This window comes from Stenotrophomonas sp. UBA7606, assembly GCF_002477705.1.
Taxonomy (GTDB): domain Bacteria; phylum Pseudomonadota; class Gammaproteobacteria; order Xanthomonadales; family Xanthomonadaceae; genus Stenotrophomonas.
Map to the genome: position 1 here is coordinate 1 of NZ_DLJW01000020.1, position 57,671 is coordinate 57,671.

General features: G+C 64.0%; 54 protein-coding genes (1 of these 54 running past the window's edge). 12 read left to right on the forward strand and 42 right to left on the reverse strand.

Annotated features, from left to right (window positions below; translation table 11 throughout):
• A partial coding sequence (locus B2527_RS03075; RefSeq protein WP_293706074.1) for a TonB-dependent receptor domain-containing protein occupies positions 1-1,575 on the forward strand: 1,575 nt, incomplete at its 5' end.
• 195 nt (positions 1,576-1,770) lie between these two features.
• Here the strand turns inward: B2527_RS03075 and B2527_RS03080 are convergent.
• The 9 genes from B2527_RS03080 to dinB all read right to left on the reverse strand — a co-directional run bounded on the left by B2527_RS03080 (position 1,771) and on the right by dinB (position 11,691).
• Positions 1,771-2,541, reverse strand: coding sequence for a heme ABC transporter ATP-binding protein (locus B2527_RS03080; protein WP_293706075.1), 771 nt, complete (start codon positions 2,539-2,541; stop codon positions 1,771-1,773).
• A complete protein-coding gene (locus B2527_RS03085) occupies positions 2,538-3,578 on the reverse strand; it encodes a FecCD family ABC transporter permease (protein WP_414716980.1) in 1,041 nt (346 codons plus the stop codon). The genes B2527_RS03080 and B2527_RS03085 overlap by 4 nt, the downstream gene beginning before the upstream one ends.
• Entirely contained in the window at positions 3,575-4,627 is a 1,053-nt protein-coding gene (locus B2527_RS03090) for a heme/hemin ABC transporter substrate-binding protein (RefSeq protein WP_293706077.1), read from the reverse strand. The genes B2527_RS03085 and B2527_RS03090 overlap by 4 nt, the downstream gene beginning before the upstream one ends.
• A gap of 139 nt (positions 4,628-4,766) precedes the next feature.
• Positions 4,767-5,474 carry a YncE family protein gene (locus tag B2527_RS03095; RefSeq protein WP_293706078.1) on the reverse strand — a complete coding sequence of 236 codons (708 nt, stop codon included), beginning with the start codon at positions 5,472-5,474 and terminating at the stop codon, positions 4,767-4,769.
• A gap of 6 nt (positions 5,475-5,480) precedes the next feature.
• Complete coding sequence (locus B2527_RS03100; RefSeq protein WP_293706079.1) at positions 5,481-6,167, reverse strand: hypothetical protein; 687 nt, start codon at positions 6,165-6,167, stop codon at positions 5,481-5,483.
• Positions 6,168-6,314: 147 nt separating this feature from the next.
• Entirely contained in the window at positions 6,315-7,286 is a 972-nt protein-coding gene (locus B2527_RS03105; protein WP_293706080.1) for an alpha/beta hydrolase, read from the reverse strand.
• 25 nt (positions 7,287-7,311) lie between these two features.
• A complete protein-coding gene (locus B2527_RS03110; protein ID WP_293706139.1) occupies positions 7,312-9,528 on the reverse strand; it encodes a TonB-dependent siderophore receptor in 2,217 nt (738 codons plus the stop codon).
• A gap of 347 nt (positions 9,529-9,875) precedes the next feature.
• Entirely contained in the window at positions 9,876-10,523 is a 648-nt protein-coding gene (gene gph / locus B2527_RS03115; protein ID WP_293706081.1) for a phosphoglycolate phosphatase, read from the reverse strand.
• Between the two features lie 88 nt (positions 10,524-10,611).
• A complete protein-coding gene (gene dinB, locus B2527_RS03120; protein ID WP_293706082.1) occupies positions 10,612-11,691 on the reverse strand; it encodes a DNA polymerase IV in 1,080 nt (359 codons plus the stop codon).
• 209 nt (positions 11,692-11,900) lie between these two features.
• Between dinB and fabA the strand changes: the two genes are divergently transcribed.
• Positions 11,901-12,416 (forward strand): 3-hydroxyacyl-[acyl-carrier-protein] dehydratase FabA, encoded by a 516-nt coding sequence (fabA, locus tag B2527_RS03125; RefSeq protein ID WP_293706083.1) that lies wholly within the window; start codon positions 11,901-11,903, stop codon positions 12,414-12,416.
• The gene (gene fabB / locus B2527_RS03130) at positions 12,416-13,624 is read left to right on the forward strand and encodes a beta-ketoacyl-ACP synthase I (RefSeq protein WP_293706084.1); all 1,209 of its coding nucleotides are present in this window, start codon (positions 12,416-12,418) and stop codon (positions 13,622-13,624) included. The genes fabA and fabB overlap by 1 nt, the downstream gene beginning before the upstream one ends.
• Positions 13,625-13,946: 322 nt before the next feature.
• On the opposite strand, the gene B2527_RS03135 is transcribed toward fabB, so the two are convergent.
• Positions 13,947-14,912: a helix-turn-helix transcriptional regulator gene (locus B2527_RS03135; RefSeq protein ID WP_293706085.1), complete on the reverse strand. Its 966-nt coding sequence runs from the start codon at positions 14,910-14,912 to the stop codon at positions 13,947-13,949.
• A 147-nt stretch (positions 14,913-15,059) separates the two neighbouring features.
• Between B2527_RS03135 and B2527_RS03140 the strand changes: the two genes are divergently transcribed.
• Positions 15,060-15,851, forward strand: a complete 792-nt coding sequence (locus B2527_RS03140) for a DUF481 domain-containing protein (RefSeq protein WP_293706086.1) — start codon at positions 15,060-15,062, stop codon at positions 15,849-15,851.
• A gap of 210 nt (positions 15,852-16,061) precedes the next feature.
• Here B2527_RS03140 and hemC read toward each other — a convergent pair whose 3' ends face one another.
• The 7 genes from hemC to B2527_RS03175 all read right to left on the reverse strand — a co-directional run bounded on the left by hemC (position 16,062) and on the right by B2527_RS03175 (position 22,867).
• Positions 16,062-16,970 (reverse strand): hydroxymethylbilane synthase, encoded by a 909-nt coding sequence (gene hemC / locus B2527_RS03145; protein WP_293706087.1) that lies wholly within the window; start codon positions 16,968-16,970, stop codon positions 16,062-16,064.
• A 31-nt stretch (positions 16,971-17,001) separates the two neighbouring features.
• A complete protein-coding gene (locus B2527_RS03150) occupies positions 17,002-17,730 on the reverse strand; it encodes a LytR/AlgR family response regulator transcription factor (protein ID WP_293706088.1) in 729 nt (242 codons plus the stop codon).
• Positions 17,731-17,841: 111 nt separating this feature from the next.
• On the reverse strand, positions 17,842-18,507 hold the full coding sequence (locus B2527_RS03155; protein ID WP_293706089.1) for an alpha/beta hydrolase: 666 nt from the start codon (positions 18,505-18,507) through the stop codon (positions 17,842-17,844).
• 193 nt (positions 18,508-18,700) lie between these two features.
• Positions 18,701-20,629 carry a glucans biosynthesis glucosyltransferase MdoH gene (gene mdoH / locus B2527_RS03160; protein ID WP_293706090.1) on the reverse strand — a complete coding sequence of 643 codons (1,929 nt, stop codon included), beginning with the start codon at positions 20,627-20,629 and terminating at the stop codon, positions 18,701-18,703.
• Between the two features lie 507 nt (positions 20,630-21,136).
• The gene (locus tag B2527_RS03165) at positions 21,137-21,457 is read right to left on the reverse strand and encodes a DUF3817 domain-containing protein (protein WP_293706091.1); all 321 of its coding nucleotides are present in this window, start codon (positions 21,455-21,457) and stop codon (positions 21,137-21,139) included.
• A 69-nt stretch (positions 21,458-21,526) separates the two neighbouring features.
• Positions 21,527-22,456: a CorA family divalent cation transporter gene (locus B2527_RS03170; RefSeq protein ID WP_293706092.1), complete on the reverse strand. Its 930-nt coding sequence runs from the start codon at positions 22,454-22,456 to the stop codon at positions 21,527-21,529.
• 66 nt (positions 22,457-22,522) lie between these two features.
• Positions 22,523-22,867 carry a hypothetical protein gene (locus B2527_RS03175; protein ID WP_293706093.1) on the reverse strand — a complete coding sequence of 115 codons (345 nt, stop codon included), beginning with the start codon at positions 22,865-22,867 and terminating at the stop codon, positions 22,523-22,525.
• A 91-nt stretch (positions 22,868-22,958) separates the two neighbouring features.
• Between B2527_RS03175 and B2527_RS03180 the strand changes: the two genes are divergently transcribed.
• From B2527_RS03180 to B2527_RS03200, 5 genes are all read left to right on the forward strand, one after another.
• Positions 22,959-23,237 carry a hypothetical protein gene (locus B2527_RS03180; protein ID WP_293706094.1) on the forward strand — a complete coding sequence of 93 codons (279 nt, stop codon included), beginning with the start codon at positions 22,959-22,961 and terminating at the stop codon, positions 23,235-23,237.
• Between the two features lie 127 nt (positions 23,238-23,364).
• Positions 23,365-24,534, forward strand: coding sequence for a hypothetical protein (locus B2527_RS03185; RefSeq protein WP_293706095.1), 1,170 nt, complete (start codon positions 23,365-23,367; stop codon positions 24,532-24,534).
• A 217-nt stretch (positions 24,535-24,751) separates the two neighbouring features.
• The gene (locus tag B2527_RS03190; RefSeq protein ID WP_293706096.1) at positions 24,752-27,760 is read left to right on the forward strand and encodes a TonB-dependent receptor domain-containing protein; all 3,009 of its coding nucleotides are present in this window, start codon (positions 24,752-24,754) and stop codon (positions 27,758-27,760) included.
• Between the two features lie 199 nt (positions 27,761-27,959).
• Positions 27,960-29,600: an alkaline phosphatase D family protein gene (locus tag B2527_RS03195; protein WP_293706097.1), complete on the forward strand. Its 1,641-nt coding sequence runs from the start codon at positions 27,960-27,962 to the stop codon at positions 29,598-29,600.
• A 115-nt stretch (positions 29,601-29,715) separates the two neighbouring features.
• The gene (locus B2527_RS03200) at positions 29,716-30,063 is read left to right on the forward strand and encodes an RcnB family protein (RefSeq protein ID WP_293706098.1); all 348 of its coding nucleotides are present in this window, start codon (positions 29,716-29,718) and stop codon (positions 30,061-30,063) included.
• A 57-nt stretch (positions 30,064-30,120) separates the two neighbouring features.
• On the opposite strand, the gene B2527_RS03205 is transcribed toward B2527_RS03200, so the two are convergent.
• On the reverse strand, positions 30,121-30,309 hold the full coding sequence (locus B2527_RS03205; RefSeq protein ID WP_293706142.1) for a hypothetical protein: 189 nt from the start codon (positions 30,307-30,309) through the stop codon (positions 30,121-30,123).
• 247 nt (positions 30,310-30,556) lie between these two features.
• Between B2527_RS03205 and B2527_RS03210 the strand changes: the two genes are divergently transcribed.
• On the forward strand, positions 30,557-30,946 hold the full coding sequence (locus tag B2527_RS03210; protein WP_293706099.1) for a BON domain-containing protein: 390 nt from the start codon (positions 30,557-30,559) through the stop codon (positions 30,944-30,946).
• Here the strand turns inward: B2527_RS03210 and B2527_RS03215 are convergent.
• The 22 genes from B2527_RS03215 to B2527_RS03320 all read right to left on the reverse strand — a co-directional run bounded on the left by B2527_RS03215 (position 30,939) and on the right by B2527_RS03320 (position 52,955).
• The gene (locus tag B2527_RS03215) at positions 30,939-31,436 is read right to left on the reverse strand and encodes a hypothetical protein (RefSeq protein ID WP_293706100.1); all 498 of its coding nucleotides are present in this window, start codon (positions 31,434-31,436) and stop codon (positions 30,939-30,941) included. The two genes, B2527_RS03210 and B2527_RS03215, sit on opposite strands and share 8 nt — an antisense overlap.
• A 111-nt stretch (positions 31,437-31,547) precedes the next feature.
• Entirely contained in the window at positions 31,548-31,748 is a 201-nt protein-coding gene (locus tag B2527_RS03220; RefSeq protein WP_293706101.1) for a hypothetical protein, read from the reverse strand.
• A 186-nt stretch (positions 31,749-31,934) separates the two neighbouring features.
• Positions 31,935-34,646: a hypothetical protein gene (locus B2527_RS03225; protein WP_293706102.1), complete on the reverse strand. Its 2,712-nt coding sequence runs from the start codon at positions 34,644-34,646 to the stop codon at positions 31,935-31,937.
• A complete protein-coding gene (locus tag B2527_RS03230) occupies positions 34,643-35,107 on the reverse strand; it encodes a hypothetical protein (protein ID WP_293706103.1) in 465 nt (154 codons plus the stop codon). The genes B2527_RS03225 and B2527_RS03230 overlap by 4 nt, the downstream gene beginning before the upstream one ends.
• 396 nt (positions 35,108-35,503) lie before the next feature.
• Positions 35,504-35,842 (reverse strand): hypothetical protein, encoded by a 339-nt coding sequence (locus tag B2527_RS03235; RefSeq protein ID WP_293706104.1) that lies wholly within the window; start codon positions 35,840-35,842, stop codon positions 35,504-35,506.
• 153 nt (positions 35,843-35,995) lie between these two features.
• Positions 35,996-37,834: a peptidoglycan-binding protein gene (locus tag B2527_RS03240; protein ID WP_293706105.1), complete on the reverse strand. Its 1,839-nt coding sequence runs from the start codon at positions 37,832-37,834 to the stop codon at positions 35,996-35,998.
• Between the two features lie 99 nt (positions 37,835-37,933).
• Entirely contained in the window at positions 37,934-38,680 is a 747-nt protein-coding gene (locus tag B2527_RS03245) for a hypothetical protein (protein WP_293706106.1), read from the reverse strand.
• A 193-nt stretch (positions 38,681-38,873) separates the two neighbouring features.
• The gene (locus B2527_RS03250; protein WP_293706107.1) at positions 38,874-40,130 is read right to left on the reverse strand and encodes a lipase; all 1,257 of its coding nucleotides are present in this window, start codon (positions 40,128-40,130) and stop codon (positions 38,874-38,876) included.
• Entirely contained in the window at positions 40,127-40,696 is a 570-nt protein-coding gene (locus B2527_RS03255) for a hypothetical protein (protein ID WP_293706108.1), read from the reverse strand. Before B2527_RS03255 ends, B2527_RS03250 begins: the two co-directional genes overlap by 4 nt.
• A gap of 709 nt (positions 40,697-41,405) precedes the next feature.
• Positions 41,406-41,885: a DUF4189 domain-containing protein gene (locus B2527_RS03260; protein WP_293706109.1), complete on the reverse strand. Its 480-nt coding sequence runs from the start codon at positions 41,883-41,885 to the stop codon at positions 41,406-41,408.
• Positions 41,886-41,993: 108 nt separating this feature from the next.
• The gene (locus B2527_RS03265) at positions 41,994-42,431 is read right to left on the reverse strand and encodes a DUF4189 domain-containing protein (protein ID WP_293706110.1); all 438 of its coding nucleotides are present in this window, start codon (positions 42,429-42,431) and stop codon (positions 41,994-41,996) included.
• 63 nt (positions 42,432-42,494) lie between these two features.
• Positions 42,495-43,478, reverse strand: a complete 984-nt coding sequence (locus B2527_RS03270) for a type IV secretion system protein (protein WP_293706111.1) — start codon at positions 43,476-43,478, stop codon at positions 42,495-42,497.
• A gap of 18 nt (positions 43,479-43,496) precedes the next feature.
• A complete protein-coding gene (locus tag B2527_RS03275) occupies positions 43,497-44,252 on the reverse strand; it encodes a hypothetical protein (RefSeq protein WP_293706112.1) in 756 nt (251 codons plus the stop codon).
• Between the two features lie 52 nt (positions 44,253-44,304).
• Positions 44,305-46,773, reverse strand: coding sequence for a VirB4 family type IV secretion/conjugal transfer ATPase (locus B2527_RS03280; RefSeq protein WP_293706113.1), 2,469 nt, complete (start codon positions 46,771-46,773; stop codon positions 44,305-44,307).
• A 5-nt stretch (positions 46,774-46,778) separates the two neighbouring features.
• The gene (locus B2527_RS03285) at positions 46,779-47,093 is read right to left on the reverse strand and encodes a type IV secretion system protein VirB3 (protein ID WP_293706114.1); all 315 of its coding nucleotides are present in this window, start codon (positions 47,091-47,093) and stop codon (positions 46,779-46,781) included.
• Positions 47,086-47,457, reverse strand: coding sequence for a TrbC/VirB2 family protein (locus B2527_RS03290; RefSeq protein WP_293706115.1), 372 nt, complete (start codon positions 47,455-47,457; stop codon positions 47,086-47,088). The genes B2527_RS03285 and B2527_RS03290 overlap by 8 nt, the downstream gene beginning before the upstream one ends.
• 75 nt (positions 47,458-47,532) lie before the next feature.
• The gene (locus B2527_RS03295; protein WP_293706116.1) at positions 47,533-48,429 is read right to left on the reverse strand and encodes a lytic transglycosylase domain-containing protein; all 897 of its coding nucleotides are present in this window, start codon (positions 48,427-48,429) and stop codon (positions 47,533-47,535) included.
• A gap of 87 nt (positions 48,430-48,516) precedes the next feature.
• Positions 48,517-49,548, reverse strand: a complete 1,032-nt coding sequence (gene virB11, locus B2527_RS03300) for a P-type DNA transfer ATPase VirB11 (RefSeq protein ID WP_293706117.1) — start codon at positions 49,546-49,548, stop codon at positions 48,517-48,519.
• Positions 49,549-49,560: 12 nt separating this feature from the next.
• Positions 49,561-50,748, reverse strand: coding sequence for a TrbI/VirB10 family protein (locus B2527_RS03305; RefSeq protein WP_293706118.1), 1,188 nt, complete (start codon positions 50,746-50,748; stop codon positions 49,561-49,563).
• A complete protein-coding gene (locus tag B2527_RS03310) occupies positions 50,745-51,518 on the reverse strand; it encodes a TrbG/VirB9 family P-type conjugative transfer protein (protein ID WP_414716981.1) in 774 nt (257 codons plus the stop codon). Before B2527_RS03310 ends, B2527_RS03305 begins: the two co-directional genes overlap by 4 nt.
• The gene (locus B2527_RS03315; protein ID WP_293706119.1) at positions 51,515-52,474 is read right to left on the reverse strand and encodes a virB8 family protein; all 960 of its coding nucleotides are present in this window, start codon (positions 52,472-52,474) and stop codon (positions 51,515-51,517) included. Before B2527_RS03315 ends, B2527_RS03310 begins: the two co-directional genes overlap by 4 nt.
• Positions 52,475-52,487: 13 nt before the next feature.
• Entirely contained in the window at positions 52,488-52,955 is a 468-nt protein-coding gene (locus B2527_RS03320) for a hypothetical protein (RefSeq protein ID WP_293706120.1), read from the reverse strand.
• A gap of 643 nt (positions 52,956-53,598) precedes the next feature.
• Here B2527_RS03320 and B2527_RS03325 point away from each other — a divergent pair.
• Both B2527_RS03325 and B2527_RS03330 read left to right on the forward strand, forming a co-directional pair.
• The gene (locus B2527_RS03325; RefSeq protein WP_293706121.1) at positions 53,599-54,177 is read left to right on the forward strand and encodes a hypothetical protein; all 579 of its coding nucleotides are present in this window, start codon (positions 53,599-53,601) and stop codon (positions 54,175-54,177) included.
• 464 nt (positions 54,178-54,641) lie between these two features.
• Positions 54,642-55,946, forward strand: coding sequence for a type IV secretory system conjugative DNA transfer family protein (locus tag B2527_RS03330; RefSeq protein WP_414716984.1), 1,305 nt, complete (start codon positions 54,642-54,644; stop codon positions 55,944-55,946).
• Positions 55,947-56,091: 145 nt separating this feature from the next.
• On the opposite strand, the gene B2527_RS03335 is transcribed toward B2527_RS03330, so the two are convergent.
• Positions 56,092-56,382, reverse strand: a complete 291-nt coding sequence (locus B2527_RS03335) for a hypothetical protein (protein WP_293706122.1) — start codon at positions 56,380-56,382, stop codon at positions 56,092-56,094.
• A 248-nt stretch (positions 56,383-56,630) separates the two neighbouring features.
• A protein-coding gene (locus B2527_RS03340) for a DNA glycosylase AlkZ-like family protein (protein WP_293706123.1) crosses the window boundary here: on the reverse strand, positions 56,631-57,671 show its 3' portion. The gene runs 72 nt beyond the window's last position; 1,041 of the gene's 1,113 nt are visible here — the last part of the coding sequence; its start codon lies beyond the right edge, outside the window; the stop codon is at positions 56,631-56,633.

Here is a 57,671-nt window from a genome sequence, read left to right on the forward strand (position 1 = left end):
GTGCTGGTGCTGGTGGACGGCGTGCGCGTGGCCTCGGCCACCAGCGGCATGGCCGCCCTGCAGGACCTGCCGGTTGACCAGATCGAGCGCATTGAAATCGTGCGCGGCCCGCGTTCGAGCCTGTACGGCTCCGAGGCCATCGGCGGCGTGATCCAGATCTTCACCCGCAACGCCGGCCAGGGCCTGCAGCAGAACCTGGCGATCACCGCCGGCAGCAACAACCTGCGCCAGGTCAGCGCCGGCTTCAGCAACCGCGGTGAGCGCGGCTGGATCTCGGCCCAGGGCGGTTACCAGAAGACCGACGGCATCAACGCCTGCCGCGGCACCGCCGCTGGCTGGGGCGCCGGCTGCTTCGCCGATGAGCCGGACCGCGATGGCTACCGCAACACCTCCATCAACGTGCGCGGTGGCTATGCCCTGACCGACACGCTGAGCCTGGAAGGCCATGTACTCAACGCCGACAGCTTCAACGAATACGACGGCAGCATCTTCGGCGGCAACGAAGCCGACAACCGCCAGCAGGTCTACGGTGCAAAGCTCGCCTGGGCTGCATCGGACAGCTTCCGCCTGAGCGCACAGGTTGGCCGCAACCGCGACCAGGCCGACAACTACTTTGCGGATGCCAGCACCGGCACCCGCAGCTTCGCCAGCGCCTTCGATACACGCCGCGACACCGCCAGCGTGCAGGGCGATTTCAGCTTCGCCGAAGGCCAGCAGATCACCGCCGGTGCCGATTGGCAGAACGACAAGGTCACCAGCTCCACCGCCTTCGACATCGACCAACGCGACAACCTCGGCGTGTTTGCCGAGTACCAGGGCCAGTTCGGCGCGCACGCGCTGCAGGCCAGCGTGCGCAACGACGACAACGAGCAGTTCGGCAACCACACCACCGGCAGCCTGGGTTATGGCTTTGCCTTCGGCAATGGCTTCCGCCTGACCGCCAGCGCCGGCACCGGCTTCAAGGCACCGACCTTCAACGACCTGTACTACCCGGGCTTCAGCAACCCGAACCTGAAGCCGGAAGAATCCAAGAGCCTGAACCTCGGCATCGCGCAGTACGCCGACAACTGGAACTGGACCTTCAATGCCTACGAAACCCGCGTCGACCAGCTGATCGGCTATGACAGTAACTTCGACCTGGTCAACGTCGCCGAAGCCCGCATCCGCGGTGCCGAGCTGACCGGCTACCTGTCGCTGGCCGGTTTCGACATCAACGCCCAGGCCAGCTTCACCGACCCGCGCGACCACACCTCCGGCGCTGCCACCTACGACAACCTGCTGGCCCGTCGCGCGCGTACCAGCGGTCGTCTGGACGTGGACAAGAGCTTCGGCCCGCTGCGTCTGGGCGTGACCGCTGCCGGCAGTGGCCATCGCTTCGACAACGCTGCCAACAGCGTGCGCCTGGCCGGCTACGGCACCATGGATGTGCGCGTTGAATACGCCATCAACGACGCATGGAGCCTGCAGGCCAAGGCCGCCAACGTGTTCGACCGCGAGTACGAAACCGTTGCCTGGTACAACCAGCCGGGCCGCGAGTACCAGCTGACCCTGCGTTACAACAGCAAGGCCAACTGAGCCAGCGAAGCCGCAGCACTGCTGCGGTTTCCAGCAGCGTGAAAACATGCAGGGCCGGCGGTGATCCCGTCGGCCCTGTTCTGTTTGCAGTCTGCGTCGGACCTTGGAGCTTCATGAACACACTGAAGGTGGGACCGCGCACGTCATACACCGCCGCGCGGTAGCTACTCTGATTGAAGCGTGAACATGCTGCATTCAATCATCGCAGGCAACCACCAGCGGCACCCCGCGCGTTGGATGCTCGATCACCTGCACCGGCTGGCCGTAGACCTTGCCGATGATCTCGCGGGTCAGCACTTCGCGCGGCGGACCATCCGCGGCAATGCGCCCGTCGCATAGCATCACGATGCGATCGGCATAGGCTGATGCCAGGTTGAGGTCGTGCAATACCACCACCACGCAACGGCCCTGCGCCGCGAGTTCGCGGGCGCTGCGCAAGGTGCGCTCCTGATGGCGAAGATCGAGTGCGGCGGTTGGTTCATCCAGCAGCAGCACCGGCGTCTGTTGCGCCAAGGCACGGGCAAGCGAGGTCCGTGCGGCTTCGCCACCGGACAGCGTCTGCACATCGCGCCCAGCCAAGGCGACGACATCGACTTCTGCCAATGCAGCCTCGACGATCTCCGCATCCTGTCGTGGTTGTGGCGGATGTGGCAGGCGACCCATCGCCACCACCTCGCGCACGCTGAAGGCAAAGTGCACGGCATGATCCTGCGCCATCACTGCGCGCTGCAGGGCAAGCTCGCGTACCGGCCAATCGGCCAGTGCGCGGCCATGCAGCGTTGCCTTCCCAGCGTCCGGTTCGGCATCACCGGCGAGCAGCGCCAACAAGGTCGACTTGCCAGCGCCATTGGGCCCAACCAAGGCGGTCAGCGTGCCAGGCTGCAACGCTAGATCAACACCCGCCAACACTTGGCGACCGCCACGCAGCACGCTGACCCCGCCTAATTCCAGCAATGGCGTGCTCATGCCCTTCCCCCGCGCTTGCGCAGCACCAGCCACAGGAAGAACGGCGCGCCCAACGCCGCGGAGAACAGGCCGAGCGGGATTTCCGACGGGGGATCAAGCGTGCGCGCGGCGGTATCGGCCACCACGATCAACAGCGCGCCGACCACACCCGACAAAGGCAGCAGCCAGCGATGCCCGGGGCCAACCAGCATCCGCACCAGATGCGGCACCACCAGGCCGACGAAGCTGACGCTGCCGGCAAACGCCACCGCTGCCCCCACCAGCAGCGCACTGAACGCCACCAGCAACAAGCGCGTGCGCGCGACATCCAGGCCGATATGGCGTGCCTGGCGCTCACCGAGCGCAAGCATGTCCAAGGGCGTGGCCAGCCGCAGCAACGCCAGCAGGCCAATCACGAATACCGGCGTGACCGCAGCCACATCGCTCCAACTGGCCTGCGCCAACGAGCCCATCTGCCAGAACACCAGCGACTGCAGCTCGCTCTCGCTGGCGATGTAGGTCAGGAAGCCGACCGCCGCCGAGCAGCCCGCACCAATCGCAATGCCGACCAGCAGCAACGTCGCGGTGCCCTCACGGCGCCCCGGCCGCGCCAGCAGATAGATCAAGGTCGTCGCGCCGGCACCGCCAATGAAGGCCGCCAGTGGAATCAGCCACACAGCGAATGCACCCGCACCAAGCACGATGGCCGCCACCGCACCCAGCGCCGCGCCGTGGCTGACGCCGACGATGCCGGGATCCGCCAGCGGGTTGCCAAACAGGCCTTGCAGCGCGACACCGGCCATTGCCAGCGACGCACCAACCAGCGCGCCCAGCAGCGCGCGTGGAATGCGCAGCTGCCACACCACGCCCATGTCGCGGGCACTGATTGATTGCGGATCCGCCAAGCCGAACTGCGCCGCCATCGCGCGCAGTACGTCGGCCGCAGGCAGCTTCAACGGACCGGTACCGAACGACAACAGCACCGCCCCCAGCAACACCGCCAGCAACAGACAGAGCAACAGCGCGCCGCTTGGCCGCCGGACCTGCGCCGACATCATCCGCGCGACAACTCCGTCAGGGCCTGGGCCAAGGCCAGTGCACCGGCACCAGAACCCACGCTGGTGGATTTGAGTTCGACATCAGGCATCACCCAGACACGGTTGGCCGCGCCAGCGGGCGTGTGCTTCAGGGTCGGATAGGCCTTCCACAGGCCGGCTTCACCGCCGAACAGGCGCAGATCGTTTTCGGTTACCAGGATCACGTCTGGCGCTGCCGCAACAACGCCTTCATTGCTGAGCTGGGAGTAGTTGGCCACACCGGCTTCTTCACCGATGTTGATGCCACCAGCAATGGTGATCAGCTGGTTGGCGGCGCTGTCAGCGCCGGCCACGGTCGGCAGGCCACCAGCGCCGCTGGCCGACAACACGATCACCCGCGGGCGCTTCGCATTGTCCTTGGCGATGGCTGCGGCCTGATCGAGCTGTGCCTGCACCTGTGTCGCGAGTTCCTCACCCTGCGTGGCCAGACCCAAAGCAGCAGCCACCTTGCGCACCTTGTCCGCCGGCGGCTGCAGGTCATCGATCACCACCGCGGCATGACCGGTCGCGCGCAGGCGTTCGGCCAGCACCGCGTGGCGGCGCAGGCTGTTGCCGAGGAACAGGGTTCCGTCCAGGCTCAGCACGCCTTCCACGCCGGTGGTGCGGTTGAACAGGAAGTGCTTGGGCGCAGCCCGGCCTGCAGCGGTCGCCGAGCGTTCCGGCGCGGCAAAGACCTTGTCGGCCAGGCCCAGCGCTTCGATCACCGCGATCACATCATCGCCACCCGTGACGATGCGACTGATGTCGCTCACTTCAACGTCCACGCCATCGTCCGAGCGCAGCTTGGCCGGCAACTGCGGTGCTGCTGCAGCGACTTGCGGCACATCCTGCCCGGCCACACGCTTCCAGCCGGCCGGCAAGACGCTCGCATCAGCGGCATCGGTAGCAGGCGCTGCAACTGCGGGTGCTTCGGCTGCAGCCTGCGGTGGTGCTGGGCTGCGATCACAACCGGCAACAAGCGCGGCCAGCAGCAGGCCCAGGCCAGTCGGAACAAGGGGGGTGGCTTTCATCAATACATCCTCGGTTACCAGATTGGCCGGCGCATTGGAGCTGCGAGCCAGCCAGATTTTGATGGCAGTGCGGGAGATGCCGTTGCCGGCATCTCCCGCGCGTTGACCGCCTTGCCGCGCCCAGGGCGCGGCGGATCACTCAGCGCTGCACAGGCAGCAGGCGGGTGATGCGATCGCCCTTGGCGTCATCGGCGCCCTTGGACTTGTTGATCGCGAACATCACCGCATCGGGGCCCTTGCTGACGTGGTTCGGGTAGGTGCCGCCGTCGAGGTTGGCAACGATGTTGCCGTCTTCATCGACCACCGTGACGGTGCCGGCAGCGCGGTTGCTGACATAGGCCAGGCGCGTGCTCGGGCTGTAGGACACGTTCAAGGAGCCGGCGCCAACGTAGACGTCGTGCTCGACCTTGGCCGTGGCCGGGTCAACGATCAGCAGGTTGTCGCTGCCCTGCGACACCACCAGCAGGCGCTTGGCGACCGGGTTCCATGCAACGCCGATCGCGTCACGCGCGCCGGGCAGCGGGAACACCTTCTCCACCTTGCCGCTGGCGCCGTCGATGATCGCCGCCTCGGCGGCGGCCAGGCTGACGGTGTAGACCTTGCCGGTAGCCGTATCGATGTCCAGGCTGCCCGGAGTGAAGGCCTCGCCACGTTTGCCGGAGGCAATGGTGATGTTGTCCAGCTGCTGCAGCGTGCGGGTGTCGAACACGCTGATGTAGTCGGCGCCCGTGGCCGAGACATAGGCACGGTTGCGCTGTGCATCGACCACCACGTCACGCGCATGCGACACCGCGCCGACCGGGTACTGCTTGACCAGTGACAGGTCGGACTGACGGTAGACCGCCACCGTGTCCTAGCGGGTGTTGGTCACCCACACATTGCCGTTGGCGTCATCCACGCCCACGCCGTACACAGCAAACAGGTTGCCGTCATTGCCCGGTGCCGCCTGCGGCGATACTCGGGCGATGATCTGCAGCGATTCCGGGTCCACCTTGAGCAGCTCGGACTGCTTCACCGGCGGGCGGCCGACGGCGCTGGTCACGAAAGCGGCCTTGCTGGCCGGGCTGTAGGCGACCTGATACAAACCCTGCACCAGGCGGTTGCTGGCGGCCTGGATGCGCTCCTGACCGGAAAGCGGCACTTCGCGCGAAACCTTCAGCGAGAACACCGCTGCAGCGTCCGGCGCAGCCGCACGCACCACGATGGGCTGCGGGCCGGCGACAGCATCGGCCGGGATCGCCAGCGTGCCGCTGAACTTGCCTTCGCCGTTGGCGACATAAGGCTGTGCGTTCAGCACGGTCTCACCGCGCAGCAAGGTCACCTTCTGGCCCGGGGTGAAGCCATTGCCCTCAATACCGGTTTCGCTGCCCGGCAACACCACCGGCGCAGTGGCACGCACGCTGCCATTGAAGGCGGTGTCAGGCTGCGCGAATACCTGCGCACCAGCAGCGCCGGTAGCCAGCAACAGGGCCAGGCCGAGCAGGTGCGGGCGCGCTGCGCGGGCGGTGGTGGAAGCAGTAGTGGAACGAACGTTTGCCATCGGGCATTACCTCTTGGGTGCTGCGCGACGTCGCGCGCATCGTGGGTTTCTGCCTGGGCGGTGACGCTGCCTGGGTAATGGAATGCCGGGCCTGGAGGCCCGGACTGGGAAGTCAGATTAGGAGCAGGCAGATAAGGAGCAGGCGGATCAGGAGCGCGGCTCCGCGCTGCGATCACGCACACCGGTGATTTCATGCAGTGCACGCATCAGCGAGGCACGGAACATCGGGCCATGGCCGAGGCCATCGAACTGGTGGTACTCGACATCCAGCCCCGGCACCTGGCGCAGGCGTGCAGACAGCTGCTCGGCGGCATCGGACGGTGCACCGGAAACGCGCTTCAGATGTGCCAGCACACGAGGATTGCTCATGTCGCGGTTGCTGGTATCACGATCACGTTCACCGCTACCGAGCATCATCAGCACCCGCGCCGGATGACCGGCGTTGTTGCCGATGAACTGGCGCTCAGGAGCGCCCAGCATCGCGCCCTGCTGCCACCACAACGATGGGCTGGCCGGCACATAGGTCTGGAATGCACCGCTACGCGTATACAGCGTATGCAGCACGAACAGCCCGCCGAGCGAATGCCCCCACAATGCCTGCTTGTTGGCATCGGTGGCTACGTGCTGCCCCAACTGCGGGCGGATGCGCCGCTCGATCACTTCCAGGAACGCATTGGCGCCACCGCCAACCGCCGCGCCACCGTCTTCGGGCTGGTCGGCTGTCGGCGTGTAGTCGCGGGTACGCGCAGGCGAATCGATACGCTGCTGGTTGTCGTAGCCGACGAACACCAGCACCGTCGGCTGCTTTTGCGCCAGTTCCTCCAGCAATGGCGCGTCGAATTCCATCAACGCGCCATTGCCATCCAGCATCCACAGCGCCGGGAAACCCGCTGCCGGCGCTGTGCCGGCAGGGATGCCCAGAGTGACCCGCCAGGTGCGCTGGCCATCATCACTGCGTACCACGAAGCGTTCGAAGCGGTAGTGCGCCGAGCCGGTATCGGCAACCGTCTGGCCGATCAGCTGCGCCGGATTACGCTGCTGGGCCGCGGCCATCGGCGCGACTACGCCGAGCAACAACAGCGAGGCCACGGCGAGCAGTGAGTGGAATCGGGTGCGCATGTGCGTTTTCATCGCTGTGCCTGGATCAGAAGCCGACGGTCAGGTTCACCCAGTAACTGCGGCCGGGCTCGTTGTAAGTGGCAGCACCCGCACCGGTGGCGCTGGTGCTGGTGGTGCCTTCACGGAACAGACGCTTGTCGAACAGGTTGTTGATACCACCACCGACGCGCACCTTGGGCGTGATCCGGTACTGGCCACCCAGGCTCCACAGGTCATAGGCCGCACGCGTATCCGGCGGCAATGCCGCACCGGTGGTGCTGGCCTGCGTCGCCGATTCCTGCTTGCCATAGAACGTACCGGTCAGCATGAACGACAACTGCGCATTGACCTGCCAATCCAGGAAGGTGTTGACGGTGTACTCGGGGATGATGGACAGCGGCTGGTCGGTGGTCTTGTCGACGTTCTCGATCATCCAAGTGACATTGGTATTCCACGACAGCACATCACCACCGCCGATCAGCGGCACCTTCAGGTTGCCTTCGACGCCGCGGATGATGGCTTCCGGTGCATTGGTCCACTGGAACACCTGCCCCTTGGTGTCATTGGTGATGCCGATGCGGTTCTGGCCGGCAACGATCTTGTCCTTGTAGTCGTTGTGGAAATAGGTGACCGAGGCATGCCAGCCGTTGTCCGGCGCCCACTCGATGCCGATTTCCTTGTTGATGCTGGTTTCCGGATCAAGATTGGCGTTACCCATCACGTAGCAGCCGGAGCCCTGGTTGGGGCTCAGCACCGGGCAACCATTGCCGCGCGTGTAGTAGAGGTAATCCGGGTTGGCCTGGTACAGGTTCGGCGCCTTGAAGGCACGCGCGATGCCGCCCTTGATTGCCCAGTCTTCAGCCAGCTTGAACTGCACGTTGAGGCTGGGGCTGAGGTTGTTGCCGAACTGCGAGTGGTGATCGAAGCGCAGGCCCGGGGTCAGCGTCCAACGCTCACCGATGTACAGGTTGTCCTCGACGAACACCGCCGCGAACTGCTGGTCGCTCTTGCCGGTACGCACACCGTCATAACCCGGAATGCCGCCACCGCTGCTGGAACTCTGGGTCACCGAGTACGGGTCATCCAGCTTCATGTCGCGATACTCGAAGCCCAGCGTCGCCACCTGCTCGATACCGCCCCAGTTCAGCGGCACGTTGATCTCGCCGTCGACGCGGGCGGAGGTCAGTTCGGACGTGGAGAAGCTCGCGCCTTCGGTGATCGAGCCTTCCGGGCCACCGGCCAGGCCTTCGTTCAAGCGGGTGTTGTCGGTATCGTCGTAGGCGGCGGTGATGCGCGAAGTGCCCCAGTCGTAGCTGCCGCGATGGGTCAGGCCGAACGAACGGCGCAACATCACATTGGTCTCGGCACCGTAAAGCGCATTCAAACGCTCGAAGCCGTCACCGCTTACACCGCGTTCGCCGGAATAGATATTGCCCTGGCGGCTGACGCTGGCATCCAGCTCCAGCACATGGTTGTCGTTGATGTCGTAGCGCAGCAGGCCACTGATATCGCGATTGCGTACGCCTTCGCGGCCGGCCGGCGGGGTCACGCCGGTGGCGAAGTCTTCATTGAGGTACAGCGAATCGGCGTCGGTCTTGTTGACATTGCCGAACAGACGGAACGAGAGCTGCTCGCTCAGCGGGCCGGACAGCTGGAAGCCAACGCGCTCGCTGTCGCCTTCATCGCTGTGCTCGGCCTGGCTGCCGTAAAGCGTCAACGAGCCGGTCAGGTCGCCGGTCGGCTTCTTGGTGATGATGTTGACCACGCCACCGGAAGCGCCAGAACCATAACGTGCAGCAGCGGGGCCACGCAGTACTTCGATGCGTTCCACCGCTTCGGCCGGTACCCAGTTGCTGTCGCCGCGGCTGTTGCGTTCACCGCTGCGGCCCATGCGCACCGAATCGCGCGAGCTCACCGGACGGCCATCGATCAGGATCAAGGTGTTTTCCGGGCCCATGCCACGGATATCGATCTGGCGGAAATTACCGTAGGACCCGGACGCGGTATTGCCGGTCAGGTTGATGCCGGGCATGCGCCGGATCACCTCGGACAGATCGTTCGCCGGCGGCAGACGTTCCAGATCGACCGCAGTGATCACCGAGCTGCCCAGCGCCTGCTTGGCAATCTGTTCGGCGGTGACGTGCACGGTGTCGATGTCGGTGGCCGCTGGTGCGCCTTCGGCCAACGCCGGGCCAGCGAGCAAGGCGCTCAATGCCAACGCGGCGGAAAGGGGATTACGGGACAGCAAGACACGCGCGGACAACCGCGACGACGAACGACGGGACATGGGGGAAGCCTCTCGACAGTTGGGGGACGAACCTCTGGCGAATGGCTTGAGGAACGAAGGATCTGAGTGCAGCGCCGGGGATCAAACGCCAAACGTGCTGCGAGTGGGCTTAGTCTACATCAAATGCGAATGATTATTAATAACTAGTGACGATAAGTCGGTGGCGCGCTTGTCTTTTGCCGGGAAAGCACCTGCCGAGCATGGCTCGGCACTACACGTTCCCTCCCTTTGGCGTAGCCAAGGGGAGGGTTGGGGAGGGGTGCTGTTGGCTTTGACCGGGAAAGCCCCTGCCGAGCATGGCTCGGCACTACCACCGCCCTGCGTTACAGCACGCCGATCAGCTCAGGCAGCGTGTCGATCACCGCCACTGCATTGGCCGCATCCAGGTCCAGATCGCGCGGATAGCCATAACGTACCAACACAATCGGCATGCCGGCATTGTTGGCCGCGCCCAGATCCGTCGCCGAATCACCCACCATCAGGCAGGCCGCCACCGGCTGCTGCAACAACGTGGCCACATGCAACAACGGTTCCGCGGCAGGCTTGCGCTGCGGCAGCGAATCCCCGCCGATGATGTGCGCGAAATAGCCGCCAATCCCCAGGTGCTGCAGCAATGGCGGTACCAGGGCAGCCGGCTTGTTGGTGCAGATGGCCATCGGCAGGCCGCGCGCCTGCAAGGCCTGCAACGTCTGCTCCACACCGTCATAGAGCACCGGGCTGCGCAGCAGGCAGTCGTGGTAGTGGCGCATGAAACCCGGCATGACATCTTCCAGGCGGCGATCGCTACCGGCATCACGTAGTGCCGTGGTCACCAGGTTGCGCACGCCCTCGCCTATCCAACTACGCACCGTGGCTTCGCTCACCCGTGGCAGGCCCAGGTCTTCCATCGTGCGATTGACCGCTTCGGCGATATCAGGGGCGCTATCCACCAGCGTGCCATCCAGATCGAAAACCACAGCCGAGGTTGCCAATGCATTGCTCCGTTTGCGAGAGCACTTGATTGTAGCGGCGCGCGGCTGTGCAAAAAACAATGCTTCTGCGTAGCAGCTTGCGCCGCTGCTACGGGATATCGCGGAAAAGATCACCCTGCAGCACCACGTCCTCGCGATCGCGAAAACCGGACAGGCCCACCCCCACCAGCCGGTAAAGCGTACTGTCCGGCAACTGCACGCGCTGGCACAGCGCCAGCGCGATATCGCGCAGTTCCTCCACCGAGGTGGGTGGCGAATCCGGGGTGAAGCTGCGGGTGAGGATGCGGAACTGTGCCGTCTTCAATTTCAGCACCACGGTGTGGCCAATCCGCTCGGTACGCCCGGTGGCTCGCCAGGTCCGTTCCGCCAACTGGGTGATCACCTCGTCAAACTGCCCCAGGGGCAGGTCCTCGGCAAAGGTATCCTCCGACGAGATCGACTGCACCGGCTGGTCGGGCTCCACCGGCCGCTCGTCGATGCCGCGCGCGCGCCGGTACAGGCCGCCGCCGAAGCTGCCGAACAAGGCCTCCAACTGCTCCAGCGGCAGCGCGCGCAGGTCGCCAACGGTGACAATGCCCAACGCTGCCAGCTTGCCCTCCATCACCTTGCCCACGCCCGGAACCCGCTTGACCGGCAATGGCGTCAGGAACTGCTCCACCCGCGAAGGCGGCACCACGAACTGGCCATCGGGCTTGCGCCAGTCCGAGGCGATCTTGGCCAGGAACTTGTTGGGTGCGATACCCGCCGAGGCGGTCAGGGAGGTTGTTTCGCGGATCTGGGTGCGGATCAGGCGGGCGATGTCGGTGGCAATGCCACCGCAGCTCGGCGATTCAGTGACGTCCAGGTAGGCCTCGTCCAGTGACAGCGGCTCCACCAGCGGCGTGTGCTGCAGGAAGATCTCCCGGATCTGCCGCGACACCGCCTTGTAGCGGGCAAAGTCCGGCGGCACGAATACCGCGTCCGGGCACAGCCGCTCGGCGCGCAGTGCCGGCATCGCCGAGCGCACCCCGAACACCCGCGCCTCGTAGGAAGCCGCGCAAACCACCGAACGCGCCCCCCGCCAAGCCACCACCACCGGCCGTCCGCGCAAACCGGGGTCATCACGCTGCTCCACGGACGCATAGAAGGCGTCCATGTCGACATGGATGATCTTGCGTGGGTGGCTCAAGGCAACAGTCCTGAAAGGTCGCCAACATGATAGCTGTTGTCGCTAAATGCACACTTGTCCTTACAATTGTGCAACTCAAAACACCTCCAAAAAGCCACCGAACGGCGTCTAACTGCGGCTAACATACGGGTCCGTCCAGTTAAAACATTTGATTGAACCGGATTGCTGTCGCATCCTCGGCGACTCGCTCCTGGCTTTGGATCCCCTGGATGACCCGTCTGCATACGTTCTCGCGTGACCAGCTGCTGGCCAGCGCGCGTGGTGAACTTTTCGGCCCCAACAAAGGCCGTCTCCCCAATGACCCGATGCTGATGTTCGACCGCATCACCGAGATCCGCGAGGACGGTGGCGCACACGGCAAGGGCATGATCCGGGCCGAGCTGGATATCCGTCCTGACCTGTGGTTCTTCGGCTGCCACTTCATCGGCGACCCGGTGATGCCCGGTTGCCTGGGCCTGGATGCCATGTGGCAGCTGACCGGCTTCTACCTGACCTGGCTGGGCGCCGAAGGCCGCGGCCGTGCGCTGGGCTGTGGCGAGGTCAAGTTCACCGGCCAGGTGCTGCCCAGCGCCAAGCTGGTGCAGTACGAAATCGATGTTTCGCGCGTGATCAACCGCAAGCTGGTGATGGCCCAGACCGACGCCCGCATGCTGGTTGATGGCCGCGAGATCTATACCGCCAAGGACCTGCGCGTAGGTCTGTTCACTTCTACCGAGAGCTTCTGATGCGTCGTGTCGTCATTACCGGCATGGGCATCACGTCCTGCCTTGGCAACGATCTGGATACCGTCTCCAGCGCCCTGCGTGACAGCCGCCCCGGCATCGTCGCCCTGCCAGATCACGCCGAAGCCGGCCTGCGCAGCCAGATCGGCGGCAAGGTCGAGATCGACCTGGACGCGCAGGTGGACCGCAAGCTCAAGCGCTTCATGAGCGATGCGGCGGCCTACAGCTATGTGGCCATGCGCGATGCCATCGCCGATGCCGGCCTGGACGAGGCTGCGGTCAGCAACGTGCGCACCGGCCTGATCGCCGGCTCCGGTGGTGGTTCCAGCGAATGGCAGGTGGAAGCCGCCGATCTGCTGCGCAACCGCGGTGTGCGCAAGGTCGGCCCTTACATGGTGCCGCGCACGATGTGCTCGACCGTGTCGGCCAACCTGGCCACCGCGTTCAGCATCAAGGGCCTGAGCTATTCGCTGTCGGCCGCCTGCGCCACCTCGGCCCATTGCATCGGCGCTGCCGCCGACCTGATCCGCCACGGCGCCCAGGACGTGATGTTTGCTGGCGGCGGTGAAGACCTGCACTGGTCGATGAGCGTGATGTTTGACGCCATGGGCGCGCTGTCCACCAGCTTCAACGAAACCCCGAGCACGGCATCGCGTCCGTACGACGCCAATCGCGACGGCTTCGTCATCGCAGGCGGCGCCGGCATGCTGGTGCTGGAAGACTACGACCACGCTGTGGCCCGTGGTGCCCGTATCTATGCCGAGCTGGTTGGCTACGGCGTGACTTCCGACGGTGCCGACATGGTTGCCCCGTCCGGCGAAGGCGCGGTGCGCTGCATGAAGATGGCGATGGAAGGCCTGGACCGTCCGATCGACTATCTGAACACCCACGGCACCTCCACCCCGCTGGGTGACGTGACCGAGCTGGGCGCAGTGCGCGAGGTGTTTGGCGATGCGGTTCCGCCGCTGTCCTCGACCAAGGCGCTGTCGGGCCACTCCCTGGGCGCCGCCAGCGTGCACGAGGCGATCTACTGCCTGCTGATGATGCGCGATGGCTTCATGGCCGGCTCGGCCAATATCGAAACCCTGGACGAGCGCGTGGAAGGCTTCCCGATCCTGCGCAAGACCCAGGATGCGAAGTTGGACACGGTGATGTCCAACAGCTTCGGTTTTGGCGGCACCAATGCGACGTTGATCTTCGGCCGGGTTTGATGGCGGATTGATCTGAAAAAACAGCCGCGAAAGCGGCTGTTTTTTGTGTGTTGGCTTTGGTGTTGGCTTTGGCTTTGCTGTTGCTGCTGCTGCTGCTGTTGCTGTTGCTGCTGCTGTTGCTGCTGTTGCTGTCCCCTCTCCCGTTCACGGGAGAGGGGTTGGGGTGAGGGGAAGCTTTTGCTTTTGCTTCAGCTATAGCCGTTGCTCTACTGCTCCGAAAAGCAACAGCAACAAGCAGGAGCTGCCCTCACCCTGCCCCTTTCCCGCAGGCGGGAGAGGGGAAAGCAGAGCATGAGCAGAGCAAAGCCCAACCCAAGCTTCCTCAGTCGTAATTGCTCAACGCCAGCGACAGCAATGCCTTGGCCTGCTCACGCAGCGATTGCGGCTCGACAATCTCCGCGTCCGAACCATAGTGCAGCACGTCCATCAGCAGCTCGCGCGACACGCTGTACGGCACCTTCAACTCATAGCGCCCATCAGCAAGAAACCGCCCCTGCTGCTTGGAATGCCAATGCTCGTCAGCCACCCAACGCGCCGCCTTGGCACTGAACACAATGGTCGCCCAGCCCTTGGGCGCGCCGGAGAAGATGCCGTAGCTGGCAGCCAACTGCTCGTTCAGCTCGGCATCGGGCACGTCCTGGGCGGGCTGCTCCAGCAGCCGCGCCTGGTGGATGCGGTCCACCGCGAAACTGCGTACTGCCTCGCGGGTATGGTCCCAGGCATCCAGGTACCAGTTATCGCGGTAATGGGTGATGCGCTGGGGCGACACCGTGCGCCGGGTCGCCTCATCGGTGGAGCGGGCACGGTATTCAAAGGACAACTGCTTGCGCTCAAGCACGCCAGACGCAACCGTACGGAAGCTGGCTTCATCCAGCTTGCGGCCACGGTGCGGAATCACCCGGACCCGTTCCACCGGCCATGCACTGGCCCCGGCCTGTGCCGCCAGCAGGCCTTCAATACGTTGCTGCAGGGGCGCCAGCACCGACGACAACACCCCACCGCTGGTGCGCGACAGCAGATGCTGCGAGGCCAGCAACGCATGCAGCTCCTCCGAGCTCAACCACAGCCCGGGTAGCTCGAAGCGGTCGCTTTCGCCGATCTGGTAGCGGAACCCGGCCTCGCCGTCGCCCTCCACCGGCGCCATCAGCGCATCGCGCAGGAAGGCCAGATCTCGGTACACCGTGGCACGGGAACAGCCCAATTCCTCCTGCAGCCGCTGCACCGTGATCGGGTAGCGGGCGGACTTGAGCAGACGATGCAGCGCGTTGATGCGTTCATAGCGGTCCATGGCCGGATTATGTCCGAGTCGGGGCCCGGATGGGCAGAGGGCGTCCGCCAAACGGGAAATGAAGCGCCCGCCCCGCATGGTCTGGGCCGCCGGGGTCATCCGGTATCATCGGCTGTCAGCCATCCTTGCCTGTTTCCGGAGATCTCGATGTCCCTGCGTGTTTCCCTGTTGCTGCCCCTGTTGCTGTGCGCCCCACTGGCCTGGGCCGACGAGGCGACGACCACCGATGACACCGCCCTGGCCGCGATGACCTCGCCGTGGAGTGGCAGCGGTGGCGAACTGGGCTTTGCCTCCGCGCACGGCAACAGCACCACCGAGAGCTTCAACGGCCGCCTGAAGCTGCGTTACACCGATGGTGACTGGGTGCACAGCATGGACCTGTTCGGCCTGCGCTCCAGCGCTGAGTACACCGAGACCGCCGATGACGGCAGCACCTCGCGCAAGCGCCAGACCACCGCCAACCGTTATAGCGGCAGCGCCGGCAGCGCCCTGCAGCTGGGCGAGCACCGCCAGCTCACCGCCACCGTGCGTTACGAGCGCGACGACTTCGCCACCTACGACCGCCTGGGCACCTTCGGCCTGGGCTACGGCACCCGCCTGATCGACGGCGAGCGCGTCACCCTGGATACCCAGATCGGCCCCGGTGTGCGCCGCACCCACAACTCGGAAACCGACGAGAACCGCACCGGCCTGATCGGCCGCGGCCTGTTCGATTTCAAGTTCGGCATCACTGACAACACCGAGTTGGTCAACTCGCTGCTGGTGGAATCGGGCTCCTACAACACCTTCGCGCAGAACGACTTCGGTGTTTCGGTCAATATGAACCAGCATTTCGCCCTGAAGGCAGGCTGGCAGGCGCGTTACAACAGCGACGTGTCCGACCAGAAGCGCAAGACCGATACGCTGTCCACCATGAACGTGGTCTACAGCTTCAAGTAAGCGCGGGAGCGGCCCTGTAGTGCCGAGCCATGCTCGGCATGGGGCCTGCCCGGATATGCCCGCAGGTCGGGTTGGTAGCGCCTCTGCCGAACATGGCCGGCGCTACCGTTTGGGGCTTGTTGGTAACGCCTCTGCCGAGCATGGCTCGGCACTACCGGTTGGGGTTTGTGGGTAACGCCTCTGCCGAGCACGGCTCGGCACTACCTGGGCTCAGGCCAGCAATTCGGCGGCACCGCCGGCCAACAGCTGGCGTGCGACCTCACGACCCAGCGCTTCCGGATCGCTGGCCGGGCCGCTGGCCTGTGCCCGTACCGCACGGCCATCGGCAACGCCGCCCACCAGGCCTTGCAGCCACAGATCCTGGCCCTGCCATTGCGCCAGGCCCGCCACCGGCACGTGGCAACTGCCGTCAAGGGCGCGGTTCATCGCGCGCTCGGCCTCCACGCAGGCGCGGGTCGGTGTGTCGTCCAGCGCCTTGACCAGGTTGATGATGTCGCCGGCGTCCTGCCTGCATTCGATCGCCACCGCCGCCTGTGCCGGTGCCGGCAACCACTGCGGTGCACGCAGACGGTCGCGGATGCGCGCGCCCAGTTCCAGACGCTCCAGGCCGGCGCAGGCCAGGATGATGGCGTCGTACTCACCGGCATCCAGCTTGCCCAGGCGGGTGTTGACGTTGCCACGCAGGTCGCGCAGTTGCAGGTCCGGGCGCAGCGCACGCAGCTGCGCCTGCCGACGCAGGGAGGAGGTGCCCACACAGGCACCCGGCGGCAGCGCGTCCAGGCTTTCGTAGCGGTTGGACACGAAAGCGTCGGCCGAATCCGCGCGGGCCAGGATCGCCGGCAACGCGAACGGTGCCTCCAGCTCCATCGGCACGTCCTTCAGCGAATGCACCGCGCAATCGGCTTCGCCGCGCAGCATGGCCAGCTCCAGTTCTTTCAGGAACAGGCCCTTGCCACCAATGGCGGCCAGCGAGCGGTCCAGTATCTCGTCGCCACGCGTGCTCATCGGTACAAGCACCACCTCCAGCCCGGGGTGAACCTGGCGCAGGCGTTCGGCAACGTGTTCGCTCTGCCACAGGGCAAGCGGGCTCTTTCGGGTAGCGATTCGCAGGATGCTCATGGCCCCATTATCGCCATTGCCGGCGCACAGGTCACAAACGTTCCATTTCGCCCTTCAGGCTGGCCACGCAGCGTCGGCTCACTTCCAGCGGCTCGGCGACTTCGCGCAGCACCGCCTGCACCTGCCCGGCAGGCGTGCGCCGCACTTCCTGCAGCCGCTCACGCGCGATCAGGCAGTTGCGGTGGATGCGGATGAAACGCTCGCCGAATTCCTCCTCCAGCGAGCGCAGGGATTCCTCGATCAGGTCCTGGCCGCGCAGGTGGTGCACCACCACGTACTTTTCCTCGGCCTGCAGATAGAGGATGTCTTCCACCGGCACCAGCCGCAGGCTGCCACGCAGGCGCGCGCACAGCACGCGCCGCGCCTGCGCCGACGGTACCAGCTGCGGGCTGCCACGGCCGGCAATGAAGGTACGGGCGCGCTCCAGCGCCGCCGCCAAACGCTCGGCACGGATCGGCTTCATCAGGTAGTCGATGGCTGCCGCCTCGAAGGCTGACAGCGCGTGCGCGTCGTAAGCGGTGCAGAACACCACGGCCGGGCGCGGCTCGAACCGGGACAGGTGGCGCGCGGCCTCCAGCCCATCAACGCCCGGCATGGCGATATCCAGCAACACCAGGTCCGGCTGCACCTGCGCACAGACATGCAGCGCTTCACTGCCATTGGCGGCCTCGCCAACCACGCTCACCCCCGGGTGGTCGGCCAGCAGCGTGCGCAGGCGCTCACGGGCCAGGGGTTCGTCGTCGGCAATGACCACCTTCACGGCATCGTCCTCGCAAGCAATGGATTGCAACCGGTCACATGGTAGCGGCCGGCACCCGCAGCCGTCGCCAGCACGGCACAAATTGCGGGCGCCTTCACAAACCCGCGCAGCTCAGGCCTGCTGGAAGCGTGCCTGCAGCCAGTCTCCCAGCGCGTGAATTTCCTCCCCGCAAACCTGGTGGGCCATCGGATAGCGCTGCCATTGCAGGTTGAAACCAAGCTCTCCCAGCACCTGGGCGCTGTGCTCGGCGATCTGCACGGGAATCACCGGATCAGCATTGCCATGGGCCATGAAGATCGGCTGCGCGGTGGCACCTGCCACCAGTTGGGTGGCAGCCGCATCCACTTCCGGCAGGTAGCTGGAAAGGGCAACCAGCCCCGCCAGTGGCTCGCGGCGCTGCAGGCCGACGGACAGGGTGATGGCGCCGCCCTGCGAAAAACCGGCCAGCACGATGCGCTGCGACGGGATACCGCGGGCCTGCTCACGCGCGATCAGTTCTTCAACCTGCTGCACCGACTCGGCCACCCCCTTTGCGTCGGCGCGGCTGCGGAAATCCATGCTGACGATGTCGTACCACGCGCGCATCGGCATGCCGTTGTTGATGCTCACCGGGCGCTTGGGTGCATGCGGAAACACGAAACGGATGGCCGGCCAGGGTGCACGCACCAGCTCCGGCACGATCGGCGCGAAATCGTGGCCATCGGCACCCAGCCCGTGCAGCCAGATCACCGCCCACTCCGGCGACGCGCCGGTTTCCTGCTCCACCGTTTCCAACATCTGCATCACTCCTGAAGACAAGCAGGGATTATGCCTTCAGGGACGGACATGTTGCCCATGCGGCAGGGCGCCTGGAGGGAATCGTCGGCGTCGCGCCGGGATGCGGCCTGCAACGCCCTGCTCTTGCGGCGTGCCGCCCCTGCCGGTGCCGGGGCGGCACGCCGCCACAGCCTCTGCCGAGCATGGCTCGGCACTACCGTGCTTGCGCCACGCCGTCAGGCGGGTCGGCGCGCATCGCGGCCGCACGCAGTTCGGCGGCGCGCACCAGTACCTGCGGCGGTGCACTTTCCTCGGGGATGCACAGCAGCCGATGGCGACGCAACCAGTCACCCACCCGCCGCGATGAGGTCCAGGCCACCACCGGCACGGCCAGCGCCATGCCGATCACCACCGGTGCCATCCACGCCGCCAACGGCGGCGATACCGCATAGGCCATCGCGCCGACCACCAGGCCGAACAGGCTCAGCCCGCCGTAACTACGCAGCAGCGCCGACAACGGAATGCTGCCGTCATCGCGCTGCTGGGCGTCCCAGCCGGAGTCCTTGCCGGCCAATACTTCGGCCACGCCGCGCGACTGCACATACATCACCACCGGCGCCATCAAGGCTGCCAACACGGTTTCCAACAGCACCGACAGCAGCGCGCGGAAAGCACCGCCGCAGCCCAGCCGCTCGTTGCGCGAGCTCAGCATCGCCACATACCCCATGGCCTTGGGCGCCAGCAGCACCGCCATGGTCAGCGCGAACACCCACAGCACGCCATCCTGGTCGATGCCGCGCCAGTAATAGGCCGGCGACAGCTTCAGGTGCAGCTCTTCGGCCAGGTCGATGCCACCATGGATCAACGGGATGGCAATGCCGATCAGCATCAGCATGGCCCACATCGGCGCGGTGAAGTAATGGCCGATGCCGATCATCATGTGCACCCGGCTGATCCAGTGCAGGCCCGGCGTGGTCACCACCTTGGCGTGCTGCAGGTTGCCCTGGCACCAGCGCCGGTCGCGGATCAGCAGGTCGGTCAGGGTCGGCGGACCCTCCTCGTAGCTGCCCTGCATGTACGGCACCATGTGCGCGGCCCAGCCGCCACGCCGCATCAGCGCCGCCTCGACGAAATCGTGGCTCAGCACATGGCCGCCGAACGGCTTGCGCCCGGGCAGTTCCGGCAGGCCTGCCTGCTCGGCGAAGGCGCGCGTGCGTATCACCGCGTTGTGCCCCCAGTAATTGCTCTCCGCACCGTGCCACCAGGCCACGCCGTAGGCCATTACCGGGCCATACACCCGGCCACCGAACTGCTGCATGCGGGCAAAGGCGGTGCGGCCGTTGACCACCGCAGGCAGGGACTGGATCAAGCCGACACTGGGATGGTTTTCCATTGCCGAGGCCAGACGTACGATCACCTCACCGGTCATCAGGCTGTCGGCGTCCAGGATCAGCATCTGCGGGTAGCTGCCACCGAAACGACGCACCCAGTCGGCGATGTTGCCGGCCTTGCGCCCGATGTTGCTGGCACGGCGCCGGTAGAACAGCCGCCCGGAACCGCCCGTGGCCTGCACCAGGTGGGCAAACACCTGCTCCTCGGCGCTGCCGATGGCGTCGCGTGTGGTGTCGCTGAGCACGAAGAAATCAAAACGGTCCAACTGCCCGGTAGCGGCCACCGATTCGTAGATCGCCTGCAGGCCGGCCATCATCCGGCGCGGGTCTTCGTTGTAGGTGGGCATCAGCAGTGCGGTGCGGGTGCGCAGGGTGGGCAGTGGTGTGCCCGGCAGGATGCCCAGCTTGCGACGGCCACGCAGCAGGGCCTGCAACCCCGCCAGGCTGCTGACGAAAGACAAGGCCACCCAGGCGAACAGCAGCACGAACAGCACCAGCAGGCAGCCTTCCAGCACGTTCAAGCCCCCGCGCAACAACACCTGGGCCATCATCCAGGTGGCGCCCAAGGTCATCAGCGCGGTAGTGCCGAATACATACAGACGGCGCAGGCCGATGTTGGCCGGTGCGGTTTCCTGCCGGGGGACGTGCAGCTTGCCTGCGCGCAGGGACTGCTCGGGCATCGGCAAGGGATGCTCCGCCGGCAGGATCGCGCTACCGGCATCCAATGCGTTTCGGTCAACTGATTGATTCATCGATGGCTCCGTTGCGGTGCCAACCGGCGAGCACCGGACCACGCCCGGGGGCACGTGCCGACGTGCCACTGACTGCTTGTGTAATGCACCTGGATTCCTTGGGGGAGAACGCTGATAAGCGGGGGCAAGCTAGAAGATCCAACCTAAACCTGTGGCAAACGCGGGGGCAACGACGCTGTCGCAGGCAAACATCTCCCCCCTGTCGAGCCCTGTCCCCGACGCGCCTGCAGCCACATCGTGCGTCGCTGTTTGCAGTGCACAATTATCCATCATCGCAGATGCGGCGCGCAGCGCGACACCCGGACCGCTACCGCAGTTTGTGTCATAGCGATTGTAATGGCTGTCACCGAAAACGCTTACATGCCACTGAAAGCGCTCCGCCTGCTGCGCCCTCGGGGCTCGCAGCAAACCTTGCGCAACAACATCTTGCGCACACGCCAGGCATGAAAAAAGCCGTACCCCCGAGTGGCGGGTACGGCCCTTGCCTTCAAGCTGAACCGGTTCTGATCAGACGCGCGGTGACAGCAGGCCGATGCGCCGGAACCACATCTCCAGCGGCACCGTGACCAGCGGTGGCACTGCGGCCACCAGTGCCAGCAGCAGCGCCCACAATGGCCAGCGCAGCTTGCCCCAGGCGTAGAGCGTGACTACCACGTAGAACAGGAACGCGGCGCCGTGCAACGGCCCGAACACACGCACCCCCAGGTCGGTGATCTCCATGCCACGCTTGAGCAGCATGCCGACCAGCAGGCCGGCCCAGGTGATGCCTTCGATCAACGCCGCGGCGGCAAACAGTTTGCCTGCCGGGGACAAGGGCTTGGCAGCCATCAACACTCCATCCACAGTTCAAAAGAACGCCGATTGTACGGGGCCGCCAGCGCTGGCGCTGCCCGGCCCTTACAACCAACCGCGGCGCTTGAACCACAACAATGGCAGCACGATGCTCAGCCCTATCACCGCCAGTGCGATGGCGTAGCCAAAGTGCCAGTGCAGCTCGGGCATCGCGGCAAAGTTCATGCCCCAGATGCCGACCAGTACCGTTGGCGGGATGCCCACCACCGAAGCGACGGCCATCACCTTCATCACTTCGTTCTGGTCCATGTTGATCAGGCCCAGCACGCTGTCCAGCAGAAATTCATTGCGATCGCCGAGTTGCTGTTCGAACTCGCTGAGCGACGCCAGGTCCTTGATCACCAGCTTGATACGGCGCGGGGCGTCGGCGCCGAACCACTCGGGCGCTGCCTCGTCCAGGTAGTTCATCATCCGCAGCAGGCCATGCAACGTGTTGTGCAGGGCACCGATGCGGCGCCCCATCTGCCCGACCTCATGCAGCATCTGCTCCAGCTGGCGCGTGGCGCGGCGGCCCTTGCGGCGATTGAAGGCGGCACGGGAGAACTCGCTCATGGTGCTTTCCAGCGACTCCAGCAGGTCGGCTAGACGATCGACAATGCGCTCGATGATGCGCAGGAACAGGTCCGCCGGGCCGCTGCAGGGGCGTCGCCCCAGGTCGTGCTCCAGCCCGTCCAGCGCATCGATGGCATGCTCGCGCTGCACCACCAGTACATTGGGCGCCACCACGAACCCCAGCGGCCCCACCACGTGCTCGGCCTCGTACTGGAAGCGTGGCAGGTTCAACACCAGGGCGGCCCCTTCCATGCGTACCCGGCTGCTGAACTCGATCTCGCTGATACCAGCGCGGTCGGGGATGCGGAAACCGGCCTGCTGCGATGCCTGCGCCAGTTCGTCCGGGGTGGGTCGGCAAAGATCCACCCACACTACGTCGGGCGCGCCATCAGCAGCGGGGGCAAGGGTCCGGCATTCGAACATGGTGGACTACCGTGGAAAGCGTGGCCCCATCGTGGTCGTACCGGCGGCTTGAGTAAAGCGGCCAGCTCATTGTTGCTGCTGCGCTGCGTACCAGTCCGCGTAAGGCGTATTGCGTGCCAGGTGCCGGTTGTAGTCGGGAGCACCGTCGTGCCACCACACCGGGCCGCGTTCACCAAGACCGTGCTTGGCCGCCTCCACCGCTGCTGCAGCCAAGGCCAGCGCCGCGCGATCGCCAGCCCGACGCGCCGCCCCCATCTGCCGCCGCGCCGCCATCAGCGTCTTTACCAACCGCGCATGCTCGGCCGCCGACAAACCCGGGTTGGCGGCCCGCCACAGGCGTCCGCGCACTACCAGGTAACGGCCATCGGGGGTGAACAAGGGTGCCTGCGGCATGGTCTGCCCGGTGTCCATGGCGTGGTCCCCGAGTATCCCACCGGGCGCCTGTTGCAATGCGTGGCCGCCTTCACGCAAGCTCGCCGTTCCTCCAACCAACAGTCCGCCCATGCAAGACAACATCATCCAGATCATCCCGGCCGACGGCTGGGTAGCCGTGTTTGACGAAGCCGGTGACGAAAGCGCGCAGTCGCTGGTGTGCTTTGCGGTAGTGGAAGAAGCCGGCAAGCGCGCTGTGCGCCCGATGCTGGCCAATGGCAAGCAGATCAGCTTTGCCGACACCCTGCCCAACTTCGCCCGCGTTGAAGAAGCCGACGCCTTCGAGGAAGACGAAGACGAAGAGGACGAAGAAGAGGACGAGGAAGAAGAGGACGAAGAAGAGGCCTGAGCCTCGATGCCTGCACGTGTGGCCGGCGCAACGCCGGCTGCACGCCCCCGTTGTCGGCGTGACCGTGTCACCCCCTGGTCATCGTCGCCTGCAAGGCTGCGCAGTTGACCTGCCATGACCTTGCCCGATGACCCATCGCCCTGTCCTGCTTGCCGTGCTGCTCACCGTCTGCGGCACCACCCTCGCTCAGCCCCCCGCATCGCCCACTGCCGCCCCGCCCGGCCTGCCCTTGCAACACACCGCCGGTCCGTGGAATGCCGGCCATGTGCAGGGCATCGCGGTGGACCAGCGCAACGGCTACCTCTATTACTCCTTCACCAATCTGCTGGCCAAGTACGACTTCAACGGCGCGCTGGTAGGCACGCTGGTGGGATGGAATGGACATCTGGGCGACCTGGATTTCAATCCGGACGACGGCAAGGTCTATGGCTCGCTGGAGTACAAGAACGACCAGGCGTTCTACATCGCGATGATCGATGTGCAGCGCATCGATCGCATCGGCGTCAACGCGGCCGACAACGACATCGTGCGCACTGTCTACCTCCCCGAGGTGGTCAATGACTACACCGCCGACATCAACGGCGATGGTCGCTTTGATGGCGACGACGGCCGCTACCGTGGCAACGAGGCAGACTCGCCCGATCACCGTTACGGCTGTTCCGGCATTGATGGTGCTTCCTTCGGCCCCCGCTTCGGTCGCACCGATGGCACATCACTGCTGACCATCGCCTACGGCATCTATGGCAACACCGGGCGCAGCGACAACGACCACCAGGTGCTGCTGCAGTATGACGTCAGCCAATGGCAGGCGCTGGCCAGGCCACTGCTGGAAGCGCAACCACATCACAGCGGCCCGGCCGAGGTGGATGGCAAGTACTTCGTGTACACCGGCAATACCAGCTACGGCGTGCAGAACCTGAGCTATGACCCTGCCGGCAAGCGCTGGCTGATGGGGGTCTACCAAGGCAGAAAGCCCGGCTTTCCCAACTACCTGATGTTTGCGGTGGACGCGCAGGCAGCACCGGTGCGCGGCGATCTGAGGGGCGTCGCCGCTGCCGATGCGCACGCATGGGAGCAGGGGCTGTTGCTGCCCTTGGCCGACGCCGGGCTGGTCGACAAGGCCACCGGTATCCGCGGCTGGCAACAGAAGGCCGACGTCGGTCTGCAGGCCTTGGGTGGTGGCCTGTTCTATCTGGTCGACAACTACAGGGAAGGTCCACAGCAGGCAGCGAAGCTACGCCTTGTTCGATGGAACGACGATGCTCGGCAGCCATTCGTGGATGTGACATCGCACTGATTGCGATGCTGCCATCACCGGTGATGGCCCGATGCGGTGCGGCAAGGCCCGGTGGCAGGTCGATGCTGTTCGAGAACCTGGAAAAAGCACTTTCATACGCGACGTTATCCACGGGAAAAACGTAAAGGTTCTGTAATTGTCCGGACGTAAGGTGGCGCCGCTCGCTCGGCTTGATGCCAGCTCTCTGCGGCTTCCCCCTACTCTCCGGAACAGATCCATGTACGAAGTGAAGAAGTCGGCGCTGGTCAGCGCCATCGTGGTGGCACTTTGCCTGTCACCTGACGTCCTGGCGCAGCAGACCACTGCAGCCACCAACCAGAACATCGGCAGCGGCACGCTGCGCGGACGCGTGCTCAACACCAGCAACGGCGAATACCTGCGCAATGCCGAAGTGCGCGTGGAAGGCAGCCGCAACGTCAGCTACACGCAGGAAGGTGGCCACTTCCAGCTGACGGGCCTGCCGGCCGGCACGGTCACCTTGCTGGTCAAGTACACCGGCCTTGAAGAGCAGCACATCACCGCAACCGTGGAAGCCGGCAAGGCCACCACGGTCGAGGTTGCCTTGAAGGCAGCGTCGTATGCGGGCAGCGGTGCCACCGACCTGGATGCGATCAAGGTCACCGCCTCGCGCGATGGCCAGGCCAGCGCGATCATGGAGCGGCGCGCGGCAATGAACGCCAAGAACGTGGTCGCGGCCGACAACTACGGCGCGCTGACCATGGGTGACGTCGGCGAGTTCATGAAATCGATGCCCGGCCTGTCGCTGGACTACACCGAAGTGGATGCCACCGCGGTGCGTATCGGTGGCCTGGACCCGAAGTACTCCACCTTCACCACCGACGGTGCGCGCATGGCCACCGCCACTTCCAACAACAACTCCGGCCGGCAGAACTCGTTCGAGCAGATGTCGATCACCGGCATCGAGTCGATCGAGCTCAACAACACCCTGACCGCAGCGATGGACGCCGATTCGCCGGGCGGCAACATCAACCTGCGCAGCAAGTATGCGTTCCAGCGCACCAAGCGTGACATCGTGTTCCAGCTGGGCGCGGTTGGCACCTCCGATTCCAACTGGTCGGGCAAGTACTTCCCTGACGACCGCAAGCACGACACGATCTATCCGTCCGGCCAGTTCGGCTTCGGCGATGTGTTCATGGACGGCCGCTTTGGTGTGGAGTTCAACGCCAGCTACAACGCCAACTACGTGCAGCAGGACCGCATCCAGACCGACTACGCCTACAAGCCCGACGGCAGCGCGATGCCGTACCGGGTGATGTGGCGCCCCGGCCCGAAGATGACCAGCCGTACCGCGGCCAACCTCAGCCTGGACTACCAGATCACCGACGAATTGGTGGCCTCGTTGCGCAGTACCTATTCGATGTATGACGTGGAGTACTTCAACCAGTACACCTACCTGATCTTCGGTACCACGTCCAAGTCCGAAGCCGCGCCGGGCTCCACGCCCAACCACATCGTGGTCGATCCCAACGGCACCAACACCCGCCTGCACACCCAGTACTCGCACCGCTACGCGGGCACCCCCGCCTATCTGATCGCGCCCAAGCTCGAGTACAAGGGCGAAGACTGGGAGGCTGTGCTGCGCGGCAGCTACTCCTCGGCCGAGTTCAACTTCCGCGACAACAGCAAGGGCTTCTTCCAGCGCACCGACAGCTGGCTGACCGACATCGGCTTCACCCTGGATCGCCCCTCGGAGAGCTCGCACGAGTGGAACCTGGCGCAGACCGGTGGCCGTCCCTGGAACGACCCGGCCAACTTCAACCGTGACGCCGAGATCGGCTACAACGTGCGCACCGCCGAATCGGATGCGCTCAATGACCAGTACGGCGTCAACCTGGACCTGAAGCGTCACCTCGACTTCAACGACACGCCGGTCACCCTGATGGGCGGCATGGGGACACGCCGCAACGACTGGCGCACCAACGAGGGCGCGTACAAGCAGTACAAGTACGTCGGCCCCAATGGCAGCCAGACCGACCCGGGGGCCAGCGTGCCGTGGACCGGCAACTATGACTTCGAGATCATCGGCACCGGCGCTGGCAACATGAACCAGCAGGGCTGGCGCGCGGACAGCAACTACGCCATGTACCAGATCTTCAAGGACCACCCGGAATACTTTGTCCCCGACGTGGTCGGCAACCTGAAGCGCCAGCTGGACAACAACAAGCGCATCCAGGAAGAAGTGGATGCCGCCTACATCGAGGCCGAAACCCGTCTGGGCGATGCCCGCTTCGACCTGGGCCTGCGCTACGAGAAGACCCGTACCGCCGCACGCGTGGCCGATGTGCGGCCGCTGAGCGAGGTCAAGGCCGCCGGGTTCGATCCCAGTACCGTCGAAGGCCTGATGTACCAGTACAACGGCGGCCGCTACAGCACCCGCAAGGGCGAGTACGACGACTTCTTTCTCAGCGGCGGCGTCAAGTACGATTTCACCGACAAGCTGGTCGGGCAGCTGTCCTTCAGCCAGTCCATCCTGCGCCCGGACTACGGCAACCTCGGTGGCGTGGTGTCGGTCAACGACGACACCATGATCGTCACCGTACCCAATGCCCAGCTCAAGCCGGAGCACTCGACCAAGTACTACGCCAGCCTGCAGTACTACCTGGAGCCGTCGGGCATGCTGGGCCTGTCCTACTACAAGCTGGACATGCAGGACATGCAGGTAACCGGCATCACCGTCAATCCGGAGGACGTCGGCTTCAACCCGGGCGATTACGAAGGCTATACCTTCCGCAGCGCGCAGAATGCACCGGGCACCAGCACCAACGAGGGCGTGGTGCTGGAGTACAACCAGCAGCTGACCTTCCTGCCTGGCGCCTGGAAGGGCCTGAGCCTGTATGGCTCACTGACCCAGGTGCACCCGGACGGCCCGCGCCAGAACATTCCCAAGCAGGCCGCCAACTGGGGCATCCGTTACAACTACGGTCGCTTCGACTTCCAGATCAACGGCAACTACCAGTCCGAGCACCGCGTCAGCGCCTTGAGCAACACACCAACGACCGCCAACAACGGCATTCTCTACCGTGACGCGCGCGAGCTGTGGAACATCAGCGCCAGCTACAAGCTCACCGACAACATCGATGTGATGCTGGCCGGCCGCAACATCTTCAACGAGCCTGAAGTCATCTATTCCAACATCCCCAGCCGCGTGCAGATGTACACGATCTACGGCTCGATGTGGAACTTCGGTATCCGCGGTCGTTTCTGAGGCCAACACCAGCACCCGGCAACACCGGGCCGGGAACAACTCCAACGCCCCTCTCCCGCCCACGGCGTGAGAGGGGCCGCCGGCGAGCTGCCATCGCCTGCCCTTGTGCCGGCGCAAGGGTGCCAACGCGGACGGAAGGCCGGTGCAGGTGCCGGCTCCACCGGCAATCCCTCCATCGCCTCTTCCCCCAGGAGCCGCAATGACCATCAACATCGATCGCCGCCGCCTGCTTATCGGCGCCAGCCTTGGCCTGGGTGCACTACTGCTGCCCGTCGGCCGTGCTTTCGCTGCCCAGATGCAGGCGGCCAAAGGCTTCACCCACAACGTCGCCAGCGGCGAACCGGGCCCGGATTCCCTGTTGCTGTGGACACGCTACGTGCCCACCGACAACCTCGATGAAATCACCCTGCAGGTGGAACTTGCCAGTGACCGGGCATTCGCCAGCGTGGTCGCTGGTGCCAGCGTGCGCACCGGTGCCTACCGCGACTGGACCGCAAAGCTGACCTTGGCGGGCCTGCAACCCGGCCAGACCTATTGGTACCGGTTCATCGCCCCGGATGGCAGCCATTCGCCGGTTGGCCGCAGCCGTACCCTGCCGGTGGGCGATGTCGCAGGCTTCAAACTTGGGCTGTTCTCCTGCGCCAATCTACCCATGGGCTGGTTCAACGCTTACGCGCATGCCGCGCAGCGCGAGGACATGGACCTGTGGTTGCATGTGGGTGACTACCTCTACGAATACGGCATCGCCGCATACAAGACACAGGACCGTATCGCCGAGCGTGAGGTACTGCCTGCGCACGACCACGAAATGATCTCGCTGCTCGACTACCGCCTGCGCTTTGCCTGTTATCGCGCTGACCCTGACCTGCAGGCGCTGCACCAGAACGTGGCGATGGTCGCGCTATGGGACGACCATGAAAGCGCCAATGACAGCTGGGAGGGGGGCGCGCAGAATCACCAGCCCGCAACCGAAGGAGACTGGACCGCACGCAAGGCCGCGGCAATGCAGGCCTATCGCGAGTGGATGCCGGTGTCGGAGGAACCGTGGAAAGCCTATCGCATCGGCAACCTCGGCACCTTGTACCGCACCGAGTCGCGGCTGATCGGGCGTACTCAGCCGGCGGATATCGGCAGCGCCTACCTGGCCGGCACTGACGCCGCATTGGAAACCTTCCGCGATGGTCCCTGGCAGGACCCTTCCGCCACCATGCTCGGGCTTGAGCAGGAAACCTGGCTGTACCAGGCCATGGCCGACAATGCCCGCCACAGCCAGTGGCAACTGGTTGGCATGGGCACCATCCTTGGCCGCACGCTGATGCCGCCCCAGACGCTGGGCATGTTGCGCAGTGACGCCAGCGAACGCACCGCGCAGGCATTCCGCAACAACATACGCGGCACCCGCCTGGGCCTGCCGATGTGGATGGACCGCTGGGACGGTTACCCGGCCGCCCGCGCGCGTTTGCTGCGCGCCGCGCAGCAGGCCGACGCCGAACTGGTGATGCTGTCCGGTGACAGCCACAACGCCTGGGCGTATTCGTTGCAGCAGGACGGCCAGGCCGCCGGCGTGGAGTTCGCGGTGCAGGGCGTCACCTCCGGCGGCATCGAAGGCAGCCTGGGTGCAGCACCGGCCGATGTCGCACGTGCCTTCATGGCCACCAACCCCGAGCTGAGCTGGTGTGATACCTCGCGCCGCGGCTATGCCCTGCTAGACATCACTCCACAGCGCATCAATGGCGAGTGGATCTTCGTTCGGGACATCAAGGCACGCGGCACCGCAACCGACGGCAGCCATCGCATGCAGGTGGAGCGAGGCCGGCGGGCGTTCACCGCACCCGGCTGAACCCGCCTTCGACCGCACTCACAGTTGTCGAGGCGATGTCTGTTTTTTGTTCACCTGCGCTGTATTACATTTCGCGCCATATCGCCGCACGACGCGGCCCGATCCGGAGGAAGGAATGAGATCCGTACGTTTGCTGAGCATCGCAATGACCGCAGCGACGGTATTGGCCGTTGCCCCGGTCTGGGCCGATCCGCCGCATCATGCCCGCGGCAACGGGCCACCGTCGCATGCCGGTGGCCCGCACCACCGCGACGCAACCCCGCCCGGCTGGCAGAAGAAGGCCTGGCGGCGGGGTGAACGCCTGCGCTGGGACGAAGTGGACCGCCGCTACTGGGTGGATGATTACACGCACTACCAACTGCACAACCCGGGTCGTGGCGAACGCTGGGTACGCCAATCCGACACCGATTACCTGCTGGTGGAGATTGCCACCGGGCTGATCATCGACGCCCTGCATCGCTGATACCACACGGCTGCCCCGCCTGTCGGCATCTGCATGGGTGGGCAGGGCGGCGATTTATCAGTGTTTCGTGTGCGTGGCCCTGCCAGAACCTGAGCGCTTGCCACCACCGTCCTGCTTGTTGACCGTTGCCCAGGCAATGCGCTCGGCATCTTCCTTCGAGCGCCCTTCCTTGCGCTCGCTCTGTTCGATATGCGCTGCCTGGCGCTTCTGCTTGTCCGTGTAGGCATTCTTGTCGCCGCGTGGCATGAGACATCTCCTGTACTTGGTTTGCAGTACAACGCTAAGCCCGCAATGGTAATCAGCGCGTGCAGATTCCATTGCCGGCCTTGTCGCCCTGCCTGAACCTGCGCTGTGCACTTCAGCGGCGGTTGCATTGGTTGAATACGCGGTTTCCCGCCCCCGCTAACACCCTGCGCGCATGCCCCTAACAAGCAGGCGCGCATCATCAGCGTGAGCCTGCAGTTGGCTCGTTGCACATCCACGGAGCATTGCGATGAAACGCCTGCACCTGAGGACGCTGTGGTTGGCAGTTGCGGTAGTCCCCGCCTGTAGTCCGGTCGGGGTGGCCACCGCAACACCTCCCACATCAAACCTGCCGCCTGCCAGCAACGCCGCTGCCAGCGATCAACCGGGCAGCGATGGCTGGATCAATACAACCATAAGACAGAAGCTGAGCGCCGTCGCCAACCCCGCCAACGCGGGCATCCGGGTGGAAACACGCGGCGGCATGGTCAAGCTCAGCGGGCATGTCCCCCAGCAAGCCGACGCGGACCGCGCCGTTATGCTGGCGCGTGCAGTGGACGGTGTGATCAGCGTCGACGACAGCAGCCTGGTGATCGGCGCCGCGGACCACCAGGGGCCGCTGGACGATAGCTTCAATTGAGCGCGGTAGGTGCCTCGTAAGGCAGGCGGCGCAATCCCAAAGCGGCCAGCGCATCCCCGGCGGCATCCAGCACCGGCTGTTCCGCATCCAGCACCACCAGCACCCTGCCTGCCTGGATCTCGTCATCGAACTGCTGGCGCACCGGGTCTGGAACAGTTGCACCCAGCAGTGCCGAAGACAGGCTGCCAACCATTGCACCGACCAGGCCTATGGCCGCCGCCCCTGCCAGCGTGACACCCAATGGCGGGATGGCCACCGCCGCCAGGCCCGCCAACAAACCCGTCGCCGCGCCTATGCCGGCACCGCGGCCGGTGGCGGCAACCAGATCGGTATCGGCGAGCTTGCGATCATCGGCAATGGCGCGCTTCTCGATCTCGGCGCCCGCCACCAACAGAATGTCATCATCGTGCACCCCCGCAAACCGCGCCGCCTGCACCGCCTGCTCGGCCAACTTCAAGCCCTCGCACGCATGGACATGACGTAATTTCATGGTGCTCCTCCTGCCTTTGGACAGTGCTGTTGCTTCGCTTGGGCCCTGTATTGCGTCCACAGGTAACAGGCCGCTGCGGCCTGCAGCGGCCCGGTGGTGTTACCGGCAGTATCAATGCTTGCTGCCGCGGTCACGCCGTTCCTGCTCGCGCTGATCCAGCATCTTCTGGTCGTGCATGTCTTTCTGATGGCTGGGCTCGCCGCGCGACGCCTGCCGTGATGGATTCGCATTACGCGCCTGCTCGGCAGCATTGCCTTGCGGCCGCGCCTGCTCACCCTTGTGCATGCTGTTCTGCGTTTGTTTGCTGATCATTGCAACCTCCACATGCGGCAACGCGCCGCAGGCTCAGGCTGCACCCCTGCGGGTTAGCGCGACGTGGCTGTTCCGTAGTGGGATTGCCACAAAGCTGAGCAGGCTGCCAACGCAGCCGCTGGCCCCCGCATCAGGTCTGGCGGCGTAGCAATGACGCAAGCCAGGGCCTGTTCAACCTGCCTGCACTCAACCGCCGACGGCAGGGCCCTGCGCCGCGGGAATACGCTGCTGATCGATCTCCGCCGGATTGCGTTGCGCCTGCGCTGCCTGTGCAGCGTTCTGGGCAAACTGCGAACTCTGCGCATAGGCGGCGGTCAAGGCCTGGATCTGCGCAAAGTCCCCCCGTTCAAGCGCCGCCGTGTAGTCATTGATGAACTGGCCCGCCACCGAGCTGGAAGACGGTGCCAGACCCGCCTGATCCGTGGACTGGCCAGCTTGCGCGGGGGGCGCAACGCTGGGCCCGGCAGCATCCGGCGTGGCCTGGCGCATTTCCTCGCCGGTGGTCATGCTGGTCAGCACCATCTGCCCGTTCTCATCGCTGGCGTAGCTCGCAATCGGGCTGTTCGCGTTGTAGGTATTGGTTGCCGGGTCCGGCATCAATTCCAGTGAATAGCTGCGCTGGCCCAGGCCGTCGCGTGCATGATCGCGTTGTACCGCGGCCACCGCCGCGTCCAGTTCCGCTTCGGTACGTGGCACGCCGGCTGTTTTGTAGAGGTCGGCAATCAAGCCACGCATGCTGTCCTGCTCGGGCTGCGGATGCTCGCGCGCATACTGTGCGATGGCCTGCATGTCGGCCACACCGGCCTGTTGGCTCTGGTAGACCGCGTCCAGCTCGGCGCGCAGGTTACCCGTCGCGTTGCTGTCGTAGAGCCAGCCGTCGTGGGTCCACTCCCCGTCCGCGCTACGGGTATAGGTATCGCCATCGGAAGCGCGCAGCGTGTTGGCACTGGCGGCCGCCTGCTGGATCGCCTCCGGCACCGGTCCATCGCGGTGCCAACCAAACTGGTCGTAGGCCACCTGGTAGCGCGCAGCCACCGCCGCGGGTGAATTGGCGGCGTTCTGCGCCACGATCAGGTCCGAGGCGCGCTGCAGTTCGTCCGCTTTCTGCGCTGTCACCGGTGTGGTCCACTCGTGCTTCATGCCATGCTCCAGCGGCATGGAATGCAGCGCGGACCAGGTGCCGGCCTGCGCGTCATGCACGTAGGCATCAACGTCGGCCTCCTTGCTTGGCAGCCGATACGGGTTCTGGCTGTCGGCCGGGTTGGCCAGGCCCAGCGCATAGGACGCGTTGGCCGATTGATAGTTCAACTGCCGCGCCAGGTTCCCCGATGCCACGTAGCGCGTCTCCCGGAAGACAGCATCACCATCGCTGTCCAGGCGTGGGCTGACGGCCACCTCGGCCCCGGCCGTGGACGCCTGCGGCACCGGCGCCAGCTTGATCTGCTCGGTGGCGGCCGACCGCAGCCACCTGCCCTGCGGGTCGTCGGGGTCACGCGCCCATTCCACCCCGTTGCCATCGGTCTGCTTGAACACCTTGTCGTTGTCGCGCGCCTGTGCCCAGCGCTCGCCAAAATAGGCGCCGACAATGCCGCCGCCGATGCCGGTGATGATTGCCCCCGGCCCTGTCTCCGAGCCCACCAGCAAGCCGTAGCCAAAACCGGCAGCCACACCGCCAGCAATGCCGCCCACGTTGCGACCGACAAAATGGGTGGCGGTGGACTCGGCGCCCAGGTCATTACCCTGCCCGCGCAGCTCGATCACCTTGTGCCCGCTGCTGGCGAAGTCATAGGCCATCAGCGCGATGCCAGCCGCGCCGGCCCCCTTGAGCATCATCCGTCCACTGGGGCTCAGGCCCCGTGCCAGCATCGCATCCGGTGCGGCCTCCGCCGCGGCTTTGGTTCCGGTCAGTTGCGGCGGTTCCACCGCCGGTGGCCCGCGCGGCGCACCGGGCTCGCCGGCCGTACGCGGCGACGTCCCGGGTGACTCCACCAACAGGCCGGGGGCCAGCCCGCCGCGGGCTGCGCCCCACGCGGAGCGGGCAGCCGCCATCTCATCGAAGCTGAGCGCCTTGAATGCGTCCACCGGTTGGTTGAACAAGGTCCTGCCAACCGCGTCGTAGCCGTCGATCAGCGACAGGTTGGCGCGCACCTGCTGCACGCTGATGGTCTTTCCGCTGTTGCTGCTTGCGGCCTGGGCGATGCTTCGCTCCAGCTGCTGGAACTCGGCAGCGGACTGACTGGCAAAGGCCAACGGGTCATTGCCAAAGGCGCGTACCGGGTAACCGTTGATTACCGCATCCGGGTGCTTGAGCGCGGTGCTCAGCTCGAAGTTGCTGAAGCCACGCCCCGGCGGTGCATTCTCGACGAATGCCACGATCGGACGGCGGGCAGCAATCGCATTCTCGAAGTATTCCGGGCTACCCGCATTCCACATCATGTCCTGCAGCGCGCCGGCGTAGTTCGCTGCGCGCGGCTCGTAGCCATGAAGTTCCATGAAATGCTGGAACTTGCCTTCCACCACCCTGAACTCGGTTCGCGCTGCAGACTCCGTGCCCAGCTCGTTGATGAAGCGGCCCCAAAGCGTATCACCAATGATGCCGGCCTTCTTGCCGGTATCGCCTATATATGTCTCCGCATTCTGGAAGTTCGACACGCCCTTGCCGTCTACCCCGGAGAAACCGACGTAGTCCATGTTGGCAGGCAGCCTTGGCGGGTTCGCCCGCATCTGCCGGGCAAGGTAGTCCGCATAGCTGGACGTTCCATCCGGACCCGACCCGGGTGATTTCAGGTAGCTGATGACCTGGTCTATCTGCGCCGGTGTCAGCGGCTTGCCATCGGCGGCATTGGTTGCCGCCGACAATGTTGTGCGCGCGTAGTCGTCAAAGACGAAGTCGGTCATGCGCCCTCCTCGCCGCTTCCGCGCGCGGGGATGCGGACCTGCGCAAGCACCAGATCACCCGCGCCCTGCAGGTCAATGTCCGGGCTTGCCGACGCTGCCGCACCGGCTGGCACCGCGATGCCACGCTCCATCAGCAGCGCTGTCCGTGTGATAGCCATGTAACGCAGGTCGTACGCAACACGGGAGCGGTTTTCGAAAACCGATACCAAGCCTTTGGCCAGGCCTCGCAGGAACTCGAAGTCGGACTCGTCGCTATTGAGCGTCTGCTTCAACTCCAGCACCGCATCCAGCACCCAGTCCCGGCCAAGATCCAGCGTGAAAACACGCTCACGACGGCCCGCCGAGAGCACCTGCAGGTCAGCACCAAAACACCCGAGACCGGCTATGCGCGCCTCACCACGGTAGATCGCATAGCGATACTCGTTGTGGCTTGGGTCTTCCGGCGGCGAAGCGGGCACCATCTGCGGCTGCGGTATCCACAAGCCGTTGCTGTTGTCGACTGCCGAATCCAGGTGGGGCTCAAAGCTCAAGGGCATTGCCGGGGTCTCGCAGATGATTGTTTACAGGTTGGGAGAAGCTGCCGCACGTTTCGCCGGTTGAAGATGCTGTAGCGTCAAGGCGCTGGGAAGTGACTTCATGGCGTCCGAAGTTAAGTGGCACGCTGGATACCCGTGTTGTGCGCAGGCAAGCGCACAACTGTGCAGGGTGGCTGCCATCCCTATCCAGTCACCTGCGTCAAAACATCCCTGCGTGGGTGCCCCGGCCAGCCGAAGCCAGCCGGGCCCCACGCCACACACCTGCCTTGTACCGGCCAACCCGGCCACAGCCGGTGGTGACATGCAAGCCAGGTGATTGCCTCAATGCTTGAACGGACTGTATTCCGGCCTGCCGCCACCGCTCCAGCGACCAGAATCTTCGGCCTGCGGGCAGATGGTCAGGTATTCCTGGAAGGACTTGGTGTCGTCCTGCGTCCAGCTCTTGCCGTACGGATTGATCGGCTTGCAGTAGGGCATGAACATGAACTGCCCGGTGTAGTTGGGCATGGGCTTCCAGCAAGGTGCCCTGACATCCTGCCCCTTCGTGCAGAACAGGAACGGGTCACCGGCACGGTAGCTGAGGCCGTTGCCGGACTGCGCTGCCGCGCCGAAGCTGAGCAGCATCAAGGCGATCGAGCCGATCTTGAACATGGTCTTCATGGGATTCCCTCTTCAGCGCATCGCGCCGCTTCCATCTGCTGCGGTGGTGGTCAAGTGAAGCGCCGACAATGCGGCCGTTGCGCCTTGCCGATGCATCCATGCACCGGCAAGGCCGTTCCAATCCCCGCCAGCAGTGGGCCGGCAGGGGTCAACTCAACGCTGCGGATCGTTGCTGGTCTTGGCCGGGTCCTGGCTGGCCTGCTGCGCCTGCTGCACTTGCTGGCCCTGCTGCACCTGCTTGTCCCATTGGTTCTTGAGCGAGGAAGCGTAATCCTCGATCGTCTTCTGGATGCCGGCCACGTCCGCGTTGCGCGCAGCGTTCAACATCCGGTCGACGAAGGACGACTGGCCCTCACCACCCTGCTGCGGGCCATGCGTGGAGGCGGCCCCTGCGCGCAGCTGCTGGTTCATCGCCTCCCGCGACTCCCTGCCAAATGCACCATCCACACCGATGCCGCGATCCTGCTGGAAGCTGCGCAGGGCGTGTTCGGTCTGCGGGCCAAACATGCCACTGCGGGTTTCCAGCGGCTTGCCGTCAGCGCCCTTGTAGCCCAGTTGATTGAGCTGCTCCTGCAAGGCCTTCACCTCGCTGCCAGTGGCGCCGGATCGCAGCACGCCATTGCTTGCTGGCGCAGCACGTGAGGCTTCGCCATTGCCCCGCTCTGCGGCACGCAGCTCCGGCAATGGATCAATCTTGCGACCGTCACGCCACAACTCGAAGTGCAGGTGGGTGTCACCCTTGGCCGGTGTATTGCCGGTGCGCCCCATCGTTCCGATCTGCTCACCGGCCTCCACGCGTGCACCATCGCGCACCGAGAACCGATCCAGGTGGAAGTACTTGGTGACCGAGCCGTCATCGTGGGTGATGCGCACCGTATTGCCTGCCGCCCCGTTGTTCGGCGATACCGTTACCTTGCCGCCGGCGAAAGCAACGATGGGATCACCCACATTACCCTGGATATCGATACCACCATGGGTGCGGCCACCACTGCGTGCGGTACCGAACTCCCCGTGGCCCTCACGCGGCTTGTCGGCACGGTTGATCTGGTCGTTGCCAGGCGTCGGCCAGGCCGTACCACCGTTGCCGCGGGCCTGCGGCTCGGCCGGCTGGTTGCGCTCGCCAGCCGGACGCGCCTGCTGGGCGGTGATGGCTTCGCGGGTACGCTCGTCGGCCTTGCCACTGGGCTCCAGACCGTTGGCCTGCTGGAAGCTCCTGACCGCCTCGGCCGTGCGTTGGCCATAGATGGCACTGTTGGTTTCCAGTGTGCCACCCTGGGCATCGCGGAAGCCCAACTGGTTCAGCGACTCCTGCAGGGCGCGCACGTCATTGCCACGCTCACCGCGCTGCAGCACGCCATCGGCCAGCGGATCACGCTGCCCCGGCAACGCCGCACTTGCGGTGATGCCACGGTCCGGGATCGAGATGGCGGAATACTTGCCGTTCCAGTACTGGGTGAACGAGGTCGCCAGATCGCGGTCATTCATGCCGCGCACCGTGTTGTACGGCTGACCGGTCACCTGCTCGAAATCGCGCGAGCTGATGTTGCCCAGGATGTTGCGGCGGGTGCTGTCCAGCGAAAAATTGCCGGTGGCGATCGCACTCTGGATGGACGCATAGCCTGCAGCACCCTGCTGGTGCGCCAGGTACATGTCCAGGCCATTGGGGTTCTCGGCACCGGACAGGTAAGGCCGACCACTGTGTTCGTGGCGCGACATGATGTCGGTGCGGTTGCGCCCATACAGCGTGGCTGCTGCTTCGGTGTTGGCCGCCGGGTCGAACTCGCGGCCGGTCAGTCCATAGGCCTTGGCGGTGCCGGGAACGAACTGGAACAAGCCCTTCGCGTGGCTGTCCTCGTTGTAGGCATTGGCGTTGAACTTGCCGCCGGTTTCAATATAGGCAAAACGCAGGAAGTCCTCGCGCGGGATGTTGCTGCGCTCAGCCTGGCGTTCGATGATGTCGAGTACAGCGCTTCTGTCGTGTGGATTGGCCATCGTTGGCTCCTCAGGTGAAGTGCGGCCGCGGCGGGCCGCAGGACGTCAACCGGACTCAATCCTTGAGTCATTTACAGAGCGGTCAACTCGAAAGGGATGTCAGGGCTGGTAGCGCCCTTCCTTCGTGTCGAAGGCATAGGTTACCGCATCTTCGGCGCCAAGATCGCGCGTTTTATCGGGGCCTGAAATTTCCTTGCCTGCCAGCGCGATCTTCACATTGGGTAGACCTGCCTGACCAGGCGCTTCGAAGGACAAGGTACCGGTGCTGACAGCACACGGCATGATCTTGTTGTCATCGCAGGCCGCCGTGTTGTCGCTGCCCGCCACCACCGAGCCCAGGTAACCCCAGCTGCGGAAGGACAGGTCATCGACGTTGTCCGGGTCGAACAGGAACAAGGCATACAGGGATTGCGCCACACCATTGTCGAAGCTGCGGGTGGGCAGTGCCAGCAGCAGGCGACCGTCAGCGATTTCCTGCGACAGCGGCTTGCGGGTTTCATCGATCGCATCGGGCTGGTCGTTGTGACCAAACTCGCCGACATAGCCGTCGGTATCCACCTGCGACCAGATCGGCTTGCCTGCCTCCTCCGCCTTCACGAAGGTGGCCTGGGCAATGGCCACGTGGCCGGGCTCCATCATGCCGCCATCGGACTCGGCGCTGTCGTCACCCTCGGTGCTGGTGGCAAAGCCGGTGAAGTACTGGCGTCCCTTCAGCGTGAACGGGTAGCCATACCAGTAGCTCACCATCGCCCCGCTATCAATCTTGTAGCTGACGGCGCCGTCGCCGTCGCGTTGATAGATGACGTAAAGAACGCTGTCGGGGGATGGCGCTTTGAGATCGGTCATGCCTGGGTCCTTTGTCTGATCCGCAGCAGCCGGGACGCCCCCGGCCGCCGCAGCCTGTGCTGCCTCGGTATTGCCTTGTTGACTGCAACCCGCCAATGCCAATGCCAGCAGTACAGCCATCGTCGTCGTTGAATGTTTCATGCAAACTCCTCAAGGCATCGTGAAAACAAATGGCGACAGCGCCAACTGCGGGTCATCCGTAACGCGCCATGTCCTGCTGCTGTGCCTCATGCTGGCGTGCACCTTGCTGCGCCGCTGCTTCACGTTGTGTCAGTACCTGGGCATGCTGGTCGGCGCGCGCCTGCCATTCCTGGCCGGCCTGCGACGCCTGCAGGGCTTCCGTGGCCGCGCGCATGCCATCCGGGCTGCCGCTGCGGGCGGCTTCCAGCAAACGCGCCACGTGGGCCTGTTGCGGGTCTGCTGCCGCGCCACGCGCGTCCAGCATGGCCGCCTTGTCTTCGTTCCCCTTGCCTGGTGCGTCCTGGAACTGGTTGTTGCGCCCTTCGCGCAGCAGTTCCTCGCGTGCCGCCGGCGCGCCTGCCGGATCACGGTCACTGAAGTAATCGACACCGTCGCGTATCCAGCCCACCGGACCGCGCGCACCAATGGTGACCGCGCGCCGCAGCGACTGCACATCACCGCGGTAGTTGTCGATCATCGGCGCGTTGTCCGTGGCGCGCTGCAGCGCCGCTGGATCCTGCAACACAGAAACGTCCGGCTTCCCCTTGCCATCCAGGGGCAGGAAGTTGTGCATGCTGTGCGACCCCATCGAGCGCCCTGCAGCGACAACTGCCAGATCCGGCGTGATCGCGTCCACGAAGCGGTTGTTGAAATAACCCGATTGGTTGAGGACCGACATTTCCTTCTCGGTGGCATAGACACGCACGTCGCCATACTGGGGACTGGCCGCGCTCACCGCATCGTTGGCCATCACATGGTTCAACACCTTGCCGTTCGGGCCAGGCGGGATCTTCAGATCCAGGCTGGCCGCGCCATAGGCGTTGAAGGTTTCGCCACGCAGGTCGAAATGGTGGGCCGACACCTGCGCCAGCGTGCCACCCAGCGAATGCCCGGTAACCGTGACCTGGGGCGCCTCCATGCCAGGCCGTTCACCAATGGTCTTTGAATATTCGAGCGCGCGCCGGGTCAGGGCGATGGCATCTTCGGCCTGCGGGTTGGTGCGCCGGGTGACCATGGAGCCATCGGCGATCACCGCATCCTTCCAGATCTGCTCGGTGCCGCGGTGGGCAACCACGATCTCACCATCACTCAGGCGTTGGTAGATCGTGCCCTGGTAGCCGTTGTCCGGGTTGCTGGCGTGCTCAAGGATCTTGTAATTGCCGCTGGGGGTTCGCTCTTCCTGCGAAGGATCGGCAGGCCCCAATCGGTAATCATCCGAGTAGGAGTCGTTGGCCAGTTCGGCGTAGTCCTGGGAGGTCAGCTTGCTCATGAGGCGATCTCCTTCGCACTGAGCGTGATGCTGAAGAACTCATCGCGCTTGTCGGCAGGTACCTTGTCCAGGCTGGCATCACCCAGATCGCGGAACGCGTCCATCTTCGCGCGCGGGTAGTAGCCGGACCAGAAGTAGCGGGTTTCCTGCCCACCCGCAATCACCTTCTCTGCCGGCAGGCCAAAGATGAAACGCGTATTTGCCTCATCACCCGTCGCCTTCAATACCAGGCGCGCCTCGGCCAGGGCCCAATGGCACACCGCACGGCCGAAGTAATCCTCGTCGACGATTTGATCCAGATAGACGATGCCGGTGTACTCGGCGTCCGAGACCTTCTTCAGCGTGATCGGCTCATTGCTGGTGATGCGCGGAATGGCGCCGGCTACCGGATCGATGTTGCCGCACTCACCGGGGTTCTGGACATCGAACTGCGCCGCTGCGTTGATGAGCTCAAAGCCGCCAGGAGCATTGGCAAGCGTCATCCGGATCTCGTAGGCCTTGGTCGGGTTGCTGTTGAGCTTGCGCTGCGGGGCAACGGCTGCAGCGGCTTGGGGAGATGCATTCATGGGAGCTTCGCTTCTGTTCTGCCTGTTGTTGCAGGCGGCGACGGGAACCAACACGGCGCAGGCCAGACCGGCCAAAGCCAACCGCGGGAAAAAGTTACGGGGTGCAATATCAATACTTGGCATGAAAGGAGTTCCGTGTAGCGGACAGATGTTGGCTGCGCGGCGCGACCGTCCCGCATGTAGCCAGATGAAACGAAGACCGGGCACACCCCTTGCCTGGCTTCGTGCACAAATCGATTGAGGCGCTACCGCGGTGCGGAGCAGAAAGCACCGGACACAAACCAACCTCGCCGGAACCGGATTCCGTCGAGCGGGTTGCAGCATGATTGTGGGGTGACAGGTTGTTCTCTGGCATATCCATACGCAGCGTCATCGTGTGGTCGATGCAAACGCAGGCAGCACACCGGCTACCCTTCCTTAATCGCGCACACCCCTTGCGCGACCCTGGCAATCTTGACTGGCAAGCACCCGACAGGCGACGTGACCAGCACATGCCAAAACTAACATCCCATCGCAAGAAGTTGAACCCTTGCGTTGATGTAGTCGTTACTCCTCACGCGACCCTAACAAGCAAGATGCAACGAAGCCTCTGCAAGCGTACATAGCGGCCAACTGAGCGGCGCAGCGGGAAGCGTTCACGTCCATCCATCCCAAAGGCGTTGAAGGGTCGCAGCGCTCTGCTCCTACCTGTCGCATCTACAGAACACAATCACCGACCAGCAATGGCGCAGCCTTCCTGGATAATGGCGCAGCCCTGGCCGCACTCCTTCAACGCGTCCCGGCGCAGCTTCCTCATCCCTCGATTTCCGGTGGCCACACCGGTTGTCACGGGATGACCACCAGCGACATCGACTACTGCGATATCTGAAGCTATCGCCATGCAAGCGTTATTGAAGACCCCCAATATCTCGCAACCAACGGCACCCTTCGCTTCACACGAATGCATGGCGAAGTCGGTAGCCTCCTGCTCGCTCTGGGCCTCCAGGGTCCATCCCATCAGCCCGCGATTGCCGACTGCAACAGCCCCCCACCCCGCAACACTACGGCCGCGCACGGTGTCACCAACACCGTGTGCGGGGAGGTAAACGCTGTTGTAGGCGGCTGATCCGGGCTGTTGGGCCTGCACTGCCTGCGCCCACATGGCGCCGACAGCCACGACAACCATGGAAGCAACGCGGGTCAACTTCAAGTCCTGCCTCCTCTACTGCCCCACTCAATTCCTGAAATGTCGATTGGAGTTACAACAGCAGCCGCGCCGTCTCGTTCACGTTGGAAGTTGCCATTGCTACCCGGACATTCAAGGCAAGGCGCAGCCTTCAAGGACAATGTTGCAGTCCCTTCCGCATTCCCGGAGCGCTCTTTTCTTCAGTTTCTCGACGTTTCCGGCACCCGTTTTCCAGTACCAGTTTTCAGGACCGGAGGCGACCGCGGCGCACTGATCACCAAAGGTGAACTCGAGCCCGCAGTCCTCCCCTCCGACCTGACGGCACGCAGCCACCGCTTTGTCCACAGCGTCCTGCTCGGACGTACCGTCCACGGTCCAGCCCACGACTGAATGCCGACCGGATGCAAACGCACCCCAACGGCGCGCGTCGTAGCGCTGGGTATCACCGACACCATGCGCTGGAAGATAGACGGAGTTGTATGCCGCCGATCCCGGCTGCTGCGCGTATGCCGCACCCATGGATAGAAACAGAGCACCACCAATCAAAGCCAACGACAATAGTGATCTCATTGTTCTCTCCTGTTCCGTTCCGACCATGGGTGCCCAACAGCAAACGTCATCAGGCAAACCGTATTACTTCTTCCTGCTCGACTGATCGCGCACAACTTCCTGCTTGAAGTCCGACGTCTGGCCGGTGCTGTTGCGGCCCACGTTGCCGAAGCTGGAGTTGGCGACGAACTGACCCAGGGTGCCATTGAAGAACATGGCGGCCATCGGGGGCGTCATCACCATCAATACGGACATCAGCAATCCTATTCCGCCCTGCTGGATAGCAGCTGAATTCAACCCGGCCCCATAGCCCAGCGATCCCACCTGGCTGGAGGCGATATAGGCCCCAACCCAGGCTACGGCAGTAACCGCAACCAGCTTGGTGGATACCGAGACCATGAACGACAGCACGGCCATCGAGAACATGGTACCGATGCCGTACAGCAGCCAGCGCTTGAACAGGTCCTTGGTCTGATCGAACAACAGGCACAGGATGAAGATCGGCCCGAAGCCGATGAACAGAACCAATGCCAGCTTGTACAACAACAGCAGCGCACCCCCTATGACGGAAGGCCCGGCAATGCCGATGCCGGTCAAGCTGACCACCTTGCGTTGGTCGGCGGCGTTCTCTTCACTGCTCTTGACGGGCAATGCATCCATCAACGCGAAGATCAGGCCCATGACCTTCAGGTTCTTGTCGATGGCCTTCTCCACGTCGCCGTCGTCACCCGCCACCACCTGATGGATGGCCTTGGGCATGTCGTCGGACAGGAAGTTGGTGAGATTGTTGCCGGCAAATGACATCGAGCTGGCTGCCAGCACGATCAGGAACGCCCTCAGCGAGCCGACCACCAGGCCCATCAACGACTCACGGCTGCGCCCGGTAACAATCATGAACCCCTGCGACAACACCCACAGCGTCAGCAAGGTCAGCGCGGTACCACTGACCCAGCGCATGCTGCGGCCGAGCATGGCCGCCTGGAACGCATCAACCTCACTGTTGATGAGCTCGAAGATCGTCGAGAAGAACGCCCATTGGATGAACGGGCTGAGATCAAAACCACCCATGAAACCACTCCTAATCCCTTAAGTGGACGGCAGGCTCGGCAAGCCGACACTACCACTGCCTTTCAGCGCATTGCGGGTCAAGGCCGACTGCGAATTGCGGATATGCGCAACGCGTGCCTGATAGGCCGCCATATAGGTCTGGTAACGATCACGATCGTTGTCCATCAACGCCGTCAACGCCAGCACTTCGTTGGTGTTGTACTGGATGTTGGCGTAGTCGTTGGCGCCCAGTGAGCGACGGCGATCTTCCAGCTGCTTGAGCCGATCATAGTTCTGCTTGGCGCGTTCAAACATGCGCAACGAGAACCGGTACTGGGCCAGCTCGGTATTGGCCAGATCCGTGCACAGCGCCTGCTGCTGTTGCCCAAGCGGTGTTGCCGCACCGCTGGAACACAGCTGCGCCATGGTCAGCGGCGTCGCCGTCGGGTTGGTCTTGTTCAAGGCCTCGGTGCCGGTCGGCTCTACAATCATTTCCGGGGTGCTGCCATTGCGCTGCTGGATCTGCAGCTTGCGGTTCAGGTCGTTCAACCGGCCAGTGACCGTACCGTCATTGCCGATGCGATCCTGCACCTTGCGGATTTCCTGCTGGGTCTTCCTGTCATTGACCTCCCACGCAGCCATGGCCACGCCGGTGCCAAGCAGCGCAGTCATCGCGATGCTGATTGCCACCCAGCGGTTGGCCTTGGGGGCGGCCAGCGCGGTACCGAATGTACGCGCCCATGCCTGGCTGAAAGTCGGCTTCGCGGTGCCTCGACGCGGTTGCTGGGTTTTCATGATCCACCTCTACTAGTCTTGAATAGCGTTGATTTTCAAAGGGGCAGGCGCCTCAGCGCACAGCCGCCCGTCTGCCATCGCCCGACTCGGATCGCTGCCTTGATCCGCGCCCCGAACCCTTACGATTCTCGTAGAACTCCTGCAGCCACTGCTCCGGACTCAACTCACCCACTTCCACACCAAAATGCTCTGCCTGCTGGTGAACGATGCGGTCCATGACTTCGATGTTGTCGGTACTGGCGGAGATGACGGCCAAGGCGTCGTCCATGCCACGCAGGTTGAGCTGGCACACGGTGGAGCCGTGACCCTGCTTGACCAGGAAGCTGCGTGAACGCTCGTCCAGGTTGGACACCACCTCGAACTCGGCCTCGGTCAGTTTCAGGCCTTCCATGTAGTCTTCGCGCGAAGCACTGGGGTTTGGCAGCAGGATCAGGGTGGCGGTCTGCTCGATCAGGGCCGCGGAGATATCGCTGGCCAGCGCATCCTCGGGGCTCTGCGTTGCAAAGATGCCAAGGCCATTCTGCTTTCGGATGGTCTTCTGCTTGTTCTTGGCGAAGTCTTTCAGCGCACCGCCGCCGTCCAGGATCTTCCAGAACTCGTCCATCACGTAGATCAGCGGCCGCCCATCAATCAACTCCTCCAGACGGTGCAGCAGGTAGTTGATCACCGGCACCCGCACCTCGGCATTGTCGATCACGTCGGTGTAATCGAAGCCGATGATGTTGGCCTTCTCCAGGTCGATCACGTCCACCGGGTTGTCGAACACCCACCCCAGGGTGTTGCCAGCGGTCCACTTGCGCAGCCGCGCGAACAGCCCGTCATCGCCCATGTTGGGCAGGCTCTTCTGGAAATTGGTCATCGAACGCAGGTGCATGGGCATGTCCAGCATGCTCTCCACCGCGCGGAAGATGTCCTCGTCCTCGCGCGCCGTATAGCTGGTCTTTGCTGCCAGCACCTTGATCAGGTTGCCCAGGAACTGCACGTTGGCATCGGTGCGTTCGCACTGGAACGGGTTGAAGCCGGTGGGCTGGCCATTGTCCAGCGCCAGGTAGTTGCCACCGCAGGCACGCACGAAGATCTCCGCGCCGCGGTCCTTGTCGAAGAAGAAGATGGTCGGCGAGGGCTTGTACTTCTGCACCTGGCTGAGCAGGAAGTTGATCAGCGCGGTCTTGCCGGTACCGGACTTGCCGATGACCATCGTATTGCCGATCGCCTTCTCACCCAGCGAATTCTCCGCCGGGTGGGTGGCATGGAAATTGAAATAGTACGGCTGGCCGTTGGTGGTCTGAAGTACCGTCAGGCACTCACCCCACGGATTGTTGTCGCGTTTGCCGGTGGCGAAGTTGTGCAGCGGCGACAGGCCCAGGAAGTTCAGCGAACTGACATTGGCAAGCCGCGTGCGGTACTTCCAGTTGGCCGGCAGCTGCGAATAGAACGATGCGCATACCGCCAGGTCCTCCTTGACCGAAACAAACCCGGCATTGGACAGCTCGGCGCGGGTGGTGGCCACGTTCTGCGACAACGTGCGCTGGTCCTCGGCATACAGCGCCATCATGAAATGGTACTCGCCCAGCACGAAGTTGCCCGAGGCGACCTGGTCCATTGCATGGTCCATCTCGGCGATCTGGCTCACCGCCTTGTCGCCGGAGGAGATCATCATGCCCTTGGTGCGGTCCAGCACCTTGAGCGCGTCCTGGCGCCCCATCGGACTGAACGAATGCGTTATCACGTACTCGAAATCCAGGTACTTCAGCCCGTTGAGGATGCCCGGGTAGGTACCGTCGGTGTATTCCTTGATGTTGAGGATGGCGCCGTAATGGTTCTGCCCGCCCGGGGCGTTGATGACGAAATCGCCCGACTTGGCCGAGAACATGTGCCGCGATACCGGCAGGTAGTCATATACCGGTGCCCGCAGTACCGGCACCGGCTCGTCAATGCGGTTGAGCAGGTAGCCGAAGAAGCTCAGCACCTCGGAGAACACCACGCCATTGTCCGCCTCATACATGCCCAGCAGGGTCGGCGCGTAGTCCTTCAGCACCGCCTCCACGTTGCCGGCCAGCTCGGTGATCTTGCCGATGGCCTGGTCCTGCTCGGCCTGCAGCCGTTCGATGTTGGCCGATTTCTCCACGAACTTCTTGCCGGTGACGATGGGCCTGTAGATCATCGTCATGAACAACTCGTTGCGCATGATCTTCTGCGTCGACAGGCGCTCGAAGTACTCATCCGACAACTGCTGGTTGAACACGTGCTGGTAGTGGCTCTTCAGATCCTCCCGGCCACGGCGCCGGACGTCGTGGACCCAGAATGCAACGTTCACGAAATCCGGCGCCCGCAGCGTCTGCAGCATGCGGTTGAAGGTGTTGTGGCGATGTTCCAGCTCCCACTCCTCGCGCCCGACGAACGGCAAGCCGTCCAACCGCCAGGTAATCAGGAAGTCACCCCCGGTCGTCTTCACCACGTGCGGAGACACGTGGGAAGACAACGGGATGAACTCGGCAATGGAGGTATCGGGCGACAACATGGGGCTTATTCCGAGGAGGGGTTTTCGAGCGTCTTGCGGTAGTTGTTGGGCGTGAACACCCACATCCCGTTATGGTGCTTGACGTTGCGGATCTTGCTGCGGAACTGCCAGCGCAGCCCCAGCAGGCGGAACACCATCTCGTCCCGCCTGGCCATCTGCCGCATGATCAGGACCACGATCGGCAGAAGGAACAGGAAGAACATGTCGAAATAGAACGTCAACAGCAGGCACGTGCCGGCCGCGATCGTGAAGGGCATGTAAGGCACCCCCAGGAACATGGCCGGCCGCGTGCAACCGCGGAAGAGCGCATTCTTATGCATAGTGCAGCAGTTCGCTGATCACCATGGTGGTCTTGGTCACGTCCGCCGGCAGCAGCATCTTGGCGATCTGGGCAGCAGCACCGATCAGGAAGCCGCCGATCAGGACCGGTGCCACGTCGCCGATGCGCTTGTGGTTGAAGGCGATCTGGTAGCCGGCAAAGATCACCGCGATGGTCACGATGGCGATCGAGGCGATGTTCAGCAGGCTGTTGATGTTGTTGAAGAAGCTGTTGACGCGGGTGGTGGCACCGGTCACGTCCTGCGCCATCACCATGGCCGGCATTGCCAGCATCGAAACGGCGGCGAGGGCGGCGCTGACTTTGGCACCGGCGTTACGGATGAGCTGGTTGGTCTGGTTCTTCATGGGGAGCCTCTACTGGTTGGTTTGAAGGGGAACAACGCGTATTGCATGGCCGTGAGGCCGGTTACAGCGATGAAGCTAGAAAACAAATGCAGCGTCCCGCTGCGGCGCCGCAGCCGCGGGTGCCGCCTGAGGTTGCATCTGCGCCGGCGCCGCGCCATCTGGCGGCAGCGTAGCGGCGGCATTGCTTGCCGGCCGTGAAGCAGTACGCGCGCCCATCGGCTGCACCACCACCGGCGCGTCATCGGCAGGCACCGCCGGTGCGGCCGCCTGCGGATTCATCGGTGCCTGCGGCATCTGCTGGGGTTGCGCACCCGGCGCCCCCGTCATGGCCGGGGCCTGCTGCATCGGCGGATAGCCCGCCGGAATGACTCCGGCACGTGACAACGCGGCCTCCTCGATACGGCGCAGTACCAGCCCGGCAGCAGTAGGCAGGGGCTTCATCTCCACCCGCACCGGGCCCGGATTGGCGGTGCCATTCGGCGCTGCCGGCCGCGTGCGTATGACCGGAATGGCAGTCGCCACACTTCCAGCACCAGCGGCATTGCGCCAGGACGTCACCACCTTCTGCACATAGCCGTGGCGGAAGCCCGTGGTGAAGTTGCCCGAGTAGTAGCAGCTGAACGCCTTGCCCCAGTCCTGGCCCGAGCGGCCGTAGCATTCGGCCAGGATGCGTGCGCCAGCCTGCAGGTTCGGGCAGACGTCGAACGCACGCTCGTAGTTGCTTAGCCCATGGCGGGCAAGGTTGTAACGGTTGACCTGGGCAATACCCAGCGAAAAGTTGTAGCCCTCGCGCTCCAGCATGCGGGTGGTCGACAGCGCCTCGCCCAGACTGCGTGGCTGCCGCGCCAAGCGGCCACCCACCACGCCGATGGCGTAGGGATTGAACGAGGATTCCACCTTGGCCACGTGGTGCATGACCTCGGCTGGCACGGCAAGGTCCGTGCAGGCTGCCATCTCAATACCTGGAAGCATGCTCCCTCCTTTCATCACGTGCGCGCCTGCACGCGCTGATGCGGACCGCTGTGTCCACGGCACCCCGAACCAATGCAAGCGTGTTCATCAGGCCATCCCCCGCATCGGATCGAAATCGATACCGGTGATGTAGCGGCGACCGGCATGTGCCTTGATATGGACAACGATATCGATCGTCATCTTCAGCAGGTGCTTGATCACCTCGAATTCAAGCCCCGAGCCTTCTGCTGACGCCTTCACCATCAACGCCAGCTGGTCCCAGGTCTGCGTGGTGCTGCCGGCATGGCAGCTGGTGATGGAGCCCGGGTGACCAGAGGCGCAGTTGCGGATGAAGTAGAACGACTCATCACCACGCAGCTCGGCCAGGATGATGCGGTCCGGCTTCATGCGCAGGCAGGCCTCCATGCACGACTTCGCGCTGATGTTGCTCGCGCTCTGGCCGCCCTTGGAGTACAGCAGATGCACCACGTTGGGCTGCTGCAGGAACAGCTCGCGCGCGTCCTCGATGGTCACCAGCCGTTCCTGGTCGGAGATATGGTTGACCAGCGATTTCATGAAGGTGGTCTTGCCGCTACCGGTTGCCCCGGAGACCACGATGTTCTTGTGGTACTGCACGGCCTTCTTGAAGAAGTTCGCGTAGTCGCGCTGGGCACGCAGCTCGGTAAGTTCGCGGTCGTGCTCGCTCAGCGTCGGCGCCTGCTCCAGGATCTCGTTGAAGAAGCCGTCTTCCTCGTACTGCTCCAGCGACTTGCCGAACCGGGCCGGCAAACGGATGGTGATGGACACCTTGCCCGAATCACAGGCCGGCGGGATGACGAACTGCGCACGCTGACCGGTGGGGAACGTGAGCGAAACCATGGGATCGGCATCGGTGATGCGCTGCCCGGTATTGCTCTCGTTGACTACCGCCGTGCAGAACTGGCGGGCGCGTTCAAAGGTAAGCGACGGCACCTGCTCGCGCCGCCAGCCGGACCTTGTTTCCAGGTACAACTCACCCGGACGGTTGATGCAGATCTCGGTGACATCACTGGAATGCATGTGATCGCCGATACCCAGAATACCGTACTGGTATTCCAGGAAATCGTTGGACACGCGAGCGATGGCGGACTCTGCATTCATGCGGCTACAGGCTCAGCGGATCACGGCGGAAAAGTCGACATCGCGGGCGACGTAGACGTTGACGATGGTGCCCTGGTTGATGGTCACGGTCGGCGGACGGCTCATGTTGCGCTCCATCGCCAGGTTGGCCATGCGCTCCATGGTGCGGGCGGTAGCGCTTTCATACGGGTTCTGCACGACCGCGCCATTGACGATGGAGGTCTCCTTCGGCCCGTTCTCGGCCGCGGCGTACTTGAACGCATCGGCCAGGATGCTGATCAGCAGCGACGAGGCGATGCGCTGGCCCCAATGGGCACTGTAGTGGCCCGCATTGCCGGCCGAACCCAGCATGTCCACGCCGGGACTGCGCATGTTGATATCCAACCCGGTCGGGGTGGTGATGCGGTCCCAGACAATGGCCACGCGGTCGCCGATGATGCCGTCGGCACCATACGCCCCCTGCACCTTGGAGCCGCGCGGCAACAGCAGGCGTTTGCCATCCACCGAATACACCGGCTCGGTAACGATGCACGAGGTGTAACCCGGGAAATCCGAGATTACGCGCGCCTGCAGCACGCAACGGATGTAGGTACCACGCAACAGCAGCGTGCTGGGCTTGTACAGCGGCTGCGCACTGGTCGGACCATCGGCAGGCGCACCGGCACCACCCGCACCCGCGGCCTGCGCCATGCCGGGCATCAGGCCGGCCGCAGCCGGGCCACCGGACGAGTCACCGGCTTCGCCGTTGGCGTCAAGCATGCGCCGTTCCAGCAGCGTCATTTCGCGCGGCTGCATCGAATCCATGCCGGGCATCATCGAGCCATGCTGGCTGTCATCCACCACCGGCAGCGGCGGCAGTTCCTCCATCGGCGGCGCCTGTACCACCGGCTGCGCGGGTGGCAGCTCCGGCAGATCACGCGGCGCGGCAGGGATCACCACCTGTTCGCTGGGCTGCCTGACCTGCGCTTGCTCACCGGACGAAAGACCGCCGGAGAAGATCCACGCCGCCAGCGCGGCCAAGGCGATCACGATAGCCGCCAGGAACACCAGCGCCTTGCGGTTGAGACGCTGCACGTCATCGGCACGCAGGTACGGCGCCTCGCCGTCCAACCCAGGGTCGGTGGCGTAGTCGCGGCGCACATACGGATTGGCTGCCGGCTGCGGCTGCGCCTGCGGTGCCGGATCCGGCACGGCTTGGTCGTTGGGGGGTATCTGGTTCACTGCTCCGGTCTCCTGCGCAGGCCGATCGCGTTGTCGCCGTGACGTACGACAAGGTAGGCGTAGGTGCCATGCACCACGATGGTGTCGCCCTCGACGGTTGAGTTGACGATGAACTCGTCGCCGGAGCGGCTGTCCCTTGCAAACACCGCCGGGAAGTTGCCACTGGGGAAACGGGTGCGGTCCCCCATGCGGATATAGGTGAAGCGACGGTCGTCATAGACCGCAGCCGGCACCAACCAGGTTGGCCGGCGCTTCTTGTAGGTGTAGTCGTAGCCGTAGTAGTAATCGCGCCCCGGGACCACTGCGGTACTCAGTTCCGCGGCGGGTTCCTCGTCGGCCTTGTTCTCCGCGGCGAACTTGGTGTCTGCCGGATAGGAGAAGCGCACCTTGTACTGCACGCCGGACGCTTTCGCCTGGTCCAGCGCACGCCAGTTGGTGGCCACCACCTTCAGTTCGAAGATGTAGGAATGCGCCGCCGTGCGCACCATCAGGTTGGTGTCCACGTCCACATTCTTCGGCTTCAGGTAGAACACGTTGTCGCGGCGACTGATATCCCAGCCACCACTGAAGCCGCTGCTGTAATCGAGCACCTCTTCATGCGGACTCAGTTCGATCTGGGTGGTGATGCCCAGCCCGGTACGAATCTGATAGATCTTGTCCGGCGCATAGTCGTATTGCTCGACTACCTGCGCGGCTGCCGGTAACGCCAAGCCCGCCATCATCAGCAGAGCAAGGCCGCGGCGCAGCAACTTCTGCAGCGGTCTACTCATCGTTCAACTCCCCGTTGTGCATTCGTGGCACCGGCCTGTTGTTCGGCCGGAAGCGGCGGCATTACCCCCGTGTTCGGATCAATCCCCGGCGCTGCGCCCGGCGCACCGGGTGCGGGCGCACCCGGATAGCCAGCCTGGCCGGCGGCAGGCGCGGCACCTGCCGGATAGGCCGGCTGCGCGACAGGCGCGGGTGCTGGCGGCGCCTGGAACACCGCCGGCGGCGGCGGCGCCTGTGCGAAATCGTTGTCCACGCGGTAATTGGTCACCCGGAACCCCAGCGGGTTGAGCAGGCGGTCCTCGTCGTTCAGGCGCAGATCCGGGTCGTACCTGAATTCCATGGTGGCAATCTTGTTGTCCAGGGGCTCGGACACGCCGCGGCCCTTTTCATACACGCTGCGCTGGAAACGCACGGTCGCACCGCTGGGCACGCCCCCTTGCCCGCCACCAACCAGCACGATGCTGAGAATGCGCACGTTGAGTGATTTCTCCGCCCCATACAGGCGGTAAGGGCGTTCCGGGTTGGTCTCCGAATGCAGCGACATGTACGCCGGTGCCACCGCCGGACCAGCCATCGACAACGTCGTGCGCCAGTTACGCTGGCCGATCAGGCCGGAGTCGTAGGACTCACGCGACATGATGAACTGGGCCACGTTGCTCTTGTTGACGGCCTCTTCCGCCGTCACCGCACGCTCACCAAAATTTCCAACCAGGCGTGCCACCGATGCAGTGCCCGTATAGGGATCAGCCATCACCAGGTACGGCACCTTTTCCTTCAGCGGCAGGAACAGCAGGTAGCCGCCTGCCAGCAACAGGGCCATCAGGATCGCGCACCAGGCCACTGCCCACGCCCGCTTCTCGCTGCGCTTTGCCTGGTCCGCCAACGACACTTCGAAGCTCACGCCCTGCGACACCGCCCGATCGATCTCGGGTGAATTCGTCTTCTTCTTGCCGAACATGCGCAGTGCTTCCTTACTTGTCGGCCGTGTCGACGGTGGAGCCGGCTGCCTGGCCCGCGCTGCCGTCCGTGCTGGTTGCGGCAACGCTGACGATGATCTGCTGGCGCTCCACCACCACCAGCACCCCTTGCGCGGCATAGGCCGCAGACAATGCTGCAGCAGCCTCGGCGATGCTGATTGTATGGATATCGGCTACCGGGCCATACAACGTGTAGTCGTTGGGATGCAGGTAGGACAAGGTCAGGCCGGAGTCCTTGGCCCAGCGGGTAAGCATGCCTTTGAGCGTGCCATCCACGGGCGCAGCCTGGTACAGATAGGACGAATGCAGCGGAATGGCCTGCGGCGCTTCGGCCATGCGATTGACCGGCATCCACTTGCCAGTGGGCTCGGTTGGCTTGGGTGCGCCGCAGCCCGTCAACAAGGCGATGCCCCCCATGAAACCTACGAACAACGTGTTGCGGATCGGCATAGTGAAGCTCACGAAGTCACCATCGAGAAAGTTTCGACCGCAGCAGAACGCTGCAAGAGTCTCTGCACCTGGGAGCAGGGAATATCTCGCCGGATAGGCAACCTACGCGACACAGCCAGGGCACTCGAACGCGAGCACGCACCTGCAACTGTCAATGTGCGGACAGACCGCCGTCTGCTACCCGCTCCCCGTGAGAGACGAACCATTCAAATTCCATTTAATCGTGACGCATGCACGGAACGTTCACTTCACACGCCCGCCTTCCATCACATTCGGGCGGAGCATAGACACGCAAATGTTTGCGTGTTGTGAAGCAGCAATTCACACAAATGTGTGATGCACGTTCTGCGCACTTGCATGATCAACACGCGTATCAGAACAACGATTTCAACTTGATGACAGTGATGAAACCACTTCAAAACAAGCTGAATTCCCCAATCCGCGCACTTAACATGCAGTCTTCACCGCCCCCCCGGGACACTGCAGTATGCAAGCGTCCGACTACACAAGATCGCTGCACGGGGCGAAGCATACACACAGTCTTCACTGATTGATGTGAAGAAAAAAGTTAAACGACATCACTTCACCACTGCATGTTTGATTCTGGCAACATGCGCCTCTCGCCCGGCGGGGGCGTGCAGTCAAAAGGTGTGACATGGAGCAATCAAAGATGGAGGAGTTCATCGCAAACGCCGCGTTGCTTGCGGGGCACCTGACGCAGCAATGCGACAAGGTGGTTGCGGAACAGAAGTCATCCACCGCCGAATTGCAACGCGCAGCCACCGAGCTTGGACAAGGTGTCAGCGCGGGCAAGGCAGAGCTTGCGCAGACTGCGCGGGCCGCCATACGTGAAGCGCTTTCGCAGGAAATTCCTGCGGCGGTTGAAGCACTCGGCGACAGTGGCGATCGCCTTCGCGCAATTGCGGACCAGCTGCAACGCGAACAGTTGGCCGCAGCATCGGGCATTCGCGCACTGGCCTGGAAAGCACTGGTCGCCATGCTGGTTGCCGCCGTTGCAATCGTTGGCGGCACCGCTTACGTCGCCTCCAACAATCTGCAGCGTGCAGAGAACGCCAAGCTGGAAGCACAGGTGATGGAGGCCCTGCAACAAGTGCACATCACCGCGTGTGATGGCAAACCCTGCGTCAAGCTCAGCGAGGGGCAGCAGCGCTGGCAGCGCAACGACGACTACATCCTGGTTGATACCAGTGCACGTGCGGGCACGGCAAAGTAATGCTCGCACCTGCTCTCACAACATCACGCCCTGTCGCGCGACCTGAAGCCCTCCGCAACTGACTTGCGTACATCCAAGTCGAAGGAATCGCCTTGAGCAACAACTACCGGATCCTGATCGCAGTAATCTCCGCCGTGGCGCTGACCATCGCCGCCATCTACCTGGCAGGCTTCCTCACCCTGACCTTCCTCGGTCTGGACACGAGCGCGAGTGGATTTGGCACGTACTACCAGTACTTCAAGAATCTGAATCACCCGCAGGTCATGCCGTATGCCGGGCGTATCAAGCTGGCAGGTGGCATCGCTGCGGGCCTGATGGTGCTGGTATGGGCATCGATCGCGGTGATGCTGTACAAGCTGCGCAGCCACCGCAACATCCATGGCCGCGCGCGTTTTGCCGGCATGGTGGACCTGGCCAATACCGGGCTGCTCAAGCACAAAGACGACGGCATCGTGCTGGGTCAGATGAACGGCAAACTGCTGCGTCTGTCCGGGCAGCAGTTCGTCATCCTTGCCGCCCCAACCCGTTCGGGCAAAGGCGTGGGCGTGGTGATCCCCAACCTACTGGACTACCGCGAGTCGGCCGTGGTGCTGGACATCAAACAGGAAAACTTCGACCTGACCTCGGGCTGGCGCAAGTCCATCGGCCATGAGATCTACCTGTTCAACCCCTTCGCCGAAGATCGCCGTTCACACCGCTGGAACCCGATGACCTATGTGTCCAGCGACCCATCCTTCCGCGTGTCGGACCTGCAGTCGATCTCGGCCATGCTTTACCCGGATGGCGACGACAAGGACAAGTTCTGGACCAGCCAGGCGCGCAATGCCTTCCTGGCCTTCACCCTGTACCTGTTCGAACAGGCCGATGCCCTGCCTGGCTCACCAAAGCCCACCCTGGGCGAGGTGCTGCGCTTGTCCTCCGGCGATGGCACCGAGCTGAAGCCCTACCTGCAGAAACTGGCAGAGGCCTCGTTCCTGAGTGCACAGGCGCGTACCGCCTTCGCAGGCTTGCTGTCGCAGGCCGATGTCACCTTCGCCTCGATCATCGGCTCGTTCCGCGAGCCGCTCAATCCCTGGCTCAACCCGGTACTGGATGCGGCAACCAGCGGCGACGACTTCCGCCTGGATGATGTCCGCCGCAAGCGCATGACCATCTATGTTGGCATCCAGCCCAACAAGCTGGCTGAAAGCCGGCTGATCGTGAACCTCTTCTTCAGCCAGCTCATCAACGTCAACACCAAGACGCTGCCGCAGAACGACAAGAGCCTGAAGCATCAATGCCTGTTGCTGATGGACGAGTTCACCTCCATCGGCCGGGTCGACATCATCGCCAAGGCCGTTGCGTACATGGCCGGCTACAACCTGCGCCTGCTGCCCATCGTGCAGTCGATGGCGCAGCTGGATGCGGTGTACGGCAAGGAGCTGTCGCGCACCATCATCACCAACCACGCACTGCAGATCATCTACGCACCACGCGAGCAGCAGGACGCCAACGACTACTCGGAGATGCTGGGCTTCACCACCGTACGCCGTCGTGCGCGCACCCACTCGCATGGGCAGAACCGATCAATCTCCGACAACGAAGTGCTGGAGAAACGCGCCTTGATGTTGCCGCAGGAGCTGAAGGCGATGGGGCCGGAGAAGGAAATCGTGCTGTACGAAGGCCTGGCCCACCCGGTGCTGTGCCGCAAGATCCGCTATTACAAAGACGGCTATTTCACCAAGCGCTTGCTGCCCAAGGTTGAGGTCAGGCAGCTGACGCTGGGGTGAGGCCATACGGGACGCGGCCTTGGACCGCCCCCATGTACTGACATTCGATGCCGTGCTACCCAACCTGCCGGCGGGCAGTAGCATGAGCTTCAAGGTGCAGTGCGAGGTCAAGTGACTGTCACGGGGTGCTCGCAGCCCCGTCAGTTCATCCAGGCCCTGCGCTCGCTCTGCGCAGCGCCAATGTGTAGGTGATGGCATACAACGTCGTAACCGACAAGGGCACGCTGATGGTGCGCAGTATCTCCGGCGTGCCCGCCAGCCAATGGATGCTACCCAACAGGCTCACCGATACGCAGGCTGCCGCCAGCGGTGGCAACCACAGACCGGCGCGACCAGGCCAACGCTTGGACAAGGCTTCCAGCATGCGCTTGAGGAACAACGTGATCAGCGCAGACAGCAGCCCTTGCACCAACCCGGCAATCAGCGGTCGCGGCATTGGATGCGCCATATTGGCCACAGCGGCCCAGCTTCCCATTGCCAGGAAGGCAACCGCCATGTGCACGGCGCTGCTGCGACTTGCGGCTTGAATATTCCGGCTCACTTGCTGATTCCGCTCCTGGCGGGTGAAGGTGGTTGATGCAGGCCCCGCTGGAAACAATTATCGCAGTGAGCCCTCCGCCACAGCGTGTAGTGCGCACAAGGCGCTGGACACCGATACCGCTCCAACAGCCGCCGGCATCGTGCTCAACCAGCCGGGGCATCCAAGCCCAGGAACACACGCATGCGCGCCAGCTCCGCATCCACGGCATCCGTGAATGGCTTTCCCGCCGGCCTGCGCCCGGATACATAGTGCAGCTGTGCATCCAGCGCGCCTGCCACCACCGCAACGTTGCCCCAGCCGATCACCCGTTCCTGCCACAACAGCGGCAACGCGTAGTACCCCAACTTGCGCTTGGCAGGCGGCGTGTAGGCCTCGAAGCGATAGGCCCAGCCCCAGAACAACGCGAAGCGGCGACGATCCCACACCACCGGGTCAAACGGCGTCAGCAACCGTATCGCTTCATCCACTTTCCAGCGTTTGCTGTCGGCGCGCTCGTCCGCTGGCCACAGCCATTCAATGCCCTCTACCCGTGCCCGCTGCAGACGTTGCCGCGCCCGTACAAGTGCCGCCTTGCGCGCGTCCTTCCACTGCGGCACGCCGCCGCCCAGATAGGCTACCAACTGCCCCAGACTGGCATCGGGCAGGGGCGCGTACTTGTTCACGATCAGATCAATCAATGCATCCAGGCGTGCAGCCACCTCCCCCGGCGGCAACACCGCATCGGCCTCACCGCCCGCCTCATGCACGGCATACACGCGGGTGCCGCCTTCGCGCCGCGCCACCCGCAGCAGGCCGCGATAGTGCATGCCATCAAGCAATTCGGTGCTGGCACGGGACGAGCCGCCAAACCAATTGGTGGTGCGGCCATGTGCAAAGTGCGCATCCACCTCGCGCGGGTGCACCACTCCGCGCTCGGCAACGAATGCCCGCACCGCGTGCGCCTGCTGCCAACGTTCCGGTGACCACTGCAACCGCGCTTGGCGGGGATGCATCAGCGCATGATGCGCTTTCGGCAGGAAACCGTAGTTGACGAAGTAATCCTCTTCCAGCGGCAAGCGTGGATAGCGCCGTTCAAGCTCGCCGGCGGTGTAGCCCAGCACCCGGTGCCGCAAGGTCAGATCCTGCGCCCGCGCCGGTGCGCGGATGGGGTCTGCCTGCACAAACCCCAGCTTCCCGATGGCACG

Excerpts from the sequence above, each read along its gene's own strand:
- B2527_RS03080 (WP_293706075.1), bottom strand. The coding sequence starts at position 2,541 with ATGAGCACGCCATTGCTGGAATTAGGCGGGGTCAGCGTGCTGCGTGGC.
- B2527_RS03085 (WP_414716980.1), bottom strand. The coding sequence starts at position 3,578 with ATGATGTCGGCGCAGGTCCGGCGGCCAAGCGGCGCGCTGTTGCTCTGT.
- B2527_RS03090 (WP_293706077.1), bottom strand. The coding sequence starts at position 4,627 with ATGAAAGCCACCCCCCTTGTTCCGACTGGCCTGGGCCTGCTGCTGGCC.
- B2527_RS03100 (WP_293706079.1), bottom strand. The coding sequence starts at position 6,167 with ATGGCAAACGTTCGTTCCACTACTGCTTCCACCACCGCCCGCGCAGCG.
- B2527_RS03105 (WP_293706080.1), bottom strand. The coding sequence starts at position 7,286 with ATGCGCACCCGATTCCACTCACTGCTCGCCGTGGCCTCGCTGTTGTTG.
- fabA (WP_293706083.1), top strand. The coding sequence starts at position 11,901 with ATGACCCGTCTGCATACGTTCTCGCGTGACCAGCTGCTGGCCAGCGCG.
- fabB (WP_293706084.1), top strand. The coding sequence starts at position 12,416 with ATGCGTCGTGTCGTCATTACCGGCATGGGCATCACGTCCTGCCTTGGC.
- B2527_RS03135 (WP_293706085.1), bottom strand. The coding sequence starts at position 14,912 with ATGGACCGCTATGAACGCATCAACGCGCTGCATCGTCTGCTCAAGTCC.
- B2527_RS03140 (WP_293706086.1), top strand. The coding sequence starts at position 15,060 with ATGTCCCTGCGTGTTTCCCTGTTGCTGCCCCTGTTGCTGTGCGCCCCA.
- hemC (WP_293706087.1), bottom strand. The coding sequence starts at position 16,970 with ATGAGCATCCTGCGAATCGCTACCCGAAAGAGCCCGCTTGCCCTGTGG.
- B2527_RS03155 (WP_293706089.1), bottom strand. The coding sequence starts at position 18,507 with ATGTTGGAAACGGTGGAGCAGGAAACCGGCGCGTCGCCGGAGTGGGCG.
- mdoH (WP_293706090.1), bottom strand. The coding sequence starts at position 20,629 with ATGAATCAATCAGTTGACCGAAACGCATTGGATGCCGGTAGCGCGATC.
- B2527_RS03165 (WP_293706091.1), bottom strand. The coding sequence starts at position 21,457 with ATGGCTGCCAAGCCCTTGTCCCCGGCAGGCAAACTGTTTGCCGCCGCG.
- B2527_RS03170 (WP_293706092.1), bottom strand. The coding sequence starts at position 22,456 with ATGTTCGAATGCCGGACCCTTGCCCCCGCTGCTGATGGCGCGCCCGAC.
- B2527_RS03175 (WP_293706093.1), bottom strand. The coding sequence starts at position 22,867 with ATGGACACCGGGCAGACCATGCCGCAGGCACCCTTGTTCACCCCCGAT.
- B2527_RS03180 (WP_293706094.1), top strand. The coding sequence starts at position 22,959 with ATGCAAGACAACATCATCCAGATCATCCCGGCCGACGGCTGGGTAGCC.
- B2527_RS03185 (WP_293706095.1), top strand. The coding sequence starts at position 23,365 with ATGACCCATCGCCCTGTCCTGCTTGCCGTGCTGCTCACCGTCTGCGGC.
- B2527_RS03190 (WP_293706096.1), top strand. The coding sequence starts at position 24,752 with ATGTACGAAGTGAAGAAGTCGGCGCTGGTCAGCGCCATCGTGGTGGCA.
- B2527_RS03195 (WP_293706097.1), top strand. The coding sequence starts at position 27,960 with ATGACCATCAACATCGATCGCCGCCGCCTGCTTATCGGCGCCAGCCTT.
- B2527_RS03200 (WP_293706098.1), top strand. The coding sequence starts at position 29,716 with ATGAGATCCGTACGTTTGCTGAGCATCGCAATGACCGCAGCGACGGTA.
- B2527_RS03205 (WP_293706142.1), bottom strand. The coding sequence starts at position 30,309 with ATGCCACGCGGCGACAAGAATGCCTACACGGACAAGCAGAAGCGCCAG.
- B2527_RS03210 (WP_293706099.1), top strand. The coding sequence starts at position 30,557 with ATGAAACGCCTGCACCTGAGGACGCTGTGGTTGGCAGTTGCGGTAGTC.
- B2527_RS03215 (WP_293706100.1), bottom strand. The coding sequence starts at position 31,436 with ATGAAATTACGTCATGTCCATGCGTGCGAGGGCTTGAAGTTGGCCGAG.
- B2527_RS03220 (WP_293706101.1), bottom strand. The coding sequence starts at position 31,748 with ATGATCAGCAAACAAACGCAGAACAGCATGCACAAGGGTGAGCAGGCG.
- B2527_RS03225 (WP_293706102.1), bottom strand. The coding sequence starts at position 34,646 with ATGACCGACTTCGTCTTTGACGACTACGCGCGCACAACATTGTCGGCG.
- B2527_RS03230 (WP_293706103.1), bottom strand. The coding sequence starts at position 35,107 with ATGGTGCCCGCTTCGCCGCCGGAAGACCCAAGCCACAACGAGTATCGC.
- B2527_RS03235 (WP_293706104.1), bottom strand. The coding sequence starts at position 35,842 with ATGAAGACCATGTTCAAGATCGGCTCGATCGCCTTGATGCTGCTCAGC.
- B2527_RS03240 (WP_293706105.1), bottom strand. The coding sequence starts at position 37,834 with ATGGCCAATCCACACGACAGAAGCGCTGTACTCGACATCATCGAACGC.
- B2527_RS03245 (WP_293706106.1), bottom strand. The coding sequence starts at position 38,680 with ATGACCGATCTCAAAGCGCCATCCCCCGACAGCGTTCTTTACGTCATC.
- B2527_RS03250 (WP_293706107.1), bottom strand. The coding sequence starts at position 40,130 with ATGAGCAAGCTGACCTCCCAGGACTACGCCGAACTGGCCAACGACTCC.
- B2527_RS03255 (WP_293706108.1), bottom strand. The coding sequence starts at position 40,696 with ATGAATGCATCTCCCCAAGCCGCTGCAGCCGTTGCCCCGCAGCGCAAG.
- B2527_RS03265 (WP_293706110.1), bottom strand. The coding sequence starts at position 42,431 with ATGAGATCACTATTGTCGTTGGCTTTGATTGGTGGTGCTCTGTTTCTA.
- B2527_RS03270 (WP_293706111.1), bottom strand. The coding sequence starts at position 43,478 with ATGGGTGGTTTTGATCTCAGCCCGTTCATCCAATGGGCGTTCTTCTCG.
- B2527_RS03275 (WP_293706112.1), bottom strand. The coding sequence starts at position 44,252 with ATGAAAACCCAGCAACCGCGTCGAGGCACCGCGAAGCCGACTTTCAGC.
- B2527_RS03280 (WP_293706113.1), bottom strand. The coding sequence starts at position 46,773 with ATGTTGTCGCCCGATACCTCCATTGCCGAGTTCATCCCGTTGTCTTCC.
- B2527_RS03285 (WP_293706114.1), bottom strand. The coding sequence starts at position 47,093 with ATGCATAAGAATGCGCTCTTCCGCGGTTGCACGCGGCCGGCCATGTTC.
- B2527_RS03290 (WP_293706115.1), bottom strand. The coding sequence starts at position 47,457 with ATGAAGAACCAGACCAACCAGCTCATCCGTAACGCCGGTGCCAAAGTC.
- B2527_RS03295 (WP_293706116.1), bottom strand. The coding sequence starts at position 48,429 with ATGCTTCCAGGTATTGAGATGGCAGCCTGCACGGACCTTGCCGTGCCA.
- virB11 (WP_293706117.1), bottom strand. The coding sequence starts at position 49,548 with ATGAATGCAGAGTCCGCCATCGCTCGCGTGTCCAACGATTTCCTGGAA.
- B2527_RS03310 (WP_414716981.1), bottom strand. The coding sequence starts at position 51,518 with ATGAGTAGACCGCTGCAGAAGTTGCTGCGCCGCGGCCTTGCTCTGCTG.
- B2527_RS03315 (WP_293706119.1), bottom strand. The coding sequence starts at position 52,474 with ATGTTCGGCAAGAAGAAGACGAATTCACCCGAGATCGATCGGGCGGTG.
- B2527_RS03325 (WP_293706121.1), top strand. The coding sequence starts at position 53,599 with ATGGAGCAATCAAAGATGGAGGAGTTCATCGCAAACGCCGCGTTGCTT.
- B2527_RS03330 (WP_414716984.1), top strand. The coding sequence starts at position 54,642 with ATGAACGGCAAACTGCTGCGTCTGTCCGGGCAGCAGTTCGTCATCCTT.
- B2527_RS03335 (WP_293706122.1), bottom strand. The coding sequence starts at position 56,382 with ATGCCGCGACCGCTGATTGCCGGGTTGGTGCAAGGGCTGCTGTCTGCG.